The following is a 57,671-nucleotide window of genomic DNA, read 5'->3' as shown; positions in this document are numbered from 1 at the left end:
ATTTGCAGGCCCCGAATGGCGGAGAGCAGGGCAAGCGGCACGACTACGATCGCCAGCAGGATATGGGTAAGCAGAATGAAAAAGTAAATGGAACGCAGAGCGCCTTCCCCGCCGTATGTGGTTGATTCCGTTAAATAATGATAGGTGACATAGGATACGAGAAACAATGTCGTTGACGTGAAAGCAGCACCGATAAACGCGCGGTGAATGCGAACGTTTTTTTTCAAAATCGCAATTAACGCAATAACTAGCGCTATAAAGGTAAAGCAATTAAAAATCGCGTTAAGCAGCGGCAATAGCAACACATTGAAACCGATCTCACCGTCATAAGCCGGCAAAAAGAACAAGACCGTGATGATCGCTACCAAGACCAATGACAAAATCGCAACGAGGGTTCCTACGTTTTTTTCCTTCAAGCTGTCAGCCTCCTATAAGCGCGCCCAGGCTTAAACCGCGGACGCATCCTTCTGTATTAACCATATCCGATTTGCATGGTTCAAATCAATTTGATTTAATGCTTAGATGTCACGAAAAATCGAATTTTCGATCCCGGTACATCTATAGGCTTGCTCTTGTGCTGCAAAAAAAATAGGCCTTCCCGCAGGCGAATGATCGCCGCCTGCGGGAGGGCCTCTACTCTAATCCAATTAAGCCTACTCGTAAATGTACGAACAGCAATAGTCGGATACTTCAGCAACCTGTAGCTTGAATTTCGTGTTCGCAGGCACCTGGAACTCGCCTTCGCCTTGAATGTGGATCCACTCGGTCTCGCCAGGCAGAAGCACTTTCAAATCGCCTGCGAGAATCTCCATGATTTCTACGCAATCCGTACCGAACTCATAATCGCCCGGCAGCATAATGCCGAGTGTTTTTTTAGTGCCGTCCGCGAATAATACAACGCGGCTTGTCACTTTACCGTCGAAGTAGACGTTAGCCTTCTTGACGATAGATACATTATCGAATTGAGACATGGTTGTTGTGATCTCCCTTATCTGTCAGATGTTAAGCTGTGAGCCGTTATTACAGCAATGCTTTCACTTTGCTAACAACATTTTCAACGGTAAAGCCGTATTCTTTGATTACGCGATCGCCAGGTGCGGATGCGCCGAAACGGTCAATGGCAAGAATATCGCCTTGATCTCCCGTGTAACGCTCCCAGCCGAACGGATGAGCCATTTCGATCGCAAGGCGAGCTTTAACCTCAGGAAGGATAACGGAGTTTTTGTATTCCTTCGATTGCTTCTCGAACAGATCCCAGCTTGGCATGCTGACGACACGAACTTGAATGCCCTCTTCAGCCAAAGCCTTCTGTGCGGCAACCGCAAGTTGAACCTCAGAACCTGTTGCAAGGATTTGAGCTTGCGGCTTGCCGCCCTCTGCATCCGATACAACATACGCGCCGCGGCGAATGTTTTCGTGAACGCCTTCAACCGTACCTTCAAGAATCGGAAGGTTTTGACGAGTCAAAACGAGGGCAACCGGGTTGCCTGTGTTCTGGACCGCATAAGCCCATGCTGCGGAAGTCTCGTTCGCATCAGCAGGACGAATTACCGTAAGATCAGGGATAATACGAATCGAAGCAAGCTGCTCGATCGGCTCATGCGTAGGGCCGTCTTCGCCGACAGCGATACTGTCGTGCGTAAGCACGTATACGACTGGCAGCTTCATCAATGCGGCAAGACGAACGGCAGGACGAAGGTAATCGGTAAATACGAAGAACGTACCGCCGAATACTTTCAAGCCGCTATGAAGGGCAATACCGTTCATTGCAGCAGCCATTCCGAACTCGCGAACGCCGTAGTACAGGTTGCGGCCGTCGTAGCTGCCTGGCTTGAATTGCGTCAAGCCTTTCAAGTGAGTCATTGTCGAGCTTTCAAGGTCAGCCGATCCGCCGAAAATCGTAGGCACGTTTTTGGCAAGCCCGTTTAGCGCGTTGCCGGAAGCGACGCGAGTCGAAACCGCGCTGTCTCCTACTTTGTATGCAGGAAGGTCAGCATCCCAGCCCTCTGGCAATGCGCCGGAGATAGCTAGCTCGAACTGAGCAGCTAACTCAGGGAAAGCTGCTTTATAGGCTGCGTATGCCGCATCCCAAGCCGCGTTTGCTTGCTCGCCATTGCTTTTCACATCTGCGAAATGAGCGCGAACTTCGTCAGGCACGTGGAATTGAAGCTCTTCCGACCAGCCATACGCTTGTTTTGTCAATTTGGTCTCGTCAGCGCCAAGCGGTGATCCGTGAGGACCGGCATGTCCGCCTTTTCCGCCTTTGTTCGGGCTTCCGTAACCGATAACCGTTTTAACTTCGATCAATGTCGGTTTGGACAAATCGGCTTGCGCTTCGGCAACCGCTTGGGATAGGGCAGCAAGATCGTTGCCGTCCTCTACGCGAAGAACCTGCCAGCCGTAGCCTTCAAAACGTTTTTGAACGCTTTCGGAATACGAAAGGCTCAGTTCGCCATCAAGCGAGATATCGTTTGAATCATATAGAACAACCAATTTGCCAAGCTGAAGGTGACCTGCGAAAGAAGCTGCCTCGTGGGAAACACCTTCCATCAAATCGCCATCGCCGCAAATGGAGTATGTGAAGTGGTTGATCAGATCATGGCCTTCTTTGTTGTAAGTAGCGCCAAGCTGAGCTTCTGCAATCGCCATGCCAACAGCCATCGCGATACCTTGTCCAAGCGGTCCAGTTGTCGCATCTACACCAGCAGTGTGGCCGAACTCAGGATGTCCCGGAGTCAAAGAACCCCATTGACGGAAGTTTTGAAGCTCTTCAAGCGGAAGATCATAGCCCGAAAGGTGAAGCAGGCTGTAAAGCAGCATGGAACCATGACCCGCAGACAAAACAAAACGGTCGCGGTTAATCCATGTCGGATTTGCCGGGTTATGCTTCATATTTTTTGCAAAAAGCTGGTAGCCCATTGGAGCAGCTCCCATTGGCATGCCAGGATGTCCTGATTTTGCTTTCTCGATCGAATCGATCGCTAGTGTACGGATCGTATCGATGGATAGCTGTTCAATTGATTTTTGTGTAACCGTCATTCCAATTTCCTCCTATAGTCTAATCTAATTTCGTCTCGTTATATGGTTTCTCATTAACGATACAACGTCATACCAGTACGCAATAACTTTGAATATTGTATCACTCTGCATACTTGTTTTCCATCATAAAGATTAAGTGTAACGCATAAAAATACAGCTAATTGAATACAACCGTTTTATTATGATGCACGATTACGCGATCTTCAATATGCCATTTCACCGCACGGGCGAGTACGACACGCTCGATTGTCCGGCCAATCCGCTTCAAATCATCCACATTGTCGCGATGGCTGACGCGTTGAACGTCCTGCTCAATGATTGGTCCGCCATCCAGCTCCTCGGTTACGTAATGCGCAGTAGCGCCAATAATCTTTACGCCGCGCGTATAAGCCTGCGCATATGGCTTTCCGCCAACGAATGCAGGCAGGAAGGAATGATGTATATTAATAATGCGGTTAGGAAATTGCTCAATAAATTTAGGAGAAATGATCTGCATGTAACGGGCCAAAACAATGATATCCGCTTTGTCCGCTACAACCTCCATTTGTTTGCGTTCTGCTTCTGCTTTCGTTGAAGCCGTAACCGGAATATGGTGGTATTCGATACCGAACGATTCCACGAGCTCCCGCATGTCCGGGTGATTGCTGATAACCATGGAGATATCTGCATCCAGATCTCCTGCTTTCCACTGCCACAGCAGCTCGAGCAGACAATGATCCTCTTTGGATACGAACACGGCAAGCCTTTTCTTGCGGCTCGCGCGGAAGGTATGCCATTTCATATCAAAGCGGTCGGCTACCCGGGCGAAATCTTCAACCAACACCGGAAGCTCCTTCTCCAGATCATTCAGGTCAAATTCAAAACGGATAAAAAACATGCCGCCCTCCGGATCCATGGTATATTGATCCGATTGAACGATATTCGCGCCGTGCTCATATAAGAAATGGGAAACGGCCGCTACGATTCCCGAGCGGTCCGGGCACGAGATTAGCATTCGTGCGCGACCGCTTTTTCCGCCGGCCCCGTTTTGAACCTCTGGCGGGTTGGATTGTGATGACATGGACTCCTAACTTCCTTTCACAGCAATATAAATGAATGTACGAACTCTTTATAATTAGATCTTGGCCAGCAGCTCTTTGCCGCCAAACCAAGCCGTAATACGCTGGTTGATTTGTTCTTCGGTAAGACCTTCAGGTAGCGCTTCGCCAGCAACGACAAGATCGTAAAGTCGCTCCATCGGCTCGCGAGGATCGGCTTTCTTGGCCTTCGCATCCGTTCTCAGGACATCCCAAGCTGACAGTACGTATTCTCTCGGATCAACACCCTGCTTACCAAAGAAATGGTGAAGGCGCTCAACGTCCTCGAAGAAAGGTTCGCCAAGGCGGCTTCTGCCGTTGTCGCTTAGCAGTGCAATTTCCACTTCATACATAGGCCTTTCCGTTTTGTCTTCTTTGCCGATCCATGGCGTTTCAAGGATGAACGGGCGCCCTTTGAGGCCTTCGTGATGCACGATACGGGAGATCGCGTCATGCCCTAGCCAGCCGGCTCCGATCGGAGCATGCCTGTCTTTTCCCGCGCCGCGAGCGTTTTTGCTGTCATTGACATGAACGACGGCTACTCGGTCAAGTCCCACCAAACGGTCAAACTGCTCCAGAACGCCATCCAGGTCATGGATCAGATCATAACCCGCATCATGCATATGGCAGGTGTCCATACATACAGTCAGGCGATGATTATCCTGTACCTTGTCAATAATAGCTGCCAGCTCTTCAAAGCTGCGCCCAATTTCCGTCCCTTTGCCGGCCATCGTCTCAAGTGCGATATTCACATTGGTTTCTTTTGTACCCGCAAGCACTTCATTCAAACCCTCAGCTATGCGCGCTATGCCAAACTCGGCATCCTTGTCCGTATAAGCGCCCGGATGTAGGACAATATTACGAACACCGATATAATCGGTTCTGCGAATTTCTTCCTGCAAGAAGGAAACCGCAAGCTCGAACGTCGAATCCTTGTAGGAGCCCAAATTTACAATATAAGGCGCATGGACGACAATCTCATTGATGCCCGATTGCTCCATAAGCGCCTTGCCTTCTTCAATATATAAGCTATCGATCGGCTTTCTTCTCGTATTCTGAGGCGCGCCGGTGTAAATCATAAATGTGCCTGAGCCGTACGATACGGCTTCCTGTGCTGCCGTCAGCAGCCCCTTGTCCGAAAATGATACATGGGAACCTATTTTCAACATAAATTTTACGCCCCTTTCGGTTATCAAACCTTATTTTACAAGGAATGTCGAAATAAATCTAGGAATACGGTATAATTCATTATTGAGGTGAAAGACAAGTATGAAAGTTGCGCCCGATTGGTTTATGTACTTCATCGTTTTTTGGGCGGTCGTCATGGTTGGCGCCATGTCGATTGGCGGGTTTTTCATGTTTCGCAAATTTCTCAAGGTGCTTCCGATGCGGGACGGCAAGTCCAAGCTCGATTGGCAGAACTATTGGGTGGAACGCAGCCGCAGCATGTGGAACGATGATTCCAAGGCGCTGCTCGACGAGCTTGTATCCCCGGTTCCGACTGCATTCCGCGATATAGCCAAGCATTCAATCGCTGCCAAAATCGGCCAGGTTGCGATCGAGCACGGCGCTTCATCCGTTACTCGCGCGCATTGCATCGAAGGCTACATACGAGCCACTCCAAAACGTGATTACCGCAGCCTAGTTACCTTCCTTGACCGTCAAGGGATTGACTACGCTCCCTATAAGCATCTACTTAATAAATGAGTTTAAGCCGCAGCTTTGCGGCTTAAACTCATTTATATTTTTCAGACCGACAGACATCCTTTCATTACATTTGCGTCACGCTGCAGCATTACGGTTAAATATAAAAATGTAACCTAACTAGCATCCATTCCGTTATAACAAGCAGGAGGTGGTTCTCATGATGAACTCATCAAGACGCAAAAAAAGCAAAAAAGCAGCAGCAGGAGCCGTTCTTTTAGCAGTGATGCTCGCGACGGCAGCATGCGGCGGTGCCAATGGCAACAAACCCGCTGCCGGAAATGATCAACCAGGAAACGTGGAGGAATCTCCGATTGTAACGGATTTACCCGAAGAAAGCGGTGTGCTCGATCCCGATGTATCGGAGCCCGAACCAACAGCAGAGCCAACCGCTACAGCAGACAACGAAAGCCCAACTGAAGCACCGGCTGGTCCAATAAAGGTGAATGAAGGCAAATACAGCGGTCTAATCGACTCGCACTCTATAGAGATTGAAACAGCGGCAGGCGCCGTACCTTTGCAAATAACCGATGAATTCAAAAGCCAGCTTGAAGCATTGCCTGATGACGCGAATGTCAAGTTTGAGTATACGGAAAAATCGATTGAAGGCGATGATACCGTCAAGCAGAACTGGCTTGTGAAAATCGAGGAAGTGAAGTAACGAGGTTAACGAAGGAGCGAGTGGGAATGCGGGTTGCAATTGCCGGAGGGACTGGCTTTATCGGAAGCGCTCTGAAAGAAGCGCTTCTGAATAGAAATGACGAGGTATGGATTATATCGAGAAGCCATTCGCAGAACGAGCCAAAACGCCCAGGTCTGAACAGGTTGACCTGGGACGAGCTAGAGGCTGCGCCTTCTTTATTGGAAGGAGTCAATGCGATCGTTAATCTCTCAGGCGAATCTATTAATCAACGCTGGTCAACCGCTGCCAAGCAGCGTGTAATGGATTCGAGAACGACGGCAGCAGCCCGCGTCTCCAAGCTTATGCAATCGCTAAAGCATAAACCGCCGCTCGTTTTGAATGCTTCTGGCATTTCGGCTTACGGTATTTCTGCGGATGGAAGCTTCGATGAAACAAGTGCTACGAATGTAACGGACTTTCTATCAGAGGTGGTGCAGAAGTGGGAGCTTGCTGCAGACAGCATTCCTGCCGAGCGACTGGTAAAGCTCCGGGTAGGCGTTGTGCTGGACAAGAAGGAAGGAGCTTTCCCATTAATGGCTATGCCTTACCGCTTATTCGGCGGTGGCAAAATCGGCAGCGGGAAGCAGTGGCTTTCTTGGATTCATCTAACCGATATGACCAGAATGCTCTTGTTCATTCTAGACAATAATGATATAAACGGCCCGATAAACGGTTGTTCGCCAGATCCTGTAACGAATGATGCATTTGGGCGGGCAATTGGCAAAGCCATGGGCAGACCTCACTGGTTCCCTGTTCCCGCTTTTGTGATGCGTACCTTGTTTGGCGAGATGTCGACGCTTTTGCTGGATGGCCAACGTGCCCTCCCACGAAAGGCCGTTGAACACGGCTTTACCTTCCGGTATCCAACGGTAGACAGCGCGATGAATGAATTAGTCGGAGGCAGGTAACCTCATTTCCCAGCTTTCAGCTCATAAGCAGGTCCCTGCTCGCCTGCTAATTGGACAATGTCTCCTATATTCAGCTTGTAGCTTTTATAGGGGACCATAACTTGTCCATTCAGCAGGCTTCCATTTTTTGACCCCAGATCCTTTGCCATGTAATGCCCTTCCGCATACTCTAATTCCAAATGAAGACGCGATATTCCGTTAGCATGATCCGCATAGCTTACCTTTTCGCCAATACGGCCGATTTTGAAGCTGCATTCCGTCAGCTCCAGCCTTGTTCGTTCACCGTCCAATCTTCTTTGAAGCCACAAAGCAGATGAATGTTGAAGCTCAAGCTGCTCTTGGTCCGGACTCAGCCACACTGTAGGGTCTACGCTAGGGTAAATCGTTTTGGCAGCAACGACATGAAGCGACGCAGCCTGATTCACCGCGCTGGCTTCCATAGGCGATTCCATAATGTCTCTTATGTTCGAGTTCTCATGCTCCCTCGCTATGACTAAATGTTCAGAACCGTTAAACTTTCCCGGCTCATAATAAGGCTGCTGGTTCGCATCCTCCAAGTCTTCCAAACCAACCTTCCGATCCCATCCATTTCTCCATAACCATAAAGAAAAAGCCAGCAGGAGCAATGTTATTCCCGCGCACAGAAGCAAGCTTTGCTTGGTTGGTGAAGCGAGGTATACATAGCGCCAGATACAGGCTGCCGCAACAAGAAGTGCTGCAGTTCCAATCCACCTTCCCTTCCCTTTTGACTCGGGTTCCGACTCCGAAACCGAATCCGATTCCTTCATGAATTCCAAATCAAATTCATTTGAGACCGCATGCTGTTGATAGGCATCCATGTGTAGCTTTGGCTCAAGCAAAGGCTCTGCGTACTTTACGGCTGGCTGCTTCGGTTCTTGCGCTATTTGAGAATGCCCATTCGGATAAGAGACACTCTGTCCGAACATATTTTGTGCTTGCTTTTCTGGAAACGGTACTTTCCCTACAGGCTGTATTTCTCGCTGCTGCACAGAGCCGCTTTGATGATTAGGGATACCACCAATTAAATCGAGCAGCGTGTAACGAAGCTCCTCCAAGGGCCATTTCTTCCCCGTTAAATGATGCAGCACCCGCTTCAAGCCTTCGCCATCTATTCGATCGATATAGGAAGTGAAGCGTACAACCAATGACAAAAGATCACCCGCTCCCTTTGCCTGAGCGTTCGTGTCAGCCTTAATAGGCACGTAGGCAAGAGCAATGTCATGGAGCTTTTCTCCAATAAAAATAAATTGCTCATCAAGGAGACAGCCTTCCGGACGCAGCATATAGTCCCTGCATCCATAGAGCGCATCCACAACACCAAGAAGGAGAGTATAATATTCCTCCATTGCGAGGGGTTTCTGCTGCAGCCGATGAAGTAGCATTCTTTTGCCCGACAGCCTATAACGAAAAGTAATTCTAGCATCCAGTTCAAGCCAATCGATGTGCAGCAAATAGGGAATCTGCTCATTCCGAAGCATTTGGAGCTCAATATCGTCCAGCTCACTTCTGTATATCCCGCTTTCACGGTCAATCATCATTTCATGTCCTTGATTCATTGCAAAATCAATGCGAAAATGCTGCATGGCGATATTCTCTCCTCCCAAGCATCCAGCTTTAATTGATAATCGTCCATACGGTAACAGCAGCAGGCGCTACCGCAAGCATGAATGGAAACTTTTTGCCTGAGTTTGCCCATCGCAGCCACTCTGGCTTTCTCCACCCCGATGCTGGCGTGAGAATAGCAGTGACTCCTGCCTCAACCCGCTTCCCAAAAGCACGATTAACTGCAAGAACAATAAATCCGATTATCCCCGCGTACAGAATCGCATAAAACATTAGTTGCAGAACCAATACTCCTCCCGCCCATGCGCCTAATGCTCCGAACAGCTTCACATCTCCTGCGCCGATGCCTTTGGCGATATGAAGGAGCAGCAGCGGTATAAAACCAACAAGCGTTCCGACAGCTGCCGTACCCACTCCAGCCATTCCATTTGAGGCAATATGGTAAATAAACGCGCCGATAAAAAAGCTCAGCGTAAGATAGTTGGGAATAATCTGCGACTTCAAATCCGTAATAAACGCCCACACTAAAAGCAGGGCAATTGCTGTTGTCGGAACAAAGTCCATTCAAGCCCCTTTCTGCAGCAGCCTATCATTCAGTTAGCTGCTGCCGCTGTTTTTCTCCACGACGAAATGCATAGATATCCGGTTATCTGCACGGCCAGCCTCTGATGCAGCAAGCTCCCATATACCAGGCGTTGTATTCCCAGAAACATGCCAGGTCCATTTGATATATCCTTCTGAGTCAGCAACGGCCTCCCCCAAATGCTTCGCTTTGCTAGAACCGCTTTTATAAGTAACCTCCAGAGAGATTGCCGCTCCAGGCGTTGTTTTCACGATTACGGAGGCTTTCCTGCCGGGTCGCAGCGGTGCAGGCTCAATCGCCACGATTTGGATCGGAACGGTTGCTTGATCCCCATTTTCAATGCCATATCTTGCATGCTCAGCATCACTTAACCAAACACGCTCCGCAGCTTGCTCTTTCAGTACGATTGGCTTTCCCAAAAATGGCAGCTTTAAAGGAAAATCATATTCTACCTCGATGGATAAATACGGCTCATTGCTCTTGGTTAAATCGGGCAGCGAAAGCCAGCTTAGCCTTACACGAGCCGGATCTATAATAGCAGCATCGGTAAAGCTCCTAATCAGCGGTGCAATGACGGCTTGCCCGATTTGTGTAGCCGCCATATTCTGGAGAGGTTGAAAGTCTCCTCGAAGCGTAGCGGCTATTAAAGGGCCTGCCGGAGATGGCAGCCATTCCGAAGCCTCCGCTGCTACTTCGTTCCAAGGAGCCAGCGTAACCAATGTTTCGGGTAGAGAAGGAGCCTGAGCAGCAGCTTGCTGCCAGGCCAAATCTACAGGATGAATATGAGCCGCAATCTGCCGGACCGATTGCGCGGCCGCCGAGTGGAGAGCCATTTGCACCGCGCATAAACGGATGAGCATCACAAACACCACCAGCACCACAATAACCATCGGCATCACCAAAGCTGCTTCTACAACGATTGAGCCTTGCTCTTCCCTTAACTTGCTAAGCCTAATATGACCAGCCGATTGTTTGCGTAGTCTCATAGCGGTTTCCTTCAACCTTTCCATCCAGAAGTCCAAGATTGCCGAGTGCGCCCATTAAGCCAGGCACAAACCAGAGCTCCGCAGACAGCTCAGCCTCTCCCGTTACGCCGCTCGGAACAGCTGACAATATCGTCCCGCTATTATGCTCGACGACTGCAATCATCCGCGCTAAGCTAGAGCTGTCATTTGCACCATGCAATAGTATAAATAGCCTTAAATAATCCTGGTAAGATAGCTCCAGCTTCACATATTTGGACAATGGCGCCGACCCCCGTTCGGTGAACGCTATTAGATCCTCTATCGATTTCTCCAAGCCGTAAATAAGAGCTGCAGATAGAATGAGCAAGGGATGCCCAAGTGTCCTGCTTTCCATTAACCCCTCCATCGTTCGCACAGACAGCCTCGCTGCAAACAGCTCCCCATATGCAGCAGCAATATTCCCCACCGGATTGTGGAAGCCATAAATGATGTATTCTGCTTCTTGGTTATTGAATGAAACAGCATGCGACAGCTCTGACAAATCCCCACCGGTCAACATCGCCTTTAGATGCTGAGGCGCAAACGAAGCATACCTGCCCAGAACATATTCTCCGAAAAACAAATCATCTCTTGTATCCGCCAGCATACTGGCCATGCCCGAGAACAAACCGTCCATGAACGCAGCAGATTGCTCGGAAGCATCATGAGCCCCTTCTGCAGCTCCTGCTGTATCCGGGAAAGAAGCTTCCTTCCCTTTCTCGTTAAACAGAAGATTGGCATTGTACAGCTGTTTGATCTGTTCAAATACAAGCTGGTGCTCTTCCGTTTGCGGAATTGCAGTAAGTCCGTGAAGCAGGCTGCGAGCCTGTTTCCACAATGACTCAGACTGCTTCTCTTGCTGCTTTAGCTTCTCTTTAATCTCGCCGTGTTCAAGGGCATTTCTTCTGCTTGCCACAATAACAGCGGGCTGGATATATTTTTCATTGTAGCTGCCATATGCAAGGCGGAGGCTCGCTGCACCCTCTAACAAGGTATCTGCCGACTGAATCTGGACTGGCTTCATCAGTGAAGCCATAGCGCTCGTCTGGAAGCTGCCTGTCTCCATATCAATCGCAGCGGCGGATGATCCTTGCGCCTCAAGCTCCTGCCGGTATTCCGCAAACCATTCATCGTTCAAAACCAGTTCATCCGCTGTTTTCCTTATTTGTTCCAGATCAGATGCCGCATCGGCAGGAACCTCATGCTTAACTGCTCCCGGCACTTCCATTCTCGACACCGCATCATATCCGCCTTGAGTCGCTTGCTGGTTCGCTTCCCTGGCAAGCTGCTGCATCTGCTCATTCAGCATCCTAGCAGCTTCTAGCTCTTTAAAGGCATCCTCCTGCAGCTTCGTGTGGCGTTGAAGCACGTCTCTTCCGCCCCGCTTTAGTGTTGATGCAAACCCTCTCACTGACTCTTCATAGGCTTCCATTTGCGTTGTCTTTTCCTGATTCCCTTCCGACTCAGACAGCTGGCTCTGCATAGCTGCTATGGCTGCATAATCTGGATAGGCTCCTGCGATGCCTAAGGCAGTATCAGCAGGTATCGTCCCCATGCTTGCTTCAACCGGAATCATCGCAGCTATCCCGCTGTCCCTCACTGCCGCTGCAGCTAGCTCTTGCCCTTGAAGCACGCGGATTAGATGTGCTTCGCGCTGCTCATACAGCATGCGCATACGTTCGAGCAGGCTGATGGTAATGGATGATTCCTTCATTGCTCCAGCTATCGGTATAAACTTAGCAGCTAGCTCCAGTGTAAAATCAACGGGTGCCTTATATTTCATTTCCTCCAATACCTGCCTTGCAAAGATTTCATGGCTCCCCAAAAACGAAGCAGGATGCAAGGCAGCTTTGTCTACCTTCATCCGAACCAGCTTCATTCCAGGCTCCGTAAACCGCGCCGACTCATCCGTATTGGCTGTCAATGCATCTGAGAATATCGATTGACCTTCAGTGCCGCCTCGGCCAAACAATCCGTATCGCTCGTAAAGCGTGGAATCATAGGCTGAGAGAACAGACCGCACACCTGAACGAACGGCATCCTCTGCCAGCTTGTGCATAACTGCAATGCGCGCATAATCAATAAGCAGAGAAAAAAATAACAGCAGGGAGGATAATACAATGACAGAAAAAACGGTTACCGCTCCATTTTCTTGAAAGAAAAAACCGCTATTGCAGCCTGTTTCCTTTAATGACTTTATCTTGGCGGCCAATACCTTTCTTCACCTCCATCGTTACGTCCCCTTTGGCTTGCCGGCATTTGAAGCCTCGGCATAAGGAGCGAGAACCTTACCCGCTTGCTGCTTGGCCTGGCCAGCACCTCCTGCCCGATTAGCGAATCTTGCTGAATAGTAACGTGTCAGATCAATGCTTCTTATAAATTCAACCGGATCTGTGATCGAGGCAGACGCTACGGTTTTGGGCTCACGTCTCCACCAACTGGACGCGGCTCTCCCATTCGAAAAAGGAGACTTAAGCTTAACCTCAACCATTCGCTTCAGAACGGCCCGCGAATAGATCATTTGCCCTTCATAGGTCAAAGAGGCTTCTCCCATCCACTGAGCCGACTTTACTAATTTGCGATCATACAAATCACCATTGACGGTATCGGCCTTTCCTTCAACCGGGAGCCCGACAGATGCCGGCGAGCCTACGCTGCCGATACTGAACAAGCTGCTAAGCATTTCGTCATCGCCTATCCGCCAATACAAGCCATCATAGACAGGCTCGCTCAGCATCCCGCTTCTAGCCATTCGGAAGCTGTTATCCCAACTAAAGGCAGCGCGTTCCGCAGTTGAGGACGCAGCGTAATAAAGGACAACCTTCTGGTACATATACATACCGAACAATATAAATAACAGAATAAGTCCGAGCAGCATTGGAAAAACAATCGTGGCTTCCAGCGTAAAGCTGCCCTGTTCCCTTCTTAGCCCCTGCAGCAGTCTCTCCCGATACCTTTGCTTTCCCATACGCTTGCACCTCGCCTGCTAACTAAAAATTTTATCCGCCTCATCGTCCGCCTTGCCCATCAGACGCTCGATTAATTCGATGATCCAGTCCTTAAACAACAGGGCAATAATAATGACAACCGCAATAATCAGAATAATTTCCAGCGTGCCAAGACCCTCTTCCTCTTTCCAAAACGAACGAACGGATTTTGCTAACGAATTCATTTTTCCTCTTCCTCTCTATTATCAAATTAAGACATGAGCAGAACAGCTGGCGCGGCGACCAGAATCATGAGCACCAACAAAATGCCAACAAGCGGAAATACAAGCTTCGAGGAAGCTTCCTCCCCGCGCGATCTTGCAATCGCCTTGCGCTTCTCCCAAAGCGTATAAGACAGCTCCCGCAAGGCGAGCACGAAATGCTCTCCCCCTCTTCGGTAATTGAGCAGCAGTACAGTTGTAAAAACGGATACCTCCTGTACCGAGCAGCGCCGGTTAAATCGTTCCATCGCCGTATTGAACGACTGGCCGTTCTGCAGCATCGAAACAGCCTCGCTCCATTCCTTGTATAAGGGATGTAGGTTCACTTGCTTCCCTTCAAGTGACCTAGCAAGCGCCTGCTGCACAGTCTCACCCGCGCCTACAAGCAGCATCAGCTTGCTCAGCATGCCCGGCAGCTCGATGATCATCTGCTGCTTGCGCTGCTCGACCTTTCTTCCCGCTTCTACGAATGGCCGAAGTGCAAGAACGATGCCGAATATGGCTCCTACCACGAGCAGCAAAGGCTCTTGTCCAAGAAAACTAAGCCATGCACAGGCCGTTAATGCGGCGTAGCCCATGCCTAACGCACCTGCAGCCTGCTTTTTCGATTGCTCTATCGTCCATCCGTTTTCCATTAACAGAAGAAGTCTCATATGAAAGCTTCCCATTGGCAGATGCAAGGAATCAAATACCTTATACCGCTCCAGCATGCGCAAAAAGGGATCAGTCATGCCCAGCTGCTTCCATGCCTCACTCGTCATTCCGTCTCGCTGCTTCTTCCCTGCAAGTTGCTTCCAGAGTGCATGCAGCGTGCCCACTCCCGCCCAATAAACCCAAACTCCGACAAGCGTAAACGAAGCTATCGCGGCAGCCATTTCTCCCTTCCTTTCGCTACATTTGAATCCGCATCAATTTTGCCATAAGCCAAAAGCAAGCCAACAACAACACCAGCGCAACTGTCAGCAGCAGGTAGCCGGCTCCCTTATATAAAGGTGCCATGTAGTCAGGCGCTGCTAAGCTTAAAAAGGCGAGGAAAACAAAAGGCACAGCCATCATAATCCGTCCCTCGAATCTCTTCTGGGCAACCATTACGGATATTTCTTGTTCAATCTCCAACTTCTCGCCAATAATAACCGCCGTCCGCTTCATTATCTCGAGTAAATCCCCTCCTGAACGCTTGCAGGCACCGAGCGCATCAACGAATTGGGTGATCTCATCAATCCCCGCCCGATCCGCAAAATTACGCAAGGCATATTCAATCGGCTCCGCATTTTCTAAACGAAACCGTATGATCTGAAATTCAATCAATAGCTCTGTTCTTGCGTTCGGATACAAAAGCAACAAATCATCAAGGGATGCCAGAAAAGCATTTTCAATCGAGCGACCCGCTGCAAGCGAGGAGGTTAGCGAGAACAATGCTTCCTTGAATTGCAGCTTCAATCGCTCTTTTCGCTCACGCAGCAATGCTCCGCGCCGATAGCGCGGCGCGATTATGCCGAATGCCGATACGGCTAGCGACATTGAAACGGAGTGATAGAATAGATAGATCGCTGCATACAAAAGAAAAGATGCTGCCGTTGCTGTCAGTAAAAACTGTTTTCGGCTTAGATGGTATTGCCCGTAGTTCGTCAATACTCTTCCTGCGCGAATACTCGCCAAAATTTGTTCACTTTCCCAGCCGCACCAATATAGAAAACGCTGCTTTCTCCCAGATAAACTCTGCTGAATTGTAGATTTGGAGATGCCGTTAGCCATTCTCATAGCGCAGCCTCCCCCTTGCCCTTTCTTCCAGCCATGATCAGCTTGTCCTGTCTAACAATAGCGTTGTCTGTTCGTTTCAGCCCGCCTGCCACCTTCCCCCCATGCTCGCCTTTCTCTTCAAAATAAAACAAAGGATTAAGCAATATTTCACCATCAGCCATTCCCATGACTTCGCATATTTCCGATACTCTGCGCGATTTATCACGGAATCTCGATAAATGAATGATAATATCAATAGCTGAAGCAATCTGCTGCCGAATGACGGCTACAGGCAGTTCCGCTGCGCTAAGTGCCATCGTCTCAAGCCGGGCGAGCATGTCCTTCGCACCATTCGAATGGCCGGTAGACATGCTTCCGGCATGGCCAGTATTCAAGGCTTGCAGCATATCCAGCGCCTCTCCGCCCCGCACCTCCCCCACGATGATCCGACTCGGCCGCATGCGCAGCGAAGCCCGAATTAAATCGCGTACGGTGATCTCGCCTTTGCCTTCCGTATTCGCATTCCGTGTTTCCAAGGAGACAAGATTCGGAATGGAGCGAATTTGCAGCTCTGCCGAGTCCTCGATGGTAACGATTCGCTCATCCGATGGAATGAACTGCGACAGAGCATTAAGAAAAGTCGTTTTGCCTGTCCCCGTTCCTCCGCTGATAAACATATTGTATTGCGCCTCGACGAGCTCACTTAGGAATGCTGCCGCTTCACCTGATAATGATTCAAGCCCTACCAGCTCCTCCATCGCAAGCGGCTTATCTGGGAACTTACGAATGGTCATGCAGGGACCCTTAAGCGCAACAGGAGGAAGCACGACATGCACCCTTGAGCCATCCTTCAGCCTCGCGTCTACGATAGGCGACGACTCATTGACTACACGGTTTACACTGGCTACCACCGTCTGGATCAAATCCTCTAGCCGCTCCCTGCTCTCAAAGGAAACAGGCTGCAAGGACATTTCGCCTCTCCTTTCCACAAAAATTTCCGCATGATGATTGATCATGATTTCGCTGATCGAAGCATCCTCCATAAGCGGCTGTAAAATATCAAGTCCGCGGAAGGAGTGGAACAGCCTGCGCACCAGCTTGACTTTCCCAGTTGCCGTTAACGGATTGCTCGCACACCAGTCGAATACCGTCTCCTCCGCGATTTGCAGCAAGCTTTCATCGGACAAAGAACCGCTGAAATCAATCTTTGACCGGATTTTATCCCTCAGCTTCAATACGATTTCATCGCTCGGCAATCATTCCCTCTCCCTCCAAGAAGAGCTGCTTGAACAGCTGATCGGCCGCTGCCCGGTATAATGGCGATGACAGCAGCTTTACGTCGCTCGCCCCTCGCCAATCTGCAATTTCTGGCATTTGGAAGCTGGCGGGGTCTCCCTCTGCCATTTCCCGAATGCCAACCGTTTGATTGCTGATAGCTTGATTATCAACGTATGTGAATTTCCCAAGCATCCGCGTGAAGCGCTCATCCCATTTCTGCTCACCGTAGCGCAGTACCATGTTTTGCTTTTGCCTCGCGGATGCAGAACTATTCGATACCCATAGAACAAGGTTCGATTTCTCGAACACACTTATATGCGTGCCGTCCAGGTCACTGTCCATGTCGACGATAATCAAATCGTATTGCCCGCTTGCGGAGATCGCATCAAGCAGCCAAGCCGTATCCTCCTCATTCAGCGTTAAGCGATCCTCTAGATTGGTACATAGCGCTAAATAATCCGCGCCTAGAAGGGCATCGCGTTTCCGATGCTCCAGCAGCCATTTCCCAGCTTGGCCAGACTGCGTCTTCAGACAGTAAAGCAGCTCAGATAAGCCTTCCTCCTTTCGTGCCTCTTGCTTTTGGAAATCCTCGCCGCGATTTGTCCCAAGCCATGATTCCGAGGAATTCCAACGCTCCAGATTTAGGTAAAACGTTCGGAATCGATGCAAGCTTGCCGCATGCGCGATATGAAGCGCGAGCCCCGTCTTCCCGGTACCGCCGGAAGCGGAGCATACCGCGAGCACCCGCGTTCCTGCAGCCCTATCCTCTAATGTTGGAGCTTGACCGGGCAACACTTTTGATCGGGCATGAATCTCCGACATGCGCTGCAGCAGCCGCGGGAGCGGCTGATATTGCTGGAGCTCATGCTCCTCCGTACTTTCACCAAATGCAAGCACGAGCGCGATAACGGTCAGCTTCGGAAGCATCGGCTTGATCTCTGCCAGCAGCACCGGCTGAGCAATCAGCATATCCAGCTTGTATCCCTGCTTAACGTACCGTTTGCATGCCTCTGAATGGGTGAAAGCAACAATCTGCCATTGCTCGCTATACTTGCTGTCTCGGATGTAATCGGCTAGACGCCGCAAGTATTCCGTGTCGCTTACAGCTACTCCCAGCTGGTATTTCATCATCCAAGCATTCCTCCCTTCAGCTAAGGAAACACAAAAAAAGCACCGTAGAAGGCGCAGCTAGCTGCGTCCTTATACGGTGCTTCCGTGTGTGATCTTTAACTTTGTATAAAATTTACCATACCCTGATTCTATTCGTCAACTAAGGATTTCACTTCTGCTTCTCCCAATCGCTAAGAAACTTCTCGATTCCGATATCGGTAAGCGGGTGCTTCCACAGCGAAGGCAGCAGCGAGCCCGGTATCGTTGCAATATGCGCGCCTGCGATAGCAGCCTGCTCCAGATGGCCAATATGGCGGATACTCGCTACGATGATTTCAGTTGAATATCCATAGTTACGAATAATGGCGTTCAAATCGCGAACCAACTTAAGCCCTTCTACGCCAATATCATCCAGCCTTCCGACAAACGGGCTAATGAAGGTCGCTCCTGCTTTTGCTGCCATGAGCCCTTGAGCCGCCGAAAAAACGAGAGTAACGTTCGTTTGGATCCCCTTCTCCGATAGCGCGTGCGCTGCATACAAGCCATCCTCAGTAAGAGGCAGCTTAATCACAACATTAGGAGCCCATTCCGCGATTTCAAAAGCTTCCTTAAGCATGTCGTCCGCCTTCGTTCCTATAACCTCAGCGCTGACCGGCCCGGATACGATGCTGCAAATTTCTTGGATGACTTGTTTAAAATCCCGCCCCTCCTTCGCAATGAGCGAAGGGTTGGTCGTTACCCCGTCAACGAGCCCTAGCTTGGCAATACGCTTAATTTCCTCTACGTTCGCTGTATCCAAGAAAAATTTCATCACCGGTCATCTCCCTTTGATTATTGGAAAAAAAGTTTGATTTCACGCTCCGCGCTTTCGATCGAATCCGAACCATGGATGATGTTGCTTGCAACGTCGATCGCAAAGTCCCCGCGAATCGTTCCCGCAAGCGCGTCAGACGGATTCGTTGCTCCAATAAGCGAACGCGCATTTTTAATCGCATCCTTGCCTTCCCATACCATAGCGAATATCGGTCCTGAAACGATAAAATCTACCAGCTCATCAAAAAAGACCTTTGCCCGCAAATGCTCGTAATGATGCTCCGCATGCTCTCTGGAGAGCTGCATAACCTTTGCATCCACTAGCTTAAAGCCCTTCTCTTCGAAACGTGCGACAATCCTACCTACTAAGCCGCGAGCATAACCATCGGGTTTAACCATTACAAACGTTCTATCCATTTAGAATCCCCCTTGTCTCTATCGGTATAGCCATTTATTTGTTAAGCCATTCAGTAATAATGCCTGCAGTTTCTTCAATAGCTCGATTGGTGACATCGATAACCGGGCAATTCAATGATTTCATAACGGCTTCCGCGTAATCCAGCTCCTCTTGAATCCGCTCACGCGTCGCGTATTGGGCGGAAGCCGGAAGTCCCAGCGTCTTCAAGCGCTCGGAGCGAATTTCAAGCAAGTGCTCGGCTTGCATCGTGAGCCCGATAATTAACCGGCCGGGGGCTGGCTTAAGCTCCTCTGGCGGATTAACCTCCGGCATCAAGGGCAGGTTAGCCGTTTTGATTCCCTTATGGGATAAGAAGATGCTTAACGGTGTTTTCGACGTCCGTGACACGCCGATCAATACGACCTGCGCCTGCACAAAGCCTCGCGCGTCCTTGCCATCGTCATATTTGACCGCGAATTCAATAGCGTCCATTCGGCGGTGATAGGCATCATCAATCGAATGCAGAAGTCCTGGTTCGCGCTTCGGAAAGCTGCCAAACGTGTCCACATAAGCTTGCATCATCGGTCCCATCACATCGACGGCCCGCACGCCGACCCTAAGCGCTTCTTCCTTCATCAGCTCCCGCAGCTCTGGCTGCACGAGCGTATAGCTGATAAAACCGCCTGTGCTTACGGCCTCAGCAACAATGCGCAATATTTCATCCTCCGACTTGATATGGCCGTAGCGCTTGATCTTCACCTGCTCGGAGGCGAATTGGCGCAAGGTCGCCTTAGCTACCGCTTCCGCAGTTTCACCGACGGCATCGGAGCATACGTAAATAATTTGCTGTGTCATAACTCTGGCTCCCCCAATTCCCCATCCATCGCAATGTCCGCCATCAGACGTATGATATTCGATTTCGACACCCATCCGGTAACCTCTGGATCGGCCGTTTGCTCCTCCCTTGGAACAATGACCGGCAGACAATCCACCTGATGGAGCGACATTTTTCGAATCGCGTCCATTACGGAGTCGTCAGGCATCAACGTCACAATATTGGGATAGCGGGTCATCACCATACTGACGGGGATTGCTGCAGCGCCGGCGTTTCCTAGCGTTATTTTGAGCAAATCCTTAGGCGTGACGATGCCGACAAACCGCTTCTGCTCATTGACCACAAGAAGCGTATCCGCATTCTCTGTAAATAACGTAATGACGGCGTCATGCACGGACAAGTAGTCAGGCACGTTAACGGGAACGCCCTGTACCTCCCTAACCTTCATCGTGTTGAGCTGCTGCAGCGGCTCTCGGTTCGTTCGGTAGGAGTTGCCTAGGAAATACCCGACCTTAGGCTTCGCGTCAAGCAAACCCAGCATGACGAGAAGCGATAAATCCGAGCGCAGAGTCGGTCTGCTTACGCCCAGATTGTCTGCTAATTGTTCACCGGTAATCGGCGCATGCCTCTTCACAAGCTCAAGAAGCTCCAATTGCCGAGAGGATAATTGAATCGGACTCTCCTCCATTCTATTTGTGAGTCATAATTGGTTTATTTAGTACTATTATTCTATAATTAATATATCATATTAAAGATATGTGTACAATAAATAGGATTACTCTTCTTTGAAAATCACTTTATATAACGCCTGCGTACCATTATTTTCATTTCCTTGCTCGATTGCCTGCTCGTACAACGAACGTGCCAGCGCAAGCCCAGGCAGTGTCAGCCCCATTTCTTCCGCGGACTCGATTGCGATTTTAATATCCTTTATGAAATGTTTAACGTAGAAACCCGGAGCAAAATCCCCTTTAATGATGCGCGGCCCCAGATTCGAAAGCGACCAGCTGCCAGCCGCGCCTGTCTCAATGCTCTTCAGCACCTTGTTAGGATCCAGCCCAGAGCGCTTGGCATATGCGAGTGCTTCACTTACCCCGATCATATTGGATGCGATCGCGATCTGATTGCACATCTTGGTGAATTGCCCGGAACCAGCTCCGCCTTGGTGCACGATATTTTTGCCCATTCGCTCAAACAACGGAAGGACCGCTTCAAAGGTTTCCGCCGCGCCTCCGACCATAATGGATAATCTCGCTTCCTTCGCTCCAACATCACCGCCAGATACTGGCGCATCGAGCACTCTCAGCCCTTTGCTTAGAGCCTCAAGCTCCAATCGCTTAGCAAGCGATGGGCTGGATGTCGTCATATCTATCAATACCGCATTTGGGCGCGCTTGACGCAGCAAGCCCGATTCTCCCAAATAAACCTCCTCTACATCCGCCGGGTACCCAAGCATCGTGAGGATGATATCCGACTGCTCAGCTACCGCCTTAGGCGACTCATTCCAAACAGCTCCTTTTGTTACCAACCCGTCTGCCCGTGATTTCGTGCGGTTATATACGTTCACGCGATAACCGGCCTCAAGCAAATGCCCCGCCATGCTTGCCCCCATAATGCCTGTCCCTATAAATCCGATGACGCTCTCTTGATTAACCGCTTGCTCTGTCATTTCGATTCCGCCTCTCATTTTGTTTGGTTTAGCTTCATTGTATCCATTTTATTAAGAAGAAACGCCTGACGGCGTCGTTTCAATAGACGCCATCGTTTTAGCGTAACGTATAGAGAAAGTAGGAGCAAACCCATATACTTTCCTATACGTCAAAAAAAACAGCCAGAGACAGGATTGCTCCTTCGTCTCCGGCTGTCCGGTTGCTCGCTTGTCATTCAATTACGCTTATTCATCCGTCATGGCAATAAATTGCTCAACGTCAACGGCAGTAAGAGCAACGGCATCGCGCCAAAAATCCTTTTCTTCCACATTTACGCCAAGATGCGCCTCAGCCAGCTGTTCAACGGTCATTCTTCCTGTATCGCGGAGCAAAGCAACGTATTGTTCTTTGAAATCAGGGCCCTCTTTTAGCGCCTTCGCATAAATGCCGGCGCTGAACAAATATCCGAAAGTGTATGGAAAGTTGTAGAACGGCACATCCGTTAAGTAGAAATGCAGCTTTGACGCCCAGAAATGCGGATGCGCCTCACCAAGCATATCGCAATAGGCTTCACGCTGCGCTTCCTCCATCAGCGCGTTCAATTCTTCAACGGATACCAAGCCTTGGCGTCGCTTTTCATAGAAACGGGTCTCGAATAAAAATCTCGCATGGATGTTCATGAAAAAAGCAACCGAGCGCTGTATTTTGTCTTCGAGCAAGCCCAGCTTTTCTTCCTTTTCCGTTGCTGCCTTGAACGCGCGGTCGGATACGATAAGCTCCGCGAAGGTTGACGCCGTCTCCGCTACATTCATCGCATATTCCTGAGATAATGCAGGCAAATCATTCATTACATGCTGATGGTAGGCATGCCCAAGCTCATGAGCAAGCGTTGAAATATTCGAAGCGCTGCCTGAATAGGTCATGAATATACGGGTTTGGCTGCTTTTGGGAAAGGAAGTGCAGAACCCGCCAGGGCGCTTCCCAGGTCGATCCTCTGCTTCGATCCAGCCGTCTCGGAATGCCATCTGCGAGAAATCCGCAAGCTCAGGGCTGAACGAACGAAACTGTTCTACAATAAAAGCAGCCGCTTCGTCATACGGTATCGTCTTCGTCGCTGAACCGATAGGAGCCTCTACGTCATGCCAATCAAGCTTTTCCACGCCGAGCAGCTTCGCCTTGCGAGCCAGATAAGCAACAAGCACCTGCTTGCTCTCCTGAATCGCTTCCCACATCGCTCCAAGCGTCGTTTCACTCATGCGATTCATCTGCAGCGGCTCTTTGAGTACCGAGCCCCATCCTCGTTTATCATATAGCTTGAGCCGGAAGCCGGAAATGCGGTTTAATGTTTCCGCGCATAAATCCGCTTGCTCCGACCACTCGCGTTCCCATTCCGCAAATGCCGCTTTACGTACCTCGCGGTCACCGTCAGACAGGCGGTTATGCATTTGACCCGCAGATAAGATCGTCGTTTTCCCTTCCTTATCGGTATCCTTGAACTTCGCCCGAGACACGATTACGTTGTAATAATCACCCCAGCCATGATAGCCGTCGACAGCTAGATCTCCTGCCAATGCCTCAAGCTCAGGGGCCATCTTCTGCTTGGCCAGCTCACGGCGTTCAGCCAAGTTGAACGCGACCTCTGCAAGCTTTTCATTCTGAAGCAGCGCCAGCCATGCTTCATCATCCAGTCCGCGCAGCACATTATCGAACCGTGTAAGCACGCCAAGCAGCTTCGCGCCTAGCGTCTTTACGCGGTCGCCTCGCGCATTGGCAGCGGAATCCTTGATGTCTTGCGCCAGTAAGCATGAAACAAATGATTCCGATTCCCTTAACCTAATAATCACGCTTTGCAGAAGATCAGTCATTTCCGCAATAAGCGGTATAGCTGAGGCCGTGCCGTCCAGCAGCATCGCATCCAGCTTTACGATGTCCTCGTCAATGCCCCTCAGTTCCTCTTGAAAAGCAGCAGAGCTTGAGCCGCCTTCGTATAACACATCTAAATTCCAGCTTTTCGGATAACCCTTATCCATTTGCTACCATCCTTTCCTCCACAAAAAAAGCCAAGCGACGGCTGCGTTTTTATTTGCGCAAACCTTCTTGGCAGTGTATAACTTAATTATATCCAGATTGGAGGAATTTCACCATGTCTAAACCGTTGCAAATTTCCGCTGATACCGCTGTGAAGTTATCGGAGCAGCTTGGCGTACCGATTGAGCACTTAATGCATATGCCCCGGCATATCTTGCTGCAGAAGCTTGCCGAGTTGGCCAAGCCTGATGCGGAAGCAGCTCCCGAGAGCGATAAGAAAGTATGATTCCGTTCGAAAAAGCATGGCCTTATGACATCATAATGGGCGATCTTTACGTTTCAAGCTGCCCATTCTGCTCCGCAGAGAATGTGCTTCTTCCCGTTAAGCCCGCTGAGATTCCAGACATTCAGGGCGGCATGAAACGCTTACTCGTATTCCCATGCTGCAGAAACAAAGTGACGATCATTGACGCAGACCGAGACTATTTGTTGACCGACCGCGTACTTCGCTAGTCGCCCTTCTAAGCGGATGTAGACACTGCATGCTCCGACAGGCTTAGATGATCGCTTGGAGAATGGTCGCCGGATGGGTTTTTCGATCTGGCTTCCATCTCCTCGCGAATCAGCTGCCATTGCTCGCGACTCGCGCGAATCATCGCGCCGTCCACAATTTTTTTATCGTTCACGACGCGTGAAAACCATCTTACCGCATCGTTTACTTCGCCAATTCTGCGATTCAGCTCCCCGATTAAGAACATCAGCTTCGCATTGTTTAAGGCAATGCCTTCTGCCTCGTAGACCCGTATGTAAGCTTGAAGCGCAAAGCGCAGAAAACGCTTCTCATCGCTTTGATTTCCTTCATAACGATAAAGCCAAGCAATATGGTGCAGAATCCCCGCAAGAATGCGGTCTTTCTCCCCAACAGCCTGAGCGGATAGCAGCGCAAGCTTATAGGTCGCCATTGCCTGACTTGCATCACGCTCACCGCAGTAATCATGATTCTGCCAGCGCACGCCGATCTTCTCGTTGTATTGCTTCTTTTGTTGATCGTTCAACCGCTCAATCCCGTTTTCTGTCGTAGCATAGCCGCAATTCGGGCAAACCCGTACAACATAATAATCCGGGTTCACTTCCGATTTATAATATCCGCAAAAGTCAGAGTCCACGCTGGCTGCTCTTTTGAAGCTTGGTCTTACGCGAGATGTCATAAATATGTGCTCACAGCAGATGCATTCGATCTTGGATTGGTAGAGCGGTTCCATACGATCACGTCTCCTCTTCAGATGTGTTAACAAAATGATGTGCTGGTCCGGATAGTCTATTTATGACAACGAGCTGAAGCTCTTCTTCTATGCCTACCTCTTGCAGCGCTTTCCGCATACAGTCCAGCCATGCTTCCGCACGCTCTGGCGTAATGGGAAACGGCAAGTGCCTTGCTCTCATCATCGGATGCCCATATTCGTCTGAATACAAAGAAGGTCCACCGAAAAATTGAGTGAGAAATAAGTACTGCTTGTCCATTACCGGCAGGATGTCTTCCGGGAACAAAGGCCCAAGCAAGGGATGTGCTTGTACTCTCGGATAAAAAGCCTCTACAATTAGTCTTAAAGTCTCAGCTCCGCCTATCGTTTCATAAAGGCTTATATTCCTATTCATCGTCAAAACCATCTCCAATTTGTAGGTAATTAGTATTATATCATAAAAATAATTTTACCGGAAATAAAAAAAAGCCCGCAATTTCGAATGCGGGCTCCATCATATAGTGCGTATTACCCATCAACCCTCATAGTCCTCTTCCCCAGGCGCTGTAAGAGATTCTCGAATGACATAGACGAAAGCACATACCAAGATGCCAGCGATTATACTCATACTCATCACTCCAACCGTTTCAAAGGTAATTCTATTGTACCATAAAAATGACAGGAATCCAGTGTTTTGCAAGCGTTTTCTTTTTATGTTGATTTTATTTTCATCCGCCTTAAGTGATGGATGTCCATCTTCGGACATATAAGTGTAAGAGGGGTTGTACCGTCCTTGTCTTTGAAGAGGGGGCATTCTTTTACAGTCCAATAGGAGGCGGTCAATCTGCTGCGAACCTTCATCCACCCATTATCCGTTACCGCCTTTAGCGCGCTCGTGATCGCACTGCTTATGACGATCTTTCCCACCGAAACGCTAGGCGCCTCGCTTCGAGGCTTATCGATCTGGTGGCAGGTGCTCTTCCCGGCTCTATTTCCTTTTTTCGTCATATCGGAGCTGCTGCTTGGTTTCGGAATTGTCCATTTTTTCGGAAAGCTGCTGGACCCTTATATGCGCCCTTTATTTCGTCTTCCAGGCATCGGCGGTTTCGTAGTGGCTATGGGTTACATTTCGGGTTATCCCGTTGGAGCCAGGCTTACTGCCCAGCTTTGGGAGCAAAAGCTTATCAATCGAGCGGAAGGTGAGCGGCTTGTCGCTTTCACTACGACATCCGATCCGATCTTTTTGATTGGCGCCGTTTCCGTCGGTTTTTTTCATAACGTCGCTCTTGCTCCTGTGCTTGCTGCCGCTCATTACGGCGGAGGACTGATCATTGGATTGCTCATGCGGTTCCATGACCGAAAAGCACTCCCATCCTCCCCCAAAAAGAACGTCAATACGGCTGCCGGCATACGTAAGCGCAAGCCATCTATTGTATCAGAAGCGCTCAAAGCGATGCACGAAGCAAGATTGCTTGACGGCAGAGATTTAGGCAAACTCGTGCAGGACTCTATTCAATCCGCGCTTCGGCTCATGATCGTTGTAGGCGGGCTTGTCGTTTTTTTCTCCGTTGTCATGGAAATGCTCACCCACGCCGGTATCGTAGAGGCGATGACCGAAGCTCTCCGATTCCTATTTCAAATGGTTGGGTTGCCTAGGCTGCTTGCCGATGCGGGCATTTACGGCTTATTCGAAGTTACGCTTGGAGCGCGTTCCGCAGGAACAGCCGGAACTGGACTTTTGCATCAAGCTGCAATAGCCGCTTGGGTGCTGTCATGGGCCGGTCTTTCCGTTCATGCCCAAATCGCTAGTCTGCTAAGCAAAACCGATCTTAGATATCGCCCTTTCCTGTACGCCCGGTTTCTGCATGGGTTGATCGCAATGGCGCTTGTGTATGTGCTTTGGGGATGGCTCGGTCCTTGAGCCGGTATGATTTCGCTGTCGAAGCACCGCGGCGCATTGAATTTATACACAATTTCCTTTATCATCTAAAGTACTATGGTGCTCGGAAGGAGATTTATTTTGAAGTATGCGGTAATTGATCGAGGCGACGCTTTATCCAAATCGTTGGCAGAGAAATTTCATACATTGGCTGCGGAGCGCGGCTTCGCTCGGAATGATGATGCACCTGAAATTGTCATCTCCATCGGAGGCGATGGTACGCTGCTTCTCGCTTTCCATAAATATGTCGACCAAATAACGGATGTTGCTTTTGTTGGCGTTCACACCGGACATCTCGGCTTCTACGCGGATTGGCAAGCAGATGAGCTTGATGAGCTTGTCAAGATGATGGCGGAAGAAACTCCGCATATTGTCAGATACCCGCTTGCGGAGATTGAGCTGGAGACACCGACCGAATCTCGTCATTACCTATCTTTGAACGAATTTACACTCAAGGGCGTAGACGGAACCCTCGTTGCCCAAATTAATATTAATGATGAGATGTTCGAGATGTTCCGCGGTGACGGTATCGTAATCTCCACTCCTTCAGGAAGCACAGCGTACAACAAAAGCTTGGGCGGCGCTATCGTCCATCCGTCCATCGAATCGCTGCAAATCGCTGAGATTGCTTCGATCAACAATCGCGTATACCGTACGTTAGGCTCATCCGTGCTGCTCCCGCAGCATCATCATTGCGACATTATCTCAAAAAAAGAACAGCGCCTTCAGCTTACCATTGATCACGTCAGCATTATGCGCAGCGATATACTCTCCATACGCTGCAGTGTATCAAGCCGCAAGGTCAGCTTTGCCCGTTATCGTCCATTCCCTTTCTGGAATCGAGTGCGTGAAGCGTTTCTCGGTTACGATGTACGTTAAATCAAACAAAAAAACACGAAGCGCCATATTAATGGCGTTCCGTGTCTTTTTTTTGCGGTCTATTCTGTTCTGAAGAAGTCGAAGCCGCCGCGGTTTCGTTGGCTGCAAGCCGGAACGGCTTTTTACCGCGGTGATCATTTCCTTTATATCCGCCCTTCCGCTGCTGCTCGCGCTTGCCGCTGCTCTGCTGCTCGTTGTTCTTGCCTTCACTCGCTGCGTTTGCTGAATCGCCTTTGCTCTCGTGGCTGCTGCGGTTTGAGCTTCTATGCCGATTCTCACGGTTATGGTGGCGGCTATGACGCTCATGCGTAGGATGCGAGACTTCTTCCTTTGCGGTTGCGACTTCCGTGTTGTCGAGATCCACGCCACCCTCTGCGTCTGCCATGCCCGCAACTGCTGCGAGAAGGTCAGCCGCATCAAGACGCGGCCGATGATCATCGGCATCCAGATCGTAATCCTCAGGCTCCCGCTGCGTGCTTATCGTTTTCTCGAGAATAAAATACGCGCAGCCAAAATTGCAATATTCATTAATATAATCAGACATGCTGGATAGATTGCTATCCTTGGTCGCTTTCTGGTGGTTGTCGCGGAAGAAGCCTTTGAGCCTCAACTGGCTATAGCCCCAGTCTCCTACAATATAATCATAACGCTCTAATACTTCACTGTATCGATCGCGAAATGCCTCAGGATTCCAGCCATTTCTATTTTCTTGTACGATTTCATATGATTTTCCGCCGATATGAATCAAAGCCATGGTTTCCACCTCATCTTGAGCGTCAGTTACAAGCTGCTCGAGCAAGCACCGGAGGGAATCTCACGGTCATATCCCGCTTCTACGGTATCTGCAGCAATTGCTGCGTGTGCCGAATCGGTCTGCTCATGTGCATGATAAGAGCTGCGTACTAATGGTGCGGATTCAACATGCCTGAAACCGCGCTTCAGCCCTTCTTCTTTTAGTTTTGCGAATTCATCTGGGTGGACATATCGTACGACCTTCAGATGGCTCGGCGAAGGCTGCAAATATTGACCCAATGTCAAAATATTCACGTCGTTCGCGCGAAGATCATCCATCGTCTGCAAAATTTCATCCCATTCTTCGCCTACGCCAAGCATAATGCTTGATTTCGTTGGAATTTTGGGTTTCATTTCTTTGGCACGGCTTAACAGTTCCATGGTACGGCTGTATTTCGCTTTTGCACGGACGCGATCCGAGAGTCTCTCTACAGTTTCCACGTTATGGTTCAGAATATCCGGATTGGCATCCATGACGATCTGAAGCGCATCCTTATTGCCAAGAAAATCGGGAATCAATACCTCTACGCGGCAAAATGGCATACGCTTGCGTATCGCGTGTACCGTAGCTGCAAAAATAGAGGCGCCGCCATCCTTCAAATCATCGCGAGCAACCGAAGTAACTACGCAGTGCTGCAAATTCATCTGCTCCGCCGCTTCCGCCACGCGTTCCGGTTCGTCAAGATCGAGCTCAGTCGGCATGCCGGTCTTGACCGCGCAGAAACGGCATGCGCGCGTGCAAATATCACCCAATATCATAAATGTAGCCGTACGGTTCGACCAGCATTCATAAATATTCGGGCAGCGTGCTTCCTCGCATACCGTATGTAATGTTTTGGTGCGCATCATATTTTTAATTTCGGCATAGTTGCCGTCTGTCGCTAATTTTATGCGAAGCCAGTCAGGCTTTTTAAGCGTTTCTTGTTGTTTCATAAGGGATTACCTGCTTTCAAGTTCATTTATCGTTCCTAAACTCATGGGGTTATTATAACATGTTTCCATAAAAAATAGCACTTTCTCGGCATTTCGTTTCCAATGCGAACCGATTTCGCATAAAAACGATTCATTTGCAAACGATAACGTCATAACTGTCATGCTTTTGGAAGGGTGAGACGTTTGAAACTGACTATACCTATTGCCGCAGCATTAATCGCAGCATTGCTGCTCATGGCTCTTCCGGTCAGCAACGCTAAAGCCTCTCCTGCGATCATGAGCCGGATTGGAAAAAACGCTGACCGAATGGCAGCTGCCGAGACAGATCCTTTGCCTATAAGAAGATCGTTATATGAGAAATTAAGCTTGTTTACCGATGTGCCTTGGTACTGGATCGCCGCAATCGATCAATATGAACGCTCGATGTCAAAGGTAAAACCGAAGGCAAGGCCTATGCTCGGAAGCACGGTTGGCGTATTTATCGATCCGGAGCGCTGGGCAGGCATGCTGAACCCGAACTCGGAGGACAGCTCGCCAGCTTCCATTCGTTTTTTCAATGGTATTGGCCGCGACGGGGACGGCAATGGCCAGGCAGACCGTACGAGTGACGACGATCTTCTGTACTCACTCGTAAGCCGTGTTGCCGCTTACGGCATCTCCGATGACGACTTTTCGATAGGCTTATGGGAATATTATCAGAATAACCGTGCCGTGCAGCGCATCCAGCAGTTTGCCCGTATATACGCTGCTTTCGGGAAGCTTGATTTGTTCGAGCATGCTTTTCCCGTTCCTATTGGCACCCATTATTCGTATAACAGCACATGGGGGACGGGCCGGAGCTGGGGCGGCAGACGAACCCATGAGGGGACCGATATATTCGCAGACCACGGGTTGCCCGTCCGGAGCGTGTGCTACGGCATCGTCGAGGTAAAAGGCTGGAATCCTTACGGTGGTTGGCGGATCGGCATTCGCGATCTCAACAACTTTTATCATTATTACGCACATCTTTCCGGCTTTGACAAAACGATCAGCACCGGCGATATCGTGAAGCCAGGCCAGGTGGTTGGCTGGGTCGGAAGCTCTGGGTACGGAAAGCCGGGCACCTCAGGGAAATTTCCGCCTCATCTGCATTATGGCGTGTACAGTGATCGGGGCCTTATGGAGTGGTCGTTCGATCCTTATCCGATGCTGCGCCGCTGGGAGCAAGCTGAACGCAAGCGGATTCGCTCAGGGAAATAATCCGCCATGCCAAAACGACTTTATCGTCCGCCCTTCACAGCGGACAATAAAGTCGTTTTTTATTAACGGCTATTCCCCGCCGCTTGCCGCATCGCCTGCATTGCTTTCGACATTGCCCGAGTTATTGGAATGCCCCTCCGACTCGTTCGATCCTTCTGTCGCGCCTTCGGCGCCTGCTGCTCCCGAGTTAGAATCCTCTTCATTTCCGCTGTTCTGAGGATTCGCCGTCACGCCGCTGCCGTTTCCTTGGCCTAATGGAACCGAAATATTAGGAGCCTGCGCAGCCGAATCCCCAACTGGCTTGCCCGTGTTGTCGTAATAATACATAGGTACGTCGCCTACAACGAGCAAATAGGAAATCGGTATATCCGTTTCGACGATTTCCGGCTCGGTGTCAAACGGGATAATAATCGTTACTTCTGCTATGATCCGAATGTACACCTCAACCAGAATCATGTTGATGCCTGCATCTTTTTGCCGTGTGCTGAGATCTACCTTTACGGCGCCAACGGGCTCGAACTTGACCGGGACCCGCGGTCCGAATGAAGAGATAATGGCACTGTTCAGCGCATGGCCGATCGGGATATGCTCTGGAATATCCTTCATGTCGTTCAAAGTCGCTTGCACCGTATTGATCGTTTGCGAGGTAATGCTCATATGCTCAGCGTAATTCAGCATGAAGCCGGATATTTTGCCATTGCTGTTCATTTTCCAATCAATGAGCTTATCTGTTTCTGAGCGGCTTGCTACCTGCTCCGTTATCGCTTTATTGATGGCCTGCGTTGCTACCTGCTTCACTCTAATCTTCGCGATGTTCATAAGCGGCGGACGCAGGTTTCGTTCGATATAAACAAAAGATTGTATGGTAAACACCATCATCACGACCAATGTAATGATGAATATCGTCCTGCGCCTGATCCTTGGCCTTGCCGGTCTCGCTCCCCATGCTCCGCCTGAGCTGCCACTGCTCTTGCTTCTGGAGCCGCCAAAATTAAGCACGGGCCGCCTGCTGCTGCTCGAACTTCCCCGTGTACCCCATTTCTTCGGTGCCGGGCGCGATGCGGACGTGCTGCCGCGGCTTCCCCAGCTCACTGCCTTAACCCGTGAGAACGGTCGGCCTGATCCGAGCATCCGGCTTCCGCCAAACGGCCTGAACCGCCAGCCTCTCCTTCCCCATTTCGCCAATCCGATCCCCTCCCGCATTCCGGCTCGCAGCCATTACCCATACTTATGCGGAACTTGGCCAAAAAAGAAGATAAGCAGGCAGCCATCATGTGAACGGATTTCATGAAAGCGGACATGATGAAGCTGACAGTTAAAAAATTGAATTCATAAGACCTCGCATAATGTGAGCTGGCAGCATAGAGCTGAATTCATAAGATTCGCATGATGAGAGTTGACAACACGCATACTGGATTCATGAGTACTCGCATCATGAGAGTTGACAGCATGAATACTTGGATTCATGAGTACTCGCATCATGAGAGTTGACAACCTATATCAGCACAAAAAAGGCAAGCCGCAATCGGCCTGCCTTGTTGAAGCACCTTGAATGTAATTATTCGGACAATGTGACTGCAATATCGCTTCCCGTTGCCCAGCCCGAAACGGCGTTCACTTTATACGTCATGCCCGCTGCCAGCTTCGATCCGCTTGCAAGCTCAAAAATACCCGTTGCCCCTTTGCGTGATGTCAGCTTATAAGCCGCGGTCAGCTTGCTGCCGTCCGTGCCCGTCAGCTCAATGCTCCGAACCGCAAACAGCTCGTCTTTCGGATCTTCCTTCAGCGTAAGCTCAAGCGAGCTGTCATTCAACGCTTTTGCCGAAGCGAGCTCCAGCGGTGCGATCTCTTTGGCAACAAAAGTGCCGTTCGCGATATTCGACCATTCCGAGGTTACCGTATATTTAACGCCCGGTGTCAATACGGAACCGGCAGGCAGCCGGAATTTAGGCGCTTGGCGGCCATCGGTCGCTTGCGTGAATAAGACATATGTCGCCTGCATCGGCGCACCGCCCTCTGGCGTAATCGTTACCTGCTTGGCACGCATGGAAGAAATGATCTCATACGTATTCCCGTTGTATTGGTTATTCTCATTCAGTACAAAGGCGATCGCTGCTCTGCCAACCGAGTAGGCTGAAATGACATTTCCGTAATCCGTCACGCCTTTGGACAACTCCGATTCAACCTCGAACGTATCAAACGAAACTTGGCCGGCGCTGCTCATTTCGATTTTCTCGCCGCTGCCTACGAATGAACCTGCCGATTTACCTTTATAGGTCAGGTCATAGGATGCTTCCGCCTTCTGCGGAGAGGTTGGCACGATGTAGGTCGAGATAGAGCCCGTTTTAAGCTGCGGCACGTTAAGCATAGTGAGTCCATTGCTGAAGCTGAAGTTTTTCAATGCTTGATCAAGTGCCGCATCCTCCGGCGTCAGCGGCTCAGAGAAAGTGATCTCAAGCGTGATCGTGTTTAGCACCTTGATCTCTGCAACGGTTGCATCCGTCGAAGGCTTCGCCTGTTGCGATGTGACGACTAGCTGCGCTAGTTCGCCGCGCGTCACCGATTCAGCCTTTACGCCAACATTTTTCGCCCAGTATTGAACGGAAGCAACATCCCTCTTCAACGCCTTCGAGACTACGCCTGCAAGCTCCTCTGCGGTTGCCGGCTCATTTGGCTTCAGCAATCCTCCTTCGGGTAGCATCACGCCTAGGTTAACTAGCGTTGCGACGTAATCATGATACCATTTGCCCGCCGCCAGATCCGTAACTCCCGCGGGCTGAGCCGCGTTAATCGGCAATCCCAGGGCTGTCACGACCAGCTTGGCAAGCTCCGCACGCGTTACTGCCGCATTCGGCTTGACCAGACCATTTCCATAGCCGTTCATTACACCTTGCTTCAATAGTTCTTGAATGGCTGCCGAAGAAGCGCCGTCCTCATTTATATCCTGAAAGCCAAGCCCTGCGGCCGTTGCCTGCGTTCCGCTGCTTGCCCATACATTCACTGGCCCCGTTGCAAGAGCCGAAGCCCCGATTGCTGCTGCTAATACGATTGCTGCCATCTTATTCGAAACGAAATTCATCTTTGTTTCCTCCTCATGAATGCTGTTGATTAACTTACACTCATGATAAAGCACAAAAATAAACCCCGAGCAAACAAAACATTAACAAAAGATAAACAGCCGCGAAACTTTTCCGAAACGATCACTTCCAATCCTTCTATACGGTCATGCGATAGCCTGCACCCCATATGGTTTCGATATATTGCGGGTTTGATGGGTCCGCCTCAATCTTCTCCCTCAGCCTGCGAATATGAACGGTCACGGTAGCGATTTCTCCCAGCGAATCCATGTCCCACAGCTGCTCGAACAGCTCCTGCTTGCTGAATACATGATTTGGATTAAGCGCTAGGAAAGAGAGCAGATCGAACTCCTTCGCAGTGAATTGCACCTCGCTGCCGTTCACGTAAACACGGCGCGAGCCGGCATCAATCTGCAAGCCGCGAATGCTGATTTTCTCCGAGCCCTTCGTCTCGCGCTTGCCGATCAGGCGCTGATAGCGCTGCAAATGCGCCTTCGCGCGAGCGACAAGCTCGCTTGGGCTAAACGGCTTCGTAATATAGTCATCGGCGCCAAGGCTTAAGCCGCGAATTTTATCGATCTCTTCCTTCTTGGCGGATACGATTAGTATCGGGACCTCCTTTTCGGCCCGAATCTGCCTGCATAGCTCATACCCGTCCATGCCTGGCAGCTGCAGATCAAGCACGATGAGATCATATTGACCGTTTATTGCAGCACGCAGGCCATCTGTTCCATTCAAGCAAATGTCCGCCGAAAAGCCGTGCAGCTCGAAATAATCCTTCTCGACCTCGGCTATCGTCACTTCATCTTCCACGATTAATATCTTCGTCATTGGCGTCCTCCTATTGCTTGGCAGGCGGTAGTACAATGATGATTGAGGTGCCTGCCCCAAGCTTGCTTTCCGCGTATATGGAGCCGTCATGTCCCTCAATGATTTGCTTCGCAATCGCTAGTCCAAGCCCGCTACCTCCGGTTTGGCTGCTGCGGGACAAATCCTCGCGAAAGAACCGCTCAAACACAAACGGAACGGCCTCCTCCGAAATGCCCGGTCCGTTATCGCGAATCGTTAGACAGAGCTGCCCCTGCTCAGGCTGCAGCGTAATTGAGATTTTTTTCGGCGATGCCTTCATATATTTCACGCAGTTGTCCATGATGTTCACTAAAACCCGTTTCAGCTTATCGCGGTCGGCCAGCACGTTCGAATCAGGCGAGGTATCGATGCTCCATTCCAGCTGTATGCCTTGTTCTTGCAGGTCGAATTGCAGGTCCTCCGCATAATCCTGAATGAAGTGTCCCAAATTAATCGGCTCAAATGTAAAAGGCAGCTGCTTTAAGTCCAGCTTAGAGTAGAGAAACAGCTCATCAATGAGCTGATCCATGTCATCGGCCTTGGTCAGAATCGTATTCACGTACCGTTCCATCTTCTGCTTCGTATCCGGCACGCCGTCCCGAATGCCTTCAATGCTCGCTTTTATCGAGGTAATCGGCGTTTTCAGATCATGCGTAATGTTCGCGATCAGCTCTTTGCGGTTATGCTCGTATTGCAGCTGTTTCTCCACGGACTGCTTCAGCTTCCCGCGCATCACCTCGAATGCTTCACTCAGCTTGGCGATCTCATCGTTACCTTCCGCATGGAGCTCAAAGGAAAGATTGCCCGCTGTGATTCGCTCCGTTGATTTCCGAAGCAGCTCAAGCGGCTTAACGATGCTGCGCGTCAAGAAGTAGTAGAGCAGCACATTCATGAGCAGCAGGACGATAAACAGCACGCCTAGAACAATAGGAAGCAGCGTCCGCACAATTTCCGCGAACGGGCTTCGCTCGCGCACGACTAGCACGCTGCCCTTCGAGCGGTCAGGAAAATAAAAATCAAATTTGGCATACGCATAGAAGTGCTCGCCGATTTGGAGCGTATTCCGAATCGCGTTATTCTCCATTTCGTAATCAGGCAGATGCTCCATAAAGGCTGGCTGCTTCACGGACAATGAGGAATAGAGCTGCTTATCCTCTTTTCGAATGAACAGCTCCGCCTGCTCTGCGCGAAGCTTGTAATTATATTGATTAAGCAGCTCCTGATCCAGCAGGGAATCCGGTTCGTTTTTGGCCATATACTTGAGGTCGAGAAAGATTGTCTCCTCCTGCTCCGTTAGCGGGTTTACGGAATAATGGATATTGTAAAAGTCCTTAACGCTCCGTACATCACCTGTTATTGCAACCACGAAAAGAAGCGCGGCAGCAAGAAACAAAACGATGGTTACGATGAGTATGCACGTGTAAGACAGCAGCAGCCGAATACGTATAGACATGCTTGTCGCTCCTTCTTGGTGTTCATCTTTCGTGTTTACAATGTAACATAGGATGGGTCGAGGCGACAAAGAGACTTTGCAACGCATGACCGCATGCGATAGACTAATAATATTATTCCTTTGACAAAGGAGCTTAACGATGGCTATCAACCGACGACTGAGCACCGATCTTGATTTTGAAGAGGTCCTTGAGCAGCAGCAGCGCATTCGCGTGTTTCAAAACAACCAGCTTATCGACGCAAGCTCGCTTGTCGTGCGATTTGACGATAGCATAATCGTAACCCAGTCCGGGGTAAGCGATATCGCCTATCACAACCGCAAGGATTGCGAATTTTTCGTACTGAGAAAACGATGAACACAGCAAAAACGGTGTCAGCCCGCTTGGATTAGCGGAATAGGCTGACACCGTTTTTCAATTAGATCTCGCTGTTATTTATCTAACAATTGCACGAATTGCAGCAGACGTGCAATGACTACTGCCGCTTCCGCGCGGCTTGCCAGCTCTGCAGGCAAGAATCGTTCATTGCCCTTGCCCTGTAGCACACCTGCGGCAGCGACCGTCTTCACCGCCGCGAGTGCCCAGCCGTGAATATCTGATTCATCGGCAAAGCTCACCGCTTGCGGGGCGACTAAGCTCACGCTCGCCCCCGCTTGCTTCGCGAATTGCAGCGCATTCGCTGCCATTACAGCCATCTGCTCTCGCGTAATCGTCTCATTCGGACGGAAATTCCCGTCCTCGAAGCCTTTAATGATTCCGTAGCCCGCAGCAGCTGTGACCGCATCCGCATACCACGCGGCAGCAGGCACATCTGCAAAGGTCGGAGCCTTAGAGCCCTCGCCTAAGCCAAGTCCAAGCGATCTTGCCAGCAGGGCAGCGAATTCCGCACGCGTAATGGTGCGATTCGGTACAAACTCCGAGTCGGAAACCCCGCTGACGATCAGCCTGGAAGCGAGCAGCTCGATACTCGATTTGGCCCAGTGCTTGCCAATATCCTCGAAGGATTGCTTATGAACGGCAACGGCATAGATGCTGTTGCTAAGGCTCATGATCGCTGCTGTCGTTTTTCCGCCCGCTGTTGTAAACAAAGAAGGTACGTAACGGAATTGACCAGTTGCAGCGTCATATACCAGCGCTACCGCAGAGTCAACGTCAAGCACGCCTTCCACAGTTATGGTACGCTTCACGAACTTGCCCCTAAAGCTGTGCACCTCTGTCGAAGTACTTCCCTCTATTATGGTAAGCGTAAAGGCCGCTTGTTCGCCAACAAGCTCTAAGCCAGCCGCTTGGGCTTTTGCTTTCAGCTCTGCCGACTGTTCCGCGCTTACCGGCTGTATCTTGAAGAGGAAGCTGGCTTTCATGCTCACAGCCGGTTCCGTATGCTCCAGCAAGCCTTCGGTTAGCGCAAGAGGAAACTCATACGTCGCGCTTCCCTGCTCGATTACAATAACCGCATCGGGGCTGCTCTTTGCTGCTTCCAGAAGCGCTTCAGCCGAGAAAGCGAGCTCTCCTTTCTCCGATAACGCTGTCTTGTCAAATATGATTCGCTGCTGCTTGTTGCCGGCTGCCGCTTTGAGTTTTCCGTCGTTCTGCTCGGTCGGAACGCTGCTTCCAGCCCCGCCCGAGCCAGCGCCGCCTGTTTCTTCACCTGTCACAGCAGTTGCCCTCACCTCTACCGTATAGACTCTGCTCTTCCCAGCCGCCGTCACTGTAAGCCGCGTCAATCCGGCTGTCAGCGCAATCAATTTATGATCTGCCCCAATCGACGCAATTCCGGGATGCTCGATCGCAAGGACTGCATCCGCCGTCAGATCAACACCTTCCGAATCAAGCACACGAAGCGCCACCGACTCCCCTACCGTCAAGTCGAGCGGGCCTCTATCCCCTTCAGAAGTCGTCATTCGGAACGGCTTCGATTGATTCGCAAAGCCCTCGTTCAGCTCCGTGAACGAAAGCTGCTCATTCGCGTCCGCCAGCATCGCAATCCTCTCGCCGCGTACAATGATGTTATCCACCTCGATAATGCCTGACACGTTGCTCGTCACGTCGATCCCGTTCGTTCCCATTCCATCGAGCACGATATTCTGCAGCGACAAGTTATCGATATGGAAGCCGCCGCCATGAACGATCAGGCCCGCATACGTGCTGTCCAGCGCTACATTATCACGCACGATAACCTTGCCGTTCAAGTCCTTCTCCCCAGCAAAAATCCAAATCGCGCCTAAATTGACATTGTAGGCCGAATCCGCGCTGCCCGTACGAATCAGCGTATTGCGCTCAACGATCGTCGTCCCGCTGAATGCTACGGGATTAAAGCGCGTCGACACCGCAATTCCTGCGCCATTCGTAATCGTATCCGTACCGATGCTGTCCTGAAGCTTGTTGCCTTGCCCGCCGAAAATAACGAAGTTGTCGGCCAGCCAAGGCAAAGCGACCGTGTTGAAACGTGCCGTATTATTTACGCTCGCACGTCCTTCCGCCGACCACATCGCCAGCCCGTCATCGCCCGGATAACGAATATCAGATTGCTCCATGAGACTGTTGCTTGTGCCTACGGAGAAGTTAATGCCGTCCGCCATCAGATTGCGAAGACGCAGATTAACCATATGCAGGCCATCTGTGATCTCATCGCCGCCTCTAACCTTCGAGAGCCAAAGTCCGGTTTTGGAATGCTCTACCCATACGTTCTGAATGACTGAGCCCGCGCCAAAGCCGCCGTAGAAAGCGTGCGTCAGCGCTTCATCATCGCGGATATTGAGATCGCCGTCAATAAGCAGATCGTATACGCCAATTTGTGCACCTTTCCCGATAAATTTGGCTCCGATCAGCGTCGTATGCCACATGCCCGCTCCGCGAATCGTAATGTGGTCCAAATCAATGACATCCGCCTTGAGCTCGAATTGGCCGGCAGGGAACCATACGCCCTTTCCTTGCTCCTTAGCTGCAAGAACAGCGGCATGGTACGCGGCAGAATCATCGATGCCATCAGCGGATACCGCTCCATAATCAGTCACCGACAGGAAGCCGTCCGGCATAGCAATCGGACCCTCTACCTGCTCCATATCCACAAGATCGATCACATAATAATCGGCTTCATTTCCTTGATCCTTCTGCAATCGAATCGTAGCGCCTGCCGGCAGTTCACCAATTAGCGCGTGAATGTCATCGAAGAACCGGTGCGCGTTGCCTTGCTTCGGATCATTCGACCACGGATAGCTGCCGTATTCCCAGCCATGCTTCGAGCTCAGCGCCAAATGCTGCTTAAACTCGCCGTTCACATAAAGCGCTAACGTCTCGTTTAGTCCTTCGCCGTCCAAGCTGTCCGGAATAACATAGCGCAGCACGAGCGAATTGGCCGGCTTCGCCAGCGTAAATTCTACATAGTCGCCTTCGTCGTTCAGCTTCACTGCTTGGCGGCCCGACGCCTCGGCTGCCACTTCGCGATAGCTGCGCGACGGCCCGATAAGCTCAGCGTTCGTCGTACCATGCTCTGCTTCATAGGAAATGTAAGGAACCGTAGCTCCGCGATAGGCGATGCCGACACTATCTTTCACGACTAAGCTGTCGAGCAACACCCCTCCAGAATCCGCCGCATCCCTTTGCAGCGCAATCGTATTAATGCCGCTACGAAGCAGGACTGAAATCGCTGCCGTTGACCAGCTTGCCGAGCCTTCCGCTGCCGCGAATGGCACCTGTTCGGTTCGAATCCCATTAACATAAAGGCTCAACTGCTTCGCGGAACCGGTGATGTTCAAATAACGAAGCTCTGTCTCGAAGCTGCCGGCAGCCTGAGCGTGAACCGTGAAGCTGATTTTGTGCCCCGTCTCTGCGAAGCTGCCGGCATAACCGTCTCCGCTATACCCTTTGTGCGAAGCTTCTGCCTGAATGCCTGTCGATGCAAAAGCCTTCTCAGCCTCATAGCGTTGATGCGATGCGACCGGCTCAAGCTGCCATAACGTCTCCTCGATAGCATCCGTTACTCCATAAGCCAATTGGCCTCCCGACTGATGCAGAGCTCCTGCCCCCGAAGCATTCAAGAGCTGCTTGTAGCCTGACCGGTCCTCGATTCTCCACTGGGCAGCGTCATATCCTCTAAGCTCACCCGAATATCCAATGAGGCTGGATGTCTCGACATCCCAAGCGAGCAGATGCCCCGTCGCTTTGTTCTTCAGCAGGCGGCGGCCGTTGAAGTCCTGCGGCAGCCACTGCAAGCTGGCGCTGTCAACAGCCGATGGCATGGTTAATACGGCACCATCGATCTCATACAAGTAACCGCCTTGTTTCGCCTTAATACGGACGTAGCCCGTATCATCAAAGATCGGAGTGGCTGTATCATTCATTTTCTCCTCGCCCATCACAGGCGTCTCGAACTGCTCGGGCGCATCCTCGAAGGTCCATTGCACCGATCCGAACGAGGCGGGATATAAGCCGCGCTCCGCGTACCCGGCATTATTCTGCACATGAATGAGCTCATCATTGTAAATCCCGTTCATGCTGCGTATCCAATATTCCGCGCCGCTAAGCGTGCTTTCAACCGACCACCGCGAAGCTTGCTCGGCTGCCTCCATTTGCTTGCTTTCAATAAAAGCATAATCGCTCGTCATCGCCATATAATGACCGGTTGCCCGGTTTCTAAGCCTTTGCGAGCCGTCGTCGGATTCAATGATCCAGTGGCTGTAGCCATTGTTATCTGCCAAATCACCATATAACACAATACCGCCGTTGTTTTCATACAAATATTGGCCGTTTGCCTTATTGCGAATGCGCACCGGCGCTTCCGAAATCGGCTCCGCAGCGATCGCGACGGGTTCCACTGCGAATTGGGCGCTGTCCTCTCCGGCGACCGCCTTGCTGACCTTCGTGAAAGCCTCGCCATCCGCATAAAGCAAATGGCCCGCCCAGCCGCTTTTGAATATGACAAGGCCATCCGTTGCTCCAGGCTCCATCAGCCATTTCGCACTGCCCCAGCAGGTGCAAATATCGCCTTGTGCGATGATCTGCTGCGTTGGCGACTCAAGCTCGACATCTCCTCCTACATGCTCCATCGAAGCATAATGGCCGGTTTGCATGTTTTTCAAGCGGACGGACGTCGGGCCGTCACCCGTTCTCTCCAAATACCAGATCGAGCTCATATCCGATTCTGGCAGCTCACCGTACTTCAGCTTCCCTATATCCTCGCCTTCGGCAGTCACTTCATAGAGATAGCTGCCTGTTTCTTTATTTTTGAGCCGGACATTCGTTAGCGCCGCGTCGGCAACCGGAATGAACTTCCATTTCGGGCTGCCCCAGGTCGGATTAATGACGCCATATTCCGCATATTTGGTCAGGTTCTGCAAGCTAATATACTTCTGCTGGCCTACAACGTCATTCGCATCCTGAACGCTGTGAATCAGCTTGGAGCCGCTAACGTCCTCGATGACCCATACCGCACTCGTCCATTCATCCGCAACCTCGGACACAGCAATGCGTCCGTCCTTCACATTCTGCAAATGGATATAATGGCCCGTTGCTCTGTTTTGAATCCGTTTGCGACCGTTGAAGCGCTCGATCAGCCATTGTCCCTTGTGATCATTTTCTGCAACGTTGCCGTATTTCAATTGACCCGCCGCATCCTCGTAAAGCACAAAGCTTTGCCAATCATTCTGGATCCGAACGTATTGAGGGGTACCGTCGCCGCTGAATGCCGGATCCTCGAACAGCCACTGCGCCGCATTCACATTCGGATCAATTGCGCCCGCCTGCGCGGCTCCCGCACTTCCTTGAATATGCAAATAGTGAGCTGATCCTGCCTCGCTCTTCACCACTTTATAATCGTCATACAGCTTGGAGCTGCTAATCGACCATTGATCGTCCGCTGAGCTTGCCCCTAGCGCCAGTGCTTGGATTGGATCACTTGGGTCAGAGGAGCCAGCCCTAGTCATGTAATGACCGGTTGCCAGATTGCGCAGCCTCTTCTTCCCGTTCAAGTCCTCCTGTACCCACTGGAAATAAGCTTTTTCTCCTGCTGCGGCAGTCAGCGGCCCATATTCAACCACTCCCGCCTCTTCGTGCAAATAAGCGATTCCTACAGGCTCATTCGTAAAATTAACGATTCGGTAGGGCTGTACATCCGGCGCCAGTTCAACTCGCCAATGCGCGTTGTCCCTCTCCAGTACCGAAGAATTGTTGGACCGCACATGAATGTCATCAAACTGCGTGTTCAGCACGAATGGCTGCGCAGGGTCTAACTGGTAGGCCTCTACGTTCTGAAAGGTGACGTAACCATCCCCTGCTGCTGGCGCCGTCATCCATTCGCTTTTGACCGTGGAATCCAAAGCAACGGCTTTGATCGGCTCACTCAAAACGCCCTGTGTAATGTAATGGCCGGTCGAGCGGTTTTTGATTCGGTAGGATTCCGGGGTTTCCCCAGGTACCAGCACCCAATGGGAAGCGCGGTCCACAGCCGGTACCAGGCCATAATTTACGGAGCCATCGGCCGCTTCATACAAATACTGGCCAGCGCGGAACTTGTTCGCCAGCCGAATCGGCGCAGCGGGCTCTACGGGCTCAAGCGCCCATTGCGGGCTTTCAAACGTAATATTAATATCGTTGCTTGCTTCCGCAAAGCCGAGCTGGTCCTCCTGATGGATAACGAGATTCGCGTTTGCCGGAACGGTAGCGCTCTTAATGACCACATAACCCGCACGAGTGGAATCATGAATCGTCCATTGATCAGCAAGCGTGCTCTCTGCAATCGCACGGCTCGTCAGCGCGTCCCTCCTCTGCGCAACTTCCGCAATCGTCATATAATGTCCGGTGGCGCGATTCTGAAAACGTTTGTTGCCGTTATAATCCTCTATGAGCCATTGCGAAGATTGATCCTCGTAGCTTGGAAAGCCGTAACGGACAATCCCGCTCTCATCCTCATACAAATAATTGTTCTGCCATTTGTTCTGTATGCGTACATAGGTGGACTCGGTTACCGAAATTGCCGCCGTCTCTGGCGGTGAAGCGCCTTCCGTTTCCGGTGCCGCCTCATTCGCATAGACTGGCACTGCCGTAAGTAGAAGCAGCAGCGTGAGCAGCAATGCCAAGATGGACCTTGCTCGTTTCATTGCACAGACCTCCCCAAAGATTTGCAAGTGCTATCGGGGTTCGAAAGCACTCGTTTATGTAATGCAATCATTCCTATTTATCATAATTTGGAATCGCTTACATAACGATGTGCATTTCTAAATAAAGTAGGTGTTATATTACGGATACAAAGAGCAGGCCCCTTCCAATCGGCAGGGGCCTGCCCTTTGCAAATCCAGCTATCGTTATTTTATTCCTGCCAGCCAATTAGCCAATTCCTCTGTCTGAAACAAGGTCGCAATCGGGCCAAAATATCACAAACGGCCTTGCCTCCAAATATATACGCGGTTATTTTTAACAGTAATGTCCAGTTCGAGCCTGCTTTCAGAATGAACAGCGCTCAGCTTTCTAGCACCTGGTACTACAATAAGTTGGTACTTTCAGTCATAGGAATATGCTGTAAACTAAAGACATCAACAACAACTCGATTCGGGAGGCCTTCACAAATGGAAAAAATGGAAACGATGCATGTACGCAAACCCGCTAACTTTTACCGCCGCCGCAATACCCCTACCTACACGTTCATGGCATGGGCAGCCTTTCTTATCGCTTGCGGCTTCGAATTCATCGGCATCTATACGCTGAAACAGCCGATGTCCGTTCAAGGCTATTACGCCGTAACCGGCATTCTCTTAATCATCACTTCCTTCCTGCTCCAGAAGGTAGCACGGGACAACGACGAGGATAAGTTTCTGAAGGATTACAATCCCGGTTATAGAAGCCGCAATACTTCCGCATTCACATTCATGGCTTGGGCCGGCTTTATCCTTGCCGTTCTCGCCCAATACATTGGTATATACGTGCTTGAGGAGCCACTTTACGTGAAAGGCTACTACGCCATAGCCGGTGCGTTCCTCATCGTCGCCTGCCTTGTGCTTCAGAAAACAATCAGAGACAACGAGGAAGACAGCCTACACGCGAATGCTGCCGAGGAATTCGAAAGCTAGACAACATAAAAGGCCTCCATTCAACTTGCGAATGGAGGCCTTTTATGTTGCTATTCTACTTTGATCGAATCAAAAAACTTTTCTTGCACGACTTTTGCCGATTTATCAAGCAAGGCCTGCAAGTCTGAACCTTTATTCGAGAATACTTCCTGCAGCACGTTCGTTACTTCGCCGTAGTAATCCTGCGTGTTGTATTGTGCTTCCGGCTTGCCGTCAAGCAGCGCATCGGACTCCGGATTATATTTGTAGACGTTGTCGTATTTGTCAAAAATCGCTTGAGCCTTCTGTCCGTATTCCGAAGACGGGCTGTAGTAATTCATTTGCGGCGGAATAAAGAATTTCCCTTCAGCTTGGCGCTTCTGGATATCCGCTTCGATCGACTCTAAGCCTTTATCCGTGAAATAATCGAATGTGATATAGCGGAATGCCATTTCTTGCTCATCCTTCGTTGCATTCGGGTTGATGACCAGGTAATCGCCTCCAAGCACGCCAGTGTGCTTGCCGCCTTTCTCAGCTGCCGGCATTGGGAATGTCAATACATCCTCCGGCTTCAAGCCGCCTTGGTTAAGCGCTTGCTCGAGAACGCCTTCTGCTCCTGCGATAACCATTGCCGTACGGCTTTGGCCGAACGCGCCAACCGCGTCTCCCCAGCCAAGTGCCCAGTCCTGCGGAATCGCATTGGCTTCCCATCTCAGCTTATTGTAGAACTCAAGCGCCTTCAGACCGGCAGGGGAGTTGAATGCTGCCGTTACTTTGCCGTCTGCGACAGTCTGGATTTCCCCGCCTGCTTCGAACAGGAAATTGGTCCAGTTCCAGCCTGCTTCCGTGCCTTTGCCCATTGGAGCGATACCCGCGATCCCTTTTTTCGGATCAGCGACCGCCTTGGCCGTGTTGTACATATCTTCCCATGTCCAGTCATAGGACGGAACGGCTACGCCTTTCTCATCCAGCATCTTTTTGTTAACGACCGTAGTCGTTACATAAGCCTTCTGAGATACCCCGAACACCTTGCCGTCAATAATGAATTGGCTTTGCAGAACGGGATTGATTTGATCCTTATACTCATAAGCATCCCATAGCTCCGTAATATCGGCTACCCAGCCTCGCTCCTGCAAGAACTTTGCTTCCGTTGCCCAAGTATTGAAGAAGGTCGGCGCTTCGTTGGCCGCCATTTTGATGCCGATTTCGCTCGGGTTGTAATGCCAGTCGCTCTTCACGATTTCCACATTAGGATATACTTCGTTGAAACGTTTGATTTTGTCGTCTTCCAGCTTGCGGTTCTCGACTTGGTCAGGCAGAGGATAATAGATGCTGATCGTAATTTTTTTGTCTTTGATATCTTCCTTCGGAGGATCTGTTTCTGCTGCTGGCGTATTATTTGTCGCAGCATTCGTCGGCTTTTCCGTTTCCTTCGGATCGTTCTTGCCGTTGCCTCCGCTGCATGCTGCCAGGATGGAGCATAGCATAACCATACAAATGAGGATTGCTACATTTTTCTTTACCATCGATATTCCCCTTCTCAACTCATATTTTGCTACATCCCCATCATAAAGGAGGCGTTTTCATTTGGGCGAGGTGTATTCCTATTCCGATCATGTGTATGTTTACGAACTGTTTATCCCTTGACCCCGCCAAGCTGAAGTCCGCGCATAATAAATTTCTGGAACGTAAGAAACACGAGAATCGGAGGCAGCATGACCATTGTCAGGATGGCGAACCTAATGTTCAGATTCAGCCGCTGCGCGCTGATAACGTATTTGTAGACCGCCGTTGCGAGCGGGTATTTGCTGTCGCTGTGCATGACGAGTGATGGCCAGAACCAATCATTCCATGCCGTCGAGAACACGAAAATAGCGAGCGTTGAGAAAATAGGAATGGACAGCGGCACAGCGATCAGGCTGAAGCATTTCCAATCGGATGCGCCGTCAATGCGAGCAGCCTCGAACATCTCATGATGAATGCCGTCAATAAAGTTTTTGAGAAGGAGCAAATAAAAAGCGCTGGCGCTGGCAGGCAGCCAAAAAGCGGCATACGTATTCAGCAGGCCAAGATCCTTCAAATTAAGAAAGTTCGGAATAATATACGTGCTAGGCGGTATGAACAGTGTAATCATGAAGAAGAAATATATCGCCCGCTGATACGGAACGTTTAGCTTCGACAGGCTGAAAGCCGCCAACCCGAGCACAACTACCGTCATGATCATGTTGCCGCCAAAAATCATCAGCGTGTTTTTCAGAAAAACAGGCAGGTTCATGAAGTTCCAGCCCGCTTCATAATTGTCGAAATGCCATTCCGAAGGCAGGAAGCGCGGCGGGAAGGAATTAACCTCCGTATTCGCCTTCAAGCCGTTGAACAAGGCGGTCAATACCGGATAAAGCATCGAGCCCACCATTGCTACGATGACGGCGATAACGACCAGGAAGCCGAGCTTGTTTGTTTTTTTGCGGTAATCGTAGCTGGATAGAATGCCTCTGTCTACGCTTTTCATGACTTCGCTGCCCCCTTGTTGTTCAGTTTGAATTGCAGCAGCGCCAATCCGCCAAGGACAAGGAACATCAGCACGCCAAGCGCGGATGCAACCCCGTAATCCAGTCTTGTGAACGCGTATTTGACGATGAGCAGCGAGTACGTAAGCGTCGCTTTATTCGGGCCGCCGTCGAGCAGCGCCAGCTGCGATTGGAAGCCTTGCGTAGTCGCAATAAGCTGCAGGAGGAACAGCAGCAGCACGAGACCGCGAATCGACGGCAGCGTAATATGCCAAATGCGGCGGAAGATGCCCGCACCGTCGATCTCTGCCGCTTCATACCAATCACGCGGAATGCTTAGCACCGCCGCCAAATAGATGAGCATCCCTGAACCGAATTGCTGCCACGTCTCCATAATGACAAGCGAGATCATCGACCAGCTCTTATTGGTGAGAAACGCAATTTGATCCGAGCCCGCCTGCGTCAAGACACCGTTGATAGGCCCGACCGGATCATAGAACCATCGCCACAAACCGTACAGCACGACCGCCGGAATAACATTCGGCAGGTAAGCTGCTACACGCACGAAGCCTTGAAAGCGGCGCAGCTCAGAGATCGCGATTGCGAACAGGATCGGTACCCAGAAGCCGATGATTAGACATAAAAACATGTAATAAAGCGTGTTTTTCACGCCGATCCACACGTCAGGATCATTGAAGATCGTCTTGTAATTGTCCAGCCCGACGAATTCATTTCCTTTGACAAAATCAATCGTATAGAAGCTGTAAATAATCCCCTTTGTTATCGGCACCCACAAAAACAAAATAAATATGATGGCTGCCGGCAACAGAAATAAATAGCCCGAAACATGCTTTTTCCACCTGCCAGCCTTCCTCTGCACCTGGGTATCGAGCGGCTTGCTAACTGCTGCTGGTTGGTTCATCAGGATTCCCTCTTTTCTTTTCTATCGCTCTATCTCATTTTAGAAGGAAGACGGCTGGCTGGTAATGTGCATATCTAAGGCAATGATAGCTATTTTTACTTCATCTTATCTCTTGTCGTCCTTCTTCAGCTCGCTCGGGCTCATCCCATAATATTTTTTGAAAATTTTGCTGAAATGCTCCGGCGATTCATACCCTACCCGCTCCGATATTTCGTATCTCCGCAAATCCGTATGAAGAATGAGCTTGCGGCTCTCTTCCATTCGGAGCTTGATGACGTACTCCCATAGGTTATAGCCCGTATCCTTTTTGAACAAATAGCTCAAATAATTGGGACTGACGTGGTTTTTCTGGGCTACCTCATGCAGCGTAAGGCCCTTCTGCGCGAAATTGCGGTCGATATATGCCTTGGATTTCTCCACGATCAAGCTGTTCTGCTCATTCAGCTCCTCGGCCGTCGGGTCCTGTGTGTAGGTGCTCCAGTTAAAATCGCCATAATAAAACACATAATGGTCCCGGTGCTCGCGGTTCCATAGAATGGCTTTGCGCGCCTGCTCGTCAAGCATGCTTAGAAATTCGATCCCGCGCACGATCTGGCTGATTCCGATAACCCCGTGCAGCCCCAAATATTTGTGAATATTGTAATGGAGGCTGCGCCCGATCATATCCAGCTGATTGATTTTGTTCACGCTCGATTCGCCGAATTCGCTCTCGTCCCATTGAATGAGAATGCTAATTTCCTGGTTCGGCGAATAGAAGGCTGCATGATTCCATTCCTTATCAAGCAGCTCGTTGGCAATGTTAAGGGCAGCATACTGCAGCAGCAGCGCATCTCTTGCCGGTATGGCGCGATCCTTCACCGCCAAGTGCAGACGCAGCTTGATTACTGCGAAATACGGCCCCTGAAGCTTCACGGCATACCGGTCATACAGCATTCTCGCTACCTCTCCAGCATTCTCCTGCGGGCTTGCCAGCAGCTTGTTGAATAGCTCGGTCCGCTGCGGGAGCGGCTCCTCCATGTGGAAATGCTCCTGCAGCTTCGATAGGAACTGATCCTCCGATGCCGCGGGCTTATCCATCTTGAGCAGCACATTCCGCACGGAATCCAGAAAGTGCTCATTGTTAAGGGGCTTGATCATATAATCCTTTGCGCCTAGCCGGATAGCCATCTGCGCGTACTGGAACGTCTCATAAGCCGAAATAATGATGGTCTGCACCCATGGCTTTAGCAGCTTAGCCTGATGCATCAGCTCAATCCCGTTCATGGAGCCCATCTGGATGTCGGTAATCAGCAAATCTATTTCTTCGATCCTCAAATAATCAAGCGCCTCGTAGCCGCTGTGCGCCATATAGACATGGGCCAGATTAATGCCGGAAGAAGCGAGCAGGCTTGACAGCCCTTCGCAAATTAACGGTTCGTCATCCACGATCAGTATATTGTACATGTAGCTTCCTCCCGGTTCTCATTTCATTCGCTCATTTTGGTACATCATAGCTCGCTGGCAAAATAATCGTGGCGGCTGTTCCGCCATGCTCCCCGCGCCTGTAGCCCATTCCGTACATATTGCCGAAATGGAGCTGGATCCGCTGATGGATGTTTCGTATGCCGTAGCCAGATGTATGATCCGGCTTGTCGCTGCTTAGCAGCCTATCCAATGCGGTATAATCCACTTCCTTATGGCCGTTGTCCTCCACTTTTATCGTTACCCGCTCGCCCTCAACCACCGCGGATACATGGATTTCCCCATCCTCGCCCATGTGCTTCACGCCATGAATAATGGCATTTTCGATGAGCGGCTGCAGCGATATTTTGGGAATTAGAATGCCCCTCGCCGCATCCGGAATGCTCCACAGCACCTGAAACTCGTATTTGTACCGTTTCTGCTGCAGACTGACGTAGGCCGATGCGTGCTCCAGCTCCTCCTCGAGCGGGATTAGCTCCCGTCCCCGACTGAGGCCGATTTTCATGAGCTTTGACAAATCCTTGATCATTTCCGCCGATTCCGTATTGCCCTCAAGCGAGCTTTTCCAGTAGATGCTCTCAAGCGTGTTATACAGCAGATGCGGGTTAATTTGTTGATAAAGCAGCTGCAGCTGCGATTCCTTCTGTTTAATATCCATATTGTATTTGTAGTGAATGAGCACATTCAGCCTGCGGGCCATGTCGTATAAAGCAGCGAACAGCACACCAATCTCATCGTTTCGCCCTTTGCCGGGCGTCTCCGGCACGAGCTTGCCCGGCTCGTACGTATGTACGAATTGGGCAAGCTTCTGAAGCGGTGTCATGAGTGATCGCCAGAAATAGACCATGACGATGCAGCCGAACAAAATATACGCAATCGAAATGAGCTGAATGACATTCTTAAGCTCGCTCTGCTGCTTCAATAGTGAACTGACCGGAATTTGATAGACGAGCTTGTGGCTCATGATGCGATTATAGTTGACCACATAAATGAACTCATCGGTCATAATGTCAAAGCTTCCCTCAGCCTCCATCGTATCCGCAATCGCCATCTCGGGCGGCAGATCAAGCTGCTTCCCCATCAGCTTGGAATCCGTCGCAGCAAGAACGCGATTATCCCAGTCCGTGAACATAATTTTGCCGTCAGGCAATGAGACCGAACGAAGCGACTCCGCGATCTTCATATCCATTTTGGTCGCTACCAGCACGCCTATGATACCGTTTCCAACTGTTACGTTATTGACTGCTCGTATGTAGGCAAGCGTATTAATTCGCGAAAGGCCTACGTTCGTGTAGATGATATCCATATAGCCTTTGCTCCTGAGATCCACAGCCCTGTCGAACCATTCGGGCTTATCTGCATCAGAGAAGAAATAGACGCCGGTCTGCATCAATTGGCGCTTCGGAGCGAAAAAGTAATAATCATTCGGATCATAAATGTATAACGAATAATACACCGCCTCCCCACCGTTTAGCGGAATGGAGTTGCCCGCAAGAAGCTTATCGACTTTGTCGTATTTGCGAACCCGCTCAATAACGGGATCGCTCTCCAGCGGAATGAGCTGCTGCGTAATCGGATTCTGAATGATCGTTGTCGTAATTTTGCTAATCGTATCCATATCGCGTTTAATGACCGTATAGTTTTGTTTGCTCAGCTCCACATACGCGCTCGTCACATGGTTTTTGAGCAAATGCTCTGCCTTCATGTTCCCATACCAATGAAGCAGAAAGATCGGACTTACCATTACAAGAAACAACAGAATCAATTGCTGCTTCACGTTTAGCTTCGTCATCGGATTGCTTAGACCCGTTCTCATGCTTGCACCTCCGGCTAATAATTGTACTATAGCAAAAATATCCGGCGAATCGTGTGGCTATTTCTACCCGTTTCAGCCGCTGCCGGAAGCCCAATCGTAGAAATGCACATACTTTGCGCTCAGATGTTCATTCACTCCGCCCTAGTGTAAACGGCTGTCGCCGTCCTCTATAGCAAAAGCAGCCGTTTCGCGGAGATATATAAGCACATCTATATGGGAAAACATATAAATTCTTATATATTAAAAAAAGCTGCTAATCAACCTAGGTTGGTTAGCAGCTCTTCGGAGTTTCTACTTTCAAGCAATGACGGATTTGATATGGATTTCCCGCTCCTGGCTAAGATCCAGAAAATAATCGGCGAGCTTAATTAACGGCGTCTCGATATTATGCGGGTTGAGATAAACGACTTCTCCTGCTCGGCCATCCGTCAGCATGACCTGCCTGCCTACCAGCCGCTTCATCATATTCTCGATAAACACGGAAATAATCTGCGGGTTCAACGCACCGAACTTTCCTTTGCTCATTTGACTGACAATCTCATGAAAGGACAAGGGCTCATGGTAAGGCCGCTTGGAAGACATCGCATGAAAAATATCGGCAACCGATACGATGGAGCTGAATAAATCTATGTTTTCTTTCTTTAATCCGAGCGGGTATCCATTGCCGTCCTCGCGCTCATGATGCTGCAGCGCTACCCTGGCAATGCGCAGGCTTAGGCCGGTCGTTCCCTTAAGCAGCTCGTATCCGTATATCGTATGTTTCTTAATGAGTTGAAACTCCACCTCATTGAGCTTGCCTGGCTTATTCAGAACCTCAAGCGGAAGCTTCACCTTCCCGACATCATGCAAGGTTGCTGCCAGCGAGAGGATCGACAGTTCCGAATCATCCAGATTCAGCCATCTGCCTATAAGGGTCGATATAACCCCTACGCCAACATTATGCTGATAGACGTAATCATCCTTCGCTTTCACCGCTTCGAACAATTCGAATATATCCGGGTTTTTGGAGAGCTGCAAGATCGCAGGCAGCACCTCGTTGCGAATCTCCATTAATGGAACCTTGCGAGACACGAGGATGGATTCGAACAGTTCCTTCGAAACGCTGACCGTCTGCTGGACGAGCTCGCCGATTTGCATCGTTGTTTCTAGTATTGGTTTATTATGTTCAGCAATAACAATAGAGTCTAAGTCTATCCGATGATTGACCATAAGCTGTAGGGATTCTCTAGTTAGGATAGCGTTAGCCGGTACTATCGTAACGCCATATGCGTTCAAAATATCTTGTTTCATTATTTTCCCGATTAACTGCTCCATTGCTACACTCCCCTGGACTTGGCGCTTCCAACATTTAGTTTACCATATCTGAAACAGGAAGTAAGCGTTTATATGAGAAAAATGAAAGAAATAGTAGAACGTTTCCTATTCTTTTTCAGCGATACGCATCCACTTGTCGAGCAGCAGCTCGAGCCTCGCCTGATCCTGCTCGCGAAGCTCCCACAACTCATTCAGCCTTGCCGGATCGTTGGCAGCGGCAAGCAGCTCCAGCTCTTGGCCAGCTGCCGCCATTTTCCGTTCCAGCTCTGCAATCGTAAGCTCAAGGTTCTCGCGCTTTAGCCGCGTCTCTGTCTCCTTAATCGCGATAGGCTTGCTCTCATTCCGACTCGGCATGGCTGCCGCTGTCTTTCTATCCGAAGCTTGTTCTATCGGGATAGCCTGGTTCTTATGCAGCTTTTCTTTGCAATCGTCATAATTCCCAAGATGCGCATGCAGTTGGCCCGCGCTTAATTCCCATACCCGTTCCGCGATTCGGTTGATGAAATAACGGTCATGCGAAATCGCGAGAATCGTCCCCTGATATTGCTCCAAAGCCTCTTCCAGCGCCTCCCGTGAACGAATATCCAAATGGTTGGTCGGCTCGTCAAGCAGCAGCAGGTTCGGCTTTTTTAGAATAAGGAGCGCAAGGCGCAGACGTGACCATTCACCTCCGGACAAGGCATGAAGCGGCTTAAACACATCGGTGCCATAGAACAAGTAGCTCGCTAGCATATGCCTTGCTTCGCCTTCCTCCAGCCTGCCCTCTGCTTTGAAATATTCCAGCACCGTCAGCTTCCGATTCTCTTCCTTTTCCTCCTGGGCCAAGTAGCCAATAGTCAGGCTTGCCCCCTGTACAAGCTCCCCGCTATCCGGCTTCTGCTGGCCGAGCAGCAGCTTGAATAAGGTCGTTTTTCCCGATCCATTATCGCCTATCAGCACGACTTTCTCTCCATACATCAGGCTTCCAGCCGCATTGTCCAGCAGCTTGCGCTCCCCGAATTGCTTTATCACCTTCTCGAAGGAAATGACTCTGCGTCCGGAACGGTCATGCTGCGAGAGCTCGAAGTCCGCTGTTTTCCGCTCTAGAATCGGCCGTTTAACCCGCTCCAGCTTCTCCAAGGCTTTGCGAATTGAAGCTGCCCGTTTGAAAAACTTTTCATTGGAGCCGATCCGTCCCCATTCCTCCAATTGCTTGATCGTTTCCTTCATCTTCTTGATCTGTTTTTGCTGCTCTTGATAGTGGGCAAACTGCTGGAGCAGCAGCTCCTCCTTCTCCTTCACGTAACCGGTATAGCCCGTGTGGAAGGTATGAGCCTCGCCGTCCTCCAGCTCTATCATTCGCGAGCATGCGGCATCCAGAAAATAACGGTCATGCGATACGATCATGCAGGTCCCTTCATACTGCTTAAGAAATTGCTCCAACCACTCAATGCCTCGCAGGTCCAGATGGTTCGTCGGCTCATCGAGCAGCAGCAGAGAAGGTCGAACGATCAGCTGCGAAGCGAGTGAAATACGGGTTTTCTCTCCTCCGGACAGACTGCTGAACGCTCTAGCGTAGAGTGATCGCTCGATTTGCAGGCCGGTTGCGACTTGATCAACGGCTGCATCGAGCACATAGCCGCCGTCTCTCTCGAACTGCTCCTGCGTTTGCGCGTAATCGCTAAGCAAACGCTCCATTGCTTCTGGACTCGAGATCACTTCGGGGTCCGACATAAGCTTCTCCATTTCGGACATTTGTTTTTTGCTGCTAATCAATTCTCTGCAGCCGTAAGTCAAAACCTCGTAAACGGAGAGCTTGTCGAAGTCAGCTGGCACTTGTGGCAAATAACCGATTATAAGATCCTTCTTCACAGCCAGCATTCCCTCATCCGTATGCTCGCCACCTGAGATCATTTGAAGAAGCGTTGATTTGCCGCTTCCATTGGCGCCGATTAGTCCTATCCGTTCTCCCTCGTGTACTTGAAGCGATAGTCCGTCGAACAGGAGATTGGCGCTGTAGTATTTTTTCACGTTCTGCATATTAACAATAATCATGTAAAGAGCCTCCTAATGGATGAAGACCCTAACTCCCCATTACCTTAAGCAACATGCCGGAACCGTTTCCGGCATAATAAGAAGAAACGCCTCACGGCGTTCTTTCTATAGACGCCATCGTTTCGTCGAAACGTATAGAGAAAGGATGAGCAAACTCATATCCATTCCTATACGTCAAAAAGAGCCGCAGCAACAAGCCTGCGACCCTTCCGAATGTAAGCAATCCGTAGTGGTTAAAGTAGGCGTCTTCTCGCGAATGGTTTAATCGTATGTGCATAATTGGACAGAGCTATCCCGTTCGCGGAAAATGCATGAACAATGCCAGCCATAGCAATCGGCAGCTGGCTAATACGGTTATTGACCATTTCGTGATTCACCTACTTCACCTCCCTTTTCGTTCAATTTCTAAAATAACATAAAAGGATCTGCTCGCGCAACCGCCTATTGCAAAATATGCTATCGGTTCGAGCTTAAATACTGCTGCCAAAGCTCCGACTGTTCATCTGTCATTGCGCCTGTGATACTGGAGAAATCCACTTGCTGCGCAAATTGGTTTTTAAGCAGGTCAAACTGCGCGTATGAGCCCGTAAACCTGCTCAAGGCCGGAAGCCTCGCTGCCGCAAGCAGTTGGCCCACCTGCTCGCTTCCTTGCAGCTCTAAGCTGCGGAGGCTGCCAATCTCTGCAATTGCCGCGAAATCTGCTACAGACACTTGCTCCAGCTTCAAATGCTCCAGTGCCCCGCAGCCCTTCAGGAACCCGACGTCCGGCAACGACACATTTTTCAAATGCAAGGACTTCAGACGGCCTAACCTTTCGATTGTATGAAGCTCCGGCAATGCATCCGCTACAATTCCTTCAATCGTCAGCTCTTGCAGCTGCTTGACATGCAGCAGCACTCGAAGCTGCTCTGCTTCGATGCCGGAAACGGAGAGTATGCGAAGCGCTCTCATCCGGCTAAGGGGAGAATAATCTCGCACGGCTGTTCCCTCAAGCTGCAGCTCCTTCAGCTTCGGAAGCTCTTCCAGAGGTGAAAGATCAACTACATTCGTCTTGGTGATATTCAGGAACTGCAAATGTTGAAGACTGGCAAGCGGTCTAATATTCGATACGGGGTTTCCTGCTAAGTAAAGCACCTTCACTTGCTTGCAACCGCGCAGCGGTTCGATATCAACAATATCATTTGCGGTCAGAACAAGCTCGCGCACTTCGGTGCAACGGCTAAGCGGAGCCGCGTCCGTTATGCCTTCACGGATCAGATAGAGCTGCTTTGCTTTGACGAATGCTTCGATTGAAGCCGCCTTCTTGTTCACGCGCACTCTCCAGTCCTCGCTCAGCGATTGCTCCCATGACTCAAGCTGTGTCTGCGAAGCATCAGCTTGCTCCTGTGAATGATAGAGAGGCAGCTTGAAGGAACGGACAGCATCGAAAAAATGACCGAACCCCTGCTCGCCATACATCCAATAGACGTAATCCTCGTCGTTATCTACCCTATAGTTTCCGGCCTTGACCGTGTCGCACATAAACCGAAGAAAATCCGCGAGACGGTGGGCAATCACATATTTCGTTTCCTCATCCCGACCGAAATTAATGACCTGACCGCTGATCCCCTCAGCATCAGGGTCCACATCGATGCCAAGATGATTGCCTCCTCCATCCTCGGCGATCGGCAGCCATCCACGGTTGATATAGTTCTCTTTGATCCATCCGGTTGGGATAGAGTAATGATTGCCCTCCTCCCCATAGTCCGCTTCTAAATCCGCCCAAACCTGCCACTCCGCTGCAAGCTCATCCAAGCTTAGAAAGCGAAGTCCAAAAAACAACCCGACTCCCATTCGTTTCTCGCCGTTGAAGGCCAAATATAGCTGCCGAAGGTCATCTGGAAACGTTAAGCCAAGACGCTGCTCAGCCGCAGCCAGTTCCAGCGGGGTTGCAGGCGGATTTAAGGAATCGGTTAACGAAGGGAGCTTTTCCTCCAATAAAGCTAAAAGCTCTTTCATATATGACACAATCATCATCGTATTCCCCTTTCCCGATCAATAGAGTTAGTCGAAAAGATTCGTTCCATCATCGCCTGATTCTAGCATTCGGAAATAAAAAGCTTGTGAAACTGAATGTACCGAAAATAGCGGGTAGAAGCAAGTTTCACGAGTAAGAAAGAATCTTCATGCATGCGTATGGAAAGCAAAAAGCGGCGATCGTCTAGGATATATTTTTTTCCTTTTTATGCATAAAAGAGAGAAGTCTGCGCATCCTATCTCCAGATTGTCATAACCTAGGAGGATAAGATGAAAAAAATCTTCATGATTGTTTGTTTGCTGCTTCTCACGCAGGCTGCCGGTGCAGCAGCAGCTATGACCAACTCCGAGCCAACTGCCCTGCTGATCCCGATCATCAATGGCGAAGGAAAACAGATCGGATCGGCCCAGCTTGTACAAAAGGCGGATAAAGTGTTTGTACATATCGAAGCGGAGAAGCTTGCCCCTGGCAAGCACGGCGTTCACTTTCATAGCGTAGGCAAATGCGATACGCCTGACTTCAAATCGGCAGGCGATCATTACAATCCCGGCGGCAAGCAGCATGGCTTCAACAACCCAAAAGGCTATCACAACGGAGATCTTCCGAATATTGAAGTCGGCGCAAATGGCAAAGTCATTGCCGATATCGCCAGCGCGGACGTCACTTTACTGAAAGACAAGCCAAATTCCCTGTTAAAGGAAGGCGGAACGTCGCTGATCATTCACGAGAAAGCCGATGATTATACGACCGATCCTTCAGGAAATTCAGGCAACCGCGTGGCATGCGGGATAATCAGTTAAGCCTAGGAAATAGACGAAGGCGTGAAAAAAGGAGAGAGCAGCGGTTGCTGCTCTCTCCTTTCATTTAGTTATCTATAAGCTCGCAAACGGTATGGTTGTATCCGCCCCAAAAATACAGATATCTCTTCCATTTGATTTTGAGCTTCATCCTGATTGGAAAGCACCCATCATCTCTGATCCATAATGGCAGCTTCACTCCTTCTCAGCGTATAAATGGAAACCGGAAAGTAAATACTTGGAAGAACCTCTATGAGGCAAGGAGAGAATATACGAAGATGCAGGAGACGGAAAAAATTTCGGGAAACCAGCTCGGCTTTTTACTGATAACGTTTGTAATTTCCACGATCATCTTAACGGTTCCCGGAATCATGGTGATGTTTGGCAAGCAAAATGCGTGGATATCGATTATTCCTGCATCCCTAACCGGCTTGCTAAGCATTTATGTGATGATTACGCTCTCCAACCGTTATCCCGGCTTAACGATCACCCAATACGGATCCAAAATCGTCGGTAAATGGCTAGGAAGATTGCTAGGGATCAATTACATTTATTATTGGTTTGTATCCATTTCAACCATTATCATGCAGCATTCCGGATTTGTAAATACGCTTCTATTGCCAAAGAGCCCCCCGATCGTAGCGAGTCTGACATTCTTGATTTTATGCAGCATAGCCGTTATAGCGGGGATTGAGGTTATCGCGAGATGCAATGAATTTCTTACCG

Annotated in this window: 51 protein-coding genes and 1 pseudogene (2 of these 52 cut by a window edge); 13 read left to right on the top strand and 39 right to left on the bottom strand. The window is 50.2% G+C overall.

What is annotated here, in order from left to right; translation table 11 throughout:
* From FHS16_RS24425 to FHS16_RS24405, 5 genes are all read right to left on the bottom strand, one after another.
* Positions 1–416, bottom strand: the 5' portion of a protein-coding gene (locus FHS16_RS24425) for a DUF420 domain-containing protein (protein ID WP_183569069.1). Its footprint begins 106 nt before the window's first position; 416 of the gene's 522 nt are visible here — the first part of the coding sequence; it begins with the start codon at positions 414–416; its stop codon lies beyond the left edge, outside the window.
* A 237-nt stretch (positions 417–653) separates the two neighbouring features.
* A complete protein-coding gene (ppnP, locus tag FHS16_RS24420) occupies positions 654–971 on the bottom strand; it encodes a pyrimidine/purine nucleoside phosphorylase (RefSeq protein ID WP_183569067.1) in 318 nt (105 codons plus the stop codon).
* Between the two features lie 49 nt (positions 972–1,020).
* The gene (gene tkt / locus FHS16_RS24415; RefSeq protein ID WP_183569065.1) at positions 1,021–3,039 is read right to left on the bottom strand and encodes a transketolase; all 2,019 of its coding nucleotides are present in this window, start codon (positions 3,037–3,039) and stop codon (positions 1,021–1,023) included.
* A 157-nt stretch (positions 3,040–3,196) separates the two neighbouring features.
* Positions 3,197–4,099 (bottom strand): formyltetrahydrofolate deformylase, encoded by a 903-nt coding sequence (gene purU / locus FHS16_RS24410; protein WP_183569063.1) that lies wholly within the window; start codon positions 4,097–4,099, stop codon positions 3,197–3,199.
* A gap of 54 nt (positions 4,100–4,153) precedes the next feature.
* Positions 4,154–5,284, bottom strand: coding sequence for a deoxyribonuclease IV (locus tag FHS16_RS24405; protein WP_183569061.1), 1,131 nt, complete (start codon positions 5,282–5,284; stop codon positions 4,154–4,156).
* Positions 5,285–5,384: 100 nt separating this feature from the next.
* Between FHS16_RS24405 and FHS16_RS24400 the strand changes: the two genes are divergently transcribed.
* From FHS16_RS24400 to FHS16_RS24390, 3 genes are all read left to right on the top strand, one after another.
* On the top strand, positions 5,385–5,822 hold the full coding sequence (locus FHS16_RS24400; protein ID WP_183569059.1) for a DUF2621 domain-containing protein: 438 nt from the start codon (positions 5,385–5,387) through the stop codon (positions 5,820–5,822).
* A gap of 157 nt (positions 5,823–5,979) precedes the next feature.
* On the top strand, positions 5,980–6,480 hold the full coding sequence (locus tag FHS16_RS24395) for a LytA/YqiH family protein (protein WP_183569057.1): 501 nt from the start codon (positions 5,980–5,982) through the stop codon (positions 6,478–6,480).
* 26 nt (positions 6,481–6,506) lie between these two features.
* Entirely contained in the window at positions 6,507–7,409 is a 903-nt protein-coding gene (locus FHS16_RS24390; RefSeq protein ID WP_183569055.1) for a TIGR01777 family oxidoreductase, read from the top strand.
* A gap of 2 nt (positions 7,410–7,411) precedes the next feature.
* Here the strand turns inward: FHS16_RS24390 and FHS16_RS24385 are convergent, their stop codons facing one another.
* From FHS16_RS24385 to FHS16_RS24310, 16 genes are all read right to left on the bottom strand, one after another.
* Positions 7,412–9,013, bottom strand: a complete 1,602-nt coding sequence (locus FHS16_RS24385; protein ID WP_183569053.1) for a DUF6382 and FHA domain-containing protein — start codon at positions 9,011–9,013, stop codon at positions 7,412–7,414.
* 31 nt (positions 9,014–9,044) lie between these two features.
* Positions 9,045–9,557 (bottom strand): A24 family peptidase, encoded by a 513-nt coding sequence (locus tag FHS16_RS24380; protein WP_183569051.1) that lies wholly within the window; start codon positions 9,555–9,557, stop codon positions 9,045–9,047.
* Between the two features lie 33 nt (positions 9,558–9,590).
* Positions 9,591–10,562 (bottom strand): hypothetical protein, encoded by a 972-nt coding sequence (locus FHS16_RS24375; protein ID WP_183569049.1) that lies wholly within the window; start codon positions 10,560–10,562, stop codon positions 9,591–9,593.
* Entirely contained in the window at positions 10,528–12,792 is a 2,265-nt protein-coding gene (locus FHS16_RS24370) for a hypothetical protein (protein WP_183569047.1), read from the bottom strand. The genes FHS16_RS24375 and FHS16_RS24370 overlap by 35 nt, the downstream gene beginning before the upstream one ends.
* Positions 12,793–12,813: 21 nt before the next feature.
* Positions 12,814–13,548, bottom strand: a complete 735-nt coding sequence (locus FHS16_RS24365) for a TadE/TadG family type IV pilus assembly protein (protein ID WP_183569045.1) — start codon at positions 13,546–13,548, stop codon at positions 12,814–12,816.
* An 18-nt stretch (positions 13,549–13,566) separates the two neighbouring features.
* A complete protein-coding gene (locus tag FHS16_RS24360) occupies positions 13,567–13,752 on the bottom strand; it encodes a Flp1 family type IVb pilin (protein WP_183569043.1) in 186 nt (61 codons plus the stop codon).
* A 26-nt stretch (positions 13,753–13,778) separates the two neighbouring features.
* Positions 13,779–14,663, bottom strand: coding sequence for a type II secretion system F family protein (locus FHS16_RS24355; RefSeq protein WP_183569041.1), 885 nt, complete (start codon positions 14,661–14,663; stop codon positions 13,779–13,781).
* A 16-nt stretch (positions 14,664–14,679) separates the two neighbouring features.
* The gene (locus tag FHS16_RS24350) at positions 14,680–15,549 is read right to left on the bottom strand and encodes a type II secretion system F family protein (protein ID WP_246431936.1); all 870 of its coding nucleotides are present in this window, start codon (positions 15,547–15,549) and stop codon (positions 14,680–14,682) included.
* On the bottom strand, positions 15,546–16,784 hold the full coding sequence (locus tag FHS16_RS24345; protein WP_183569039.1) for a TadA family conjugal transfer-associated ATPase: 1,239 nt from the start codon (positions 16,782–16,784) through the stop codon (positions 15,546–15,548). Before FHS16_RS24345 ends, FHS16_RS24350 begins: the two co-directional genes overlap by 4 nt.
* Positions 16,771–17,937, bottom strand: coding sequence for a P-loop NTPase family protein (locus tag FHS16_RS24340; protein ID WP_183569038.1), 1,167 nt, complete (start codon positions 17,935–17,937; stop codon positions 16,771–16,773). Before FHS16_RS24340 ends, FHS16_RS24345 begins: the two co-directional genes overlap by 14 nt.
* 148 nt (positions 17,938–18,085) lie before the next feature.
* Complete coding sequence (gene fsa, locus FHS16_RS24335) at positions 18,086–18,727, bottom strand: fructose-6-phosphate aldolase (protein ID WP_183569036.1); 642 nt, start codon at positions 18,725–18,727, stop codon at positions 18,086–18,088.
* 20 nt (positions 18,728–18,747) lie between these two features.
* Positions 18,748–19,146, bottom strand: a complete 399-nt coding sequence (ndk, locus tag FHS16_RS24330; RefSeq protein ID WP_183569034.1) for a nucleoside-diphosphate kinase — start codon at positions 19,144–19,146, stop codon at positions 18,748–18,750.
* A gap of 34 nt (positions 19,147–19,180) precedes the next feature.
* Entirely contained in the window at positions 19,181–19,981 is an 801-nt protein-coding gene (locus tag FHS16_RS24325; RefSeq protein ID WP_183569032.1) for a pyruvate, water dikinase regulatory protein, read from the bottom strand.
* Entirely contained in the window at positions 19,978–20,649 is a 672-nt protein-coding gene (locus FHS16_RS24320; protein ID WP_183569030.1) for a CBS domain-containing protein, read from the bottom strand. The genes FHS16_RS24325 and FHS16_RS24320 overlap by 4 nt, the downstream gene beginning before the upstream one ends.
* A gap of 87 nt (positions 20,650–20,736) precedes the next feature.
* Complete coding sequence (locus FHS16_RS24315; protein WP_183569028.1) at positions 20,737–21,630, bottom strand: NAD(P)-dependent oxidoreductase; 894 nt, start codon at positions 21,628–21,630, stop codon at positions 20,737–20,739.
* A 225-nt stretch (positions 21,631–21,855) separates the two neighbouring features.
* The gene (locus FHS16_RS24310; protein WP_183569026.1) at positions 21,856–23,640 is read right to left on the bottom strand and encodes a M3 family oligoendopeptidase; all 1,785 of its coding nucleotides are present in this window, start codon (positions 23,638–23,640) and stop codon (positions 21,856–21,858) included.
* Positions 23,641–23,753: 113 nt separating this feature from the next.
* Here FHS16_RS24310 and FHS16_RS24305 point away from each other — a divergent pair, with 113 nt between their 5' ends.
* Together FHS16_RS24305 and FHS16_RS24300 are read left to right on the top strand one after the other, a co-directional pair.
* Complete coding sequence (locus FHS16_RS24305; RefSeq protein WP_183569024.1) at positions 23,754–23,924, top strand: YycC family protein; 171 nt, start codon at positions 23,754–23,756, stop codon at positions 23,922–23,924.
* Positions 23,921–24,151, top strand: a complete 231-nt coding sequence (locus FHS16_RS24300) for a hypothetical protein (protein ID WP_183569022.1) — start codon at positions 23,921–23,923, stop codon at positions 24,149–24,151. Before FHS16_RS24305 ends, FHS16_RS24300 begins: the two co-directional genes overlap by 4 nt.
* Positions 24,152–24,159: 8 nt before the next feature.
* Here the strand turns inward: FHS16_RS24300 and FHS16_RS24295 are convergent, their stop codons facing one another.
* Positions 24,160–24,900: a DUF2225 domain-containing protein gene (locus FHS16_RS24295; protein ID WP_183569020.1), complete on the bottom strand. Its 741-nt coding sequence runs from the start codon at positions 24,898–24,900 to the stop codon at positions 24,160–24,162.
* A 4-nt stretch (positions 24,901–24,904) separates the two neighbouring features.
* Positions 24,905–25,294 carry a globin domain-containing protein gene (locus FHS16_RS24290; protein WP_183569017.1) on the bottom strand — a complete coding sequence of 130 codons (390 nt, stop codon included), beginning with the start codon at positions 25,292–25,294 and terminating at the stop codon, positions 24,905–24,907.
* 495 nt (positions 25,295–25,789) lie between these two features.
* On the opposite strand from FHS16_RS24290, the gene spoVV reads away from it, so the two are divergent.
* The gene (gene spoVV / locus FHS16_RS24285) at positions 25,790–26,800 is read left to right on the top strand and encodes a dipicolinic acid transporter SpoVV (protein WP_246431935.1); all 1,011 of its coding nucleotides are present in this window, start codon (positions 25,790–25,792) and stop codon (positions 26,798–26,800) included.
* 99 nt (positions 26,801–26,899) lie between these two features.
* Positions 26,900–27,697 carry an NAD kinase gene (locus FHS16_RS24280; RefSeq protein WP_183569015.1) on the top strand — a complete coding sequence of 266 codons (798 nt, stop codon included), beginning with the start codon at positions 26,900–26,902 and terminating at the stop codon, positions 27,695–27,697.
* A gap of 28 nt (positions 27,698–27,725) precedes the next feature.
* Here the strand turns inward: FHS16_RS24280 and FHS16_RS24275 are convergent, their stop codons facing one another.
* Together FHS16_RS24275 and lipA are read right to left on the bottom strand one after the other, a co-directional pair.
* Positions 27,726–28,451: a YutD family protein gene (locus FHS16_RS24275; RefSeq protein ID WP_246431934.1), complete on the bottom strand. Its 726-nt coding sequence runs from the start codon at positions 28,449–28,451 to the stop codon at positions 27,726–27,728.
* Positions 28,452–28,477: 26 nt separating this feature from the next.
* Positions 28,478–29,422 carry a lipoyl synthase gene (gene lipA, locus FHS16_RS24270; RefSeq protein WP_183569013.1) on the bottom strand — a complete coding sequence of 315 codons (945 nt, stop codon included), beginning with the start codon at positions 29,420–29,422 and terminating at the stop codon, positions 28,478–28,480.
* Positions 29,423–29,656: 234 nt separating this feature from the next.
* Here lipA and FHS16_RS24265 point away from each other — a divergent pair, with 234 nt between their 5' ends.
* Positions 29,657–30,661, top strand: a complete 1,005-nt coding sequence (locus FHS16_RS24265) for a M23 family metallopeptidase (RefSeq protein WP_183569130.1) — start codon at positions 29,657–29,659, stop codon at positions 30,659–30,661.
* Positions 30,662–30,730: 69 nt separating this feature from the next.
* Here the strand turns inward: FHS16_RS24265 and yunB are convergent, their stop codons facing one another.
* From yunB to FHS16_RS24245, 4 genes are all read right to left on the bottom strand, one after another.
* Positions 30,731–31,846 (bottom strand): sporulation protein YunB, encoded by a 1,116-nt coding sequence (yunB, locus tag FHS16_RS24260; protein ID WP_246431932.1) that lies wholly within the window; start codon positions 31,844–31,846, stop codon positions 30,731–30,733.
* Between the two features lie 373 nt (positions 31,847–32,219).
* Entirely contained in the window at positions 32,220–33,740 is a 1,521-nt protein-coding gene (locus tag FHS16_RS24255; protein ID WP_183569011.1) for an S-layer homology domain-containing protein, read from the bottom strand.
* 136 nt (positions 33,741–33,876) lie between these two features.
* The gene (locus FHS16_RS24250; protein WP_183569009.1) at positions 33,877–34,569 is read right to left on the bottom strand and encodes a response regulator transcription factor; all 693 of its coding nucleotides are present in this window, start codon (positions 34,567–34,569) and stop codon (positions 33,877–33,879) included.
* A gap of 10 nt (positions 34,570–34,579) precedes the next feature.
* On the bottom strand, positions 34,580–36,040 hold the full coding sequence (locus tag FHS16_RS24245) for a sensor histidine kinase (RefSeq protein ID WP_183569007.1): 1,461 nt from the start codon (positions 36,038–36,040) through the stop codon (positions 34,580–34,582).
* 139 nt (positions 36,041–36,179) lie between these two features.
* Between FHS16_RS24245 and FHS16_RS24240 the strand changes: the two genes are divergently transcribed.
* Positions 36,180–36,395 (top strand): hypothetical protein, encoded by a 216-nt coding sequence (locus FHS16_RS24240; protein ID WP_183569005.1) that lies wholly within the window; start codon positions 36,180–36,182, stop codon positions 36,393–36,395.
* Between the two features lie 74 nt (positions 36,396–36,469).
* Here FHS16_RS24240 and FHS16_RS24235 read toward each other — a convergent pair whose 3' ends face one another.
* Complete coding sequence (locus FHS16_RS24235; RefSeq protein WP_183569003.1) at positions 36,470–43,132, bottom strand: S-layer homology domain-containing protein; 6,663 nt, start codon at positions 43,130–43,132, stop codon at positions 36,470–36,472.
* 348 nt (positions 43,133–43,480) lie between these two features.
* On the opposite strand from FHS16_RS24235, the pseudogene FHS16_RS32710 reads away from it, so the two are divergent.
* Positions 43,481–43,813 (top strand): annotated as a pseudogene (locus tag FHS16_RS32710) (YiaA/YiaB family inner membrane protein); the annotation flags it as partial.
* An 84-nt stretch (positions 43,814–43,897) separates the two neighbouring features.
* Positions 43,898–44,098: a YiaA/YiaB family inner membrane protein gene (locus tag FHS16_RS31945; protein ID WP_246431941.1), complete on the top strand. Its 201-nt coding sequence runs from the start codon at positions 43,898–43,900 to the stop codon at positions 44,096–44,098.
* A gap of 50 nt (positions 44,099–44,148) precedes the next feature.
* On the opposite strand, the gene FHS16_RS24225 is transcribed toward FHS16_RS31945, so the two are convergent.
* The 9 genes from FHS16_RS24225 to FHS16_RS24185 all read right to left on the bottom strand — a co-directional run bounded on the left by FHS16_RS24225 (position 44,149) and on the right by FHS16_RS24185 (position 56,147).
* Entirely contained in the window at positions 44,149–45,603 is a 1,455-nt protein-coding gene (locus FHS16_RS24225) for an ABC transporter substrate-binding protein (protein ID WP_183569001.1), read from the bottom strand.
* Between the two features lie 110 nt (positions 45,604–45,713).
* Positions 45,714–46,586: a carbohydrate ABC transporter permease gene (locus FHS16_RS24220; protein WP_183568999.1), complete on the bottom strand. Its 873-nt coding sequence runs from the start codon at positions 46,584–46,586 to the stop codon at positions 45,714–45,716.
* Positions 46,583–47,506 (bottom strand): carbohydrate ABC transporter permease, encoded by a 924-nt coding sequence (locus FHS16_RS24215; RefSeq protein ID WP_183568997.1) that lies wholly within the window; start codon positions 47,504–47,506, stop codon positions 46,583–46,585. The genes FHS16_RS24220 and FHS16_RS24215 overlap by 4 nt, the downstream gene beginning before the upstream one ends.
* A 105-nt stretch (positions 47,507–47,611) precedes the next feature.
* A complete protein-coding gene (locus tag FHS16_RS24210) occupies positions 47,612–48,949 on the bottom strand; it encodes a response regulator (RefSeq protein WP_183568995.1) in 1,338 nt (445 codons plus the stop codon).
* A 31-nt stretch (positions 48,950–48,980) separates the two neighbouring features.
* The gene (locus FHS16_RS24205; RefSeq protein ID WP_183568993.1) at positions 48,981–50,783 is read right to left on the bottom strand and encodes a sensor histidine kinase; all 1,803 of its coding nucleotides are present in this window, start codon (positions 50,781–50,783) and stop codon (positions 48,981–48,983) included.
* A gap of 297 nt (positions 50,784–51,080) precedes the next feature.
* Positions 51,081–52,097 carry an HD-GYP domain-containing protein gene (locus FHS16_RS24200; RefSeq protein WP_183568991.1) on the bottom strand — a complete coding sequence of 339 codons (1,017 nt, stop codon included), beginning with the start codon at positions 52,095–52,097 and terminating at the stop codon, positions 51,081–51,083.
* A gap of 105 nt (positions 52,098–52,202) precedes the next feature.
* A complete protein-coding gene (abc-f, locus tag FHS16_RS24195) occupies positions 52,203–54,131 on the bottom strand; it encodes a ribosomal protection-like ABC-F family protein (protein ID WP_183568989.1) in 1,929 nt (642 codons plus the stop codon).
* A 233-nt stretch (positions 54,132–54,364) separates the two neighbouring features.
* On the bottom strand, positions 54,365–54,508 hold the full coding sequence (locus tag FHS16_RS24190; protein ID WP_183568987.1) for a hypothetical protein: 144 nt from the start codon (positions 54,506–54,508) through the stop codon (positions 54,365–54,367).
* Between the two features lie 79 nt (positions 54,509–54,587).
* Positions 54,588–56,147 carry an SMI1/KNR4 family protein gene (locus tag FHS16_RS24185; RefSeq protein WP_183568985.1) on the bottom strand — a complete coding sequence of 520 codons (1,560 nt, stop codon included), beginning with the start codon at positions 56,145–56,147 and terminating at the stop codon, positions 54,588–54,590.
* Between the two features lie 270 nt (positions 56,148–56,417).
* Between FHS16_RS24185 and FHS16_RS24180 the strand changes: the two genes are divergently transcribed.
* Positions 56,418–56,948: a superoxide dismutase family protein gene (locus FHS16_RS24180; RefSeq protein WP_183568983.1), complete on the top strand. Its 531-nt coding sequence runs from the start codon at positions 56,418–56,420 to the stop codon at positions 56,946–56,948.
* Positions 56,949–57,223: 275 nt separating this feature from the next.
* On the top strand, positions 57,224–57,671 hold the 5' end (the start) of the coding sequence (locus FHS16_RS24175) for a GerAB/ArcD/ProY family transporter (RefSeq protein WP_183568981.1). It continues 653 nt past the right edge of the window; only the first 448 of its 1,101 coding nucleotides appear in the window; the start codon lies at positions 57,224–57,226; the stop codon falls past the right edge of the window.

The sequence above is a fragment of the Paenibacillus endophyticus genome (genome assembly GCF_014192395.1).
GTDB classification, from domain to species: domain Bacteria; phylum Bacillota; class Bacilli; order Paenibacillales; family Paenibacillaceae; genus Pristimantibacillus; species Pristimantibacillus endophyticus.
This window is presented reverse-complemented; position numbering and strand designations above follow the sequence as displayed.

What these genes read in the sequence shown, in the direction of transcription:
- FHS16_RS24250 (WP_183569009.1), bottom strand. Translation starts at nt 34,569, where the DNA reads ATGACGAAGATATTAATCGTGGAAGATGAAGTGACGATAGCCGAGGTC.
- FHS16_RS24405 (WP_183569061.1), bottom strand. Translation starts at nt 5,284, where the DNA reads ATGTTGAAAATAGGTTCCCATGTATCATTTTCGGACAAGGGGCTGCTG.
- fsa (WP_183569036.1), bottom strand. Translation starts at nt 18,727, where the DNA reads ATGAAATTTTTCTTGGATACAGCGAACGTAGAGGAAATTAAGCGTATT.
- FHS16_RS24300 (WP_183569022.1), top strand. Translation starts at nt 23,921, where the DNA reads ATGATTCCGTTCGAAAAAGCATGGCCTTATGACATCATAATGGGCGAT.
- FHS16_RS24220 (WP_183568999.1), bottom strand. Translation starts at nt 46,586, where the DNA reads ATGAAAAGCGTAGACAGAGGCATTCTATCCAGCTACGATTACCGCAAA.
- FHS16_RS24210 (WP_183568995.1), bottom strand. Translation starts at nt 48,949, where the DNA reads ATGTACAATATACTGATCGTGGATGACGAACCGTTAATTTGCGAAGGG.
- FHS16_RS24315 (WP_183569028.1), bottom strand. Translation starts at nt 21,630, where the DNA reads ATGACAGAGCAAGCGGTTAATCAAGAGAGCGTCATCGGATTTATAGGG.
- FHS16_RS24245 (WP_183569007.1), bottom strand. Translation starts at nt 36,040, where the DNA reads ATGTCTATACGTATTCGGCTGCTGCTGTCTTACACGTGCATACTCATC.
- FHS16_RS24380 (WP_183569051.1), bottom strand. Translation starts at nt 9,557, where the DNA reads ATGGACTTTGTTCCGACAACAGCAATTGCCCTGCTTTTAGTGTGGGCG.
- FHS16_RS24340 (WP_183569038.1), bottom strand. Translation starts at nt 17,937, where the DNA reads ATGATGAAATACCAGCTGGGAGTAGCTGTAAGCGACACGGAATACTTG.
- FHS16_RS31945 (WP_246431941.1), top strand. Translation starts at nt 43,898, where the DNA reads ATGGCTTGGGCCGGCTTTATCCTTGCCGTTCTCGCCCAATACATTGGT.
- FHS16_RS24265 (WP_183569130.1), top strand. Translation starts at nt 29,657, where the DNA reads ATGGCTCTTCCGGTCAGCAACGCTAAAGCCTCTCCTGCGATCATGAGC.
- FHS16_RS24355 (WP_183569041.1), bottom strand. Translation starts at nt 14,663, where the DNA reads ATGGCTGCCGCGATAGCTTCGTTTACGCTTGTCGGAGTTTGGGTTTAT.
- FHS16_RS24275 (WP_246431934.1), bottom strand. Translation starts at nt 28,451, where the DNA reads ATGGCTTTGATTCATATCGGCGGAAAATCATATGAAATCGTACAAGAA.
- FHS16_RS24290 (WP_183569017.1), bottom strand. Translation starts at nt 25,294, where the DNA reads ATGAATAGGAATATAAGCCTTTATGAAACGATAGGCGGAGCTGAGACT.
- FHS16_RS24310 (WP_183569026.1), bottom strand. Translation starts at nt 23,640, where the DNA reads ATGGATAAGGGTTATCCGAAAAGCTGGAATTTAGATGTGTTATACGAA.
- FHS16_RS24225 (WP_183569001.1), bottom strand. Translation starts at nt 45,603, where the DNA reads ATGGTAAAGAAAAATGTAGCAATCCTCATTTGTATGGTTATGCTATGC.
- FHS16_RS24295 (WP_183569020.1), bottom strand. Translation starts at nt 24,900, where the DNA reads ATGGAACCGCTCTACCAATCCAAGATCGAATGCATCTGCTGTGAGCAC.
- FHS16_RS24385 (WP_183569053.1), bottom strand. Translation starts at nt 9,013, where the DNA reads ATGCAGCATTTTCGCATTGATTTTGCAATGAATCAAGGACATGAAATG.
- FHS16_RS24200 (WP_183568991.1), bottom strand. Translation starts at nt 52,097, where the DNA reads ATGGAGCAGTTAATCGGGAAAATAATGAAACAAGATATTTTGAACGCA.
- FHS16_RS24350 (WP_246431936.1), bottom strand. Translation starts at nt 15,549, where the DNA reads ATGAGAATGGCTAACGGCATCTCCAAATCTACAATTCAGCAGAGTTTA.
- FHS16_RS24305 (WP_183569024.1), top strand. Translation starts at nt 23,754, where the DNA reads ATGTCTAAACCGTTGCAAATTTCCGCTGATACCGCTGTGAAGTTATCG.
- FHS16_RS24215 (WP_183568997.1), bottom strand. Translation starts at nt 47,506, where the DNA reads ATGAACCAACCAGCAGCAGTTAGCAAGCCGCTCGATACCCAGGTGCAG.
- FHS16_RS24400 (WP_183569059.1), top strand. Translation starts at nt 5,385, where the DNA reads ATGAAAGTTGCGCCCGATTGGTTTATGTACTTCATCGTTTTTTGGGCG.
- ndk (WP_183569034.1), bottom strand. Translation starts at nt 19,146, where the DNA reads ATGGATAGAACGTTTGTAATGGTTAAACCCGATGGTTATGCTCGCGGC.
- lipA (WP_183569013.1), bottom strand. Translation starts at nt 29,422, where the DNA reads ATGAAACAACAAGAAACGCTTAAAAAGCCTGACTGGCTTCGCATAAAA.
- FHS16_RS24325 (WP_183569032.1), bottom strand. Translation starts at nt 19,981, where the DNA reads ATGACACAGCAAATTATTTACGTATGCTCCGATGCCGTCGGTGAAACT.
- FHS16_RS24320 (WP_183569030.1), bottom strand. Translation starts at nt 20,649, where the DNA reads ATGGAGGAGAGTCCGATTCAATTATCCTCTCGGCAATTGGAGCTTCTT.
- FHS16_RS24390 (WP_183569055.1), top strand. Translation starts at nt 6,507, where the DNA reads ATGCGGGTTGCAATTGCCGGAGGGACTGGCTTTATCGGAAGCGCTCTG.
- FHS16_RS24235 (WP_183569003.1), bottom strand. Translation starts at nt 43,132, where the DNA reads ATGAAACGAGCAAGGTCCATCTTGGCATTGCTGCTCACGCTGCTGCTT.
- FHS16_RS24180 (WP_183568983.1), top strand. Translation starts at nt 56,418, where the DNA reads ATGAAAAAAATCTTCATGATTGTTTGTTTGCTGCTTCTCACGCAGGCT.
- FHS16_RS24205 (WP_183568993.1), bottom strand. Translation starts at nt 50,783, where the DNA reads ATGAGAACGGGTCTAAGCAATCCGATGACGAAGCTAAACGTGAAGCAG.
- FHS16_RS24375 (WP_183569049.1), bottom strand. Translation starts at nt 10,562, where the DNA reads ATGAGACTACGCAAACAATCGGCTGGTCATATTAGGCTTAGCAAGTTA.
- ppnP (WP_183569067.1), bottom strand. Translation starts at nt 971, where the DNA reads ATGTCTCAATTCGATAATGTATCTATCGTCAAGAAGGCTAACGTCTAC.
- purU (WP_183569063.1), bottom strand. Translation starts at nt 4,099, where the DNA reads ATGTCATCACAATCCAACCCGCCAGAGGTTCAAAACGGGGCCGGCGGA.
- FHS16_RS24255 (WP_183569011.1), bottom strand. Translation starts at nt 33,740, where the DNA reads ATGAATTTCGTTTCGAATAAGATGGCAGCAATCGTATTAGCAGCAGCA.
- spoVV (WP_246431935.1), top strand. Translation starts at nt 25,790, where the DNA reads ATGACGATCTTTCCCACCGAAACGCTAGGCGCCTCGCTTCGAGGCTTA.
- FHS16_RS24240 (WP_183569005.1), top strand. Translation starts at nt 36,180, where the DNA reads ATGGCTATCAACCGACGACTGAGCACCGATCTTGATTTTGAAGAGGTC.
- FHS16_RS24395 (WP_183569057.1), top strand. Translation starts at nt 5,980, where the DNA reads ATGATGAACTCATCAAGACGCAAAAAAAGCAAAAAAGCAGCAGCAGGA.
- abc-f (WP_183568989.1), bottom strand. Translation starts at nt 54,131, where the DNA reads ATGATTATTGTTAATATGCAGAACGTGAAAAAATACTACAGCGCCAAT.
- FHS16_RS24365 (WP_183569045.1), bottom strand. Translation starts at nt 13,548, where the DNA reads ATGGGAAAGCAAAGGTATCGGGAGAGACTGCTGCAGGGGCTAAGAAGG.
- FHS16_RS24185 (WP_183568985.1), bottom strand. Translation starts at nt 56,147, where the DNA reads ATGATGATTGTGTCATATATGAAAGAGCTTTTAGCTTTATTGGAGGAA.
- tkt (WP_183569065.1), bottom strand. Translation starts at nt 3,039, where the DNA reads ATGACGGTTACACAAAAATCAATTGAACAGCTATCCATCGATACGATC.
- FHS16_RS24360 (WP_183569043.1), bottom strand. Translation starts at nt 13,752, where the DNA reads ATGAATTCGTTAGCAAAATCCGTTCGTTCGTTTTGGAAAGAGGAAGAG.